Origin of the sequence: Peribacillus asahii, from assembly GCF_003570725.1 — a bacterium.
Taxonomy (GTDB): domain Bacteria; phylum Bacillota; class Bacilli; order Bacillales; family DSM-1321; genus Peribacillus; species Peribacillus asahii.
This window is the reverse complement of the sequence record NZ_QWVS01000002.1, coordinates 345614-403284: the sequence shown is the minus strand read 5'-3', so window position 1 is coordinate 403284 and position 57671 is coordinate 345614. Positions and strand designations below refer to the sequence as shown.

56 protein-coding genes (2 of these 56 running past the window's edge) are annotated in these 57671 nt (G+C 38.0%); 54 read left to right on the top strand and 2 right to left on the bottom strand.

What is annotated here, in order from left to right:
- From essC to D1953_RS02060, 16 genes are all read left to right on the top strand, one after another.
- Positions 1–2722, top strand: the 3' portion of a protein-coding gene (gene essC / locus D1953_RS02140; protein ID WP_119115494.1) for a type VII secretion protein EssC. Its footprint begins 1754 nt before the window's first position; only the last 2722 of its 4476 coding nucleotides appear in the window; the start codon falls outside the window, past its left edge; its stop codon occupies positions 2720–2722.
- Positions 2719–5478, top strand: coding sequence for a type VII secretion protein EsaA (esaA, locus tag D1953_RS02135; RefSeq protein WP_119115493.1), 2760 nt, complete (start codon positions 2719–2721; stop codon positions 5476–5478). Before essC ends, esaA begins: the two co-directional genes overlap by 4 nt.
- Positions 5468–5956 carry a type VII secretion protein EssA gene (gene essA / locus D1953_RS02130; protein ID WP_119115492.1) on the top strand — a complete coding sequence of 163 codons (489 nt, stop codon included), beginning with the start codon at positions 5468–5470 and terminating at the stop codon, positions 5954–5956. The genes esaA and essA overlap by 11 nt, the downstream gene beginning before the upstream one ends.
- A gap of 103 nt (positions 5957–6059) precedes the next feature.
- Complete coding sequence (locus D1953_RS02125; RefSeq protein WP_119115491.1) at positions 6060–6488, top strand: YwqH-like family protein; 429 nt, start codon at positions 6060–6062, stop codon at positions 6486–6488.
- Positions 6488–6751 (top strand): YwqI/YxiC family protein, encoded by a 264-nt coding sequence (locus D1953_RS02120; protein ID WP_119115490.1) that lies wholly within the window; start codon positions 6488–6490, stop codon positions 6749–6751. Before D1953_RS02125 ends, D1953_RS02120 begins: the two co-directional genes overlap by 1 nt.
- A gap of 21 nt (positions 6752–6772) precedes the next feature.
- Entirely contained in the window at positions 6773–8797 is a 2025-nt protein-coding gene (locus D1953_RS02115; protein ID WP_119115489.1) for a deaminase domain-containing protein, read from the top strand.
- Between the two features lie 28 nt (positions 8798–8825).
- Positions 8826–9182 carry an Imm3 family immunity protein gene (locus D1953_RS02110; RefSeq protein WP_119115488.1) on the top strand — a complete coding sequence of 119 codons (357 nt, stop codon included), beginning with the start codon at positions 8826–8828 and terminating at the stop codon, positions 9180–9182.
- A 417-nt stretch (positions 9183–9599) separates the two neighbouring features.
- Positions 9600–9770: an immunity protein YezG family protein gene (locus tag D1953_RS02105; protein ID WP_119115487.1), complete on the top strand. Its 171-nt coding sequence runs from the start codon at positions 9600–9602 to the stop codon at positions 9768–9770.
- Positions 9751–10116 carry an Imm3 family immunity protein gene (locus D1953_RS02100; RefSeq protein WP_119115486.1) on the top strand — a complete coding sequence of 122 codons (366 nt, stop codon included), beginning with the start codon at positions 9751–9753 and terminating at the stop codon, positions 10114–10116. The genes D1953_RS02105 and D1953_RS02100 overlap by 20 nt, the downstream gene beginning before the upstream one ends.
- Positions 10117–10488: 372 nt before the next feature.
- Positions 10489–10638, top strand: coding sequence for a DNA/RNA non-specific endonuclease (locus D1953_RS02095; protein WP_119115485.1), 150 nt, complete (start codon positions 10489–10491; stop codon positions 10636–10638).
- 21 nt (positions 10639–10659) lie between these two features.
- On the top strand, positions 10660–11115 hold the full coding sequence (locus D1953_RS02090; RefSeq protein WP_119115484.1) for an immunity protein YezG family protein: 456 nt from the start codon (positions 10660–10662) through the stop codon (positions 11113–11115).
- Positions 11116–11456: 341 nt separating this feature from the next.
- Positions 11457–11783, top strand: coding sequence for a hypothetical protein (locus D1953_RS02085; RefSeq protein WP_119115483.1), 327 nt, complete (start codon positions 11457–11459; stop codon positions 11781–11783).
- 23 nt (positions 11784–11806) lie between these two features.
- Complete coding sequence (locus tag D1953_RS02080; protein ID WP_119115482.1) at positions 11807–12283, top strand: immunity protein YezG family protein; 477 nt, start codon at positions 11807–11809, stop codon at positions 12281–12283.
- Between the two features lie 145 nt (positions 12284–12428).
- The gene (locus D1953_RS21620) at positions 12429–12635 is read left to right on the top strand and encodes a hypothetical protein (RefSeq protein ID WP_245979826.1); all 207 of its coding nucleotides are present in this window, start codon (positions 12429–12431) and stop codon (positions 12633–12635) included.
- Between the two features lie 582 nt (positions 12636–13217).
- Positions 13218–13640, top strand: a complete 423-nt coding sequence (locus D1953_RS02065) for a hypothetical protein (protein ID WP_119115481.1) — start codon at positions 13218–13220, stop codon at positions 13638–13640.
- Between the two features lie 245 nt (positions 13641–13885).
- Positions 13886–14311, top strand: a complete 426-nt coding sequence (locus D1953_RS02060) for a hypothetical protein (protein WP_245979825.1) — start codon at positions 13886–13888, stop codon at positions 14309–14311.
- 342 nt (positions 14312–14653) lie between these two features.
- Here D1953_RS02060 and iscB read toward each other — a convergent pair whose 3' ends face one another.
- Positions 14654–15994, bottom strand: coding sequence for an RNA-guided endonuclease IscB (gene iscB / locus D1953_RS02055; protein WP_119115479.1), 1341 nt, complete (start codon positions 15992–15994; stop codon positions 14654–14656).
- A 1002-nt stretch (positions 15995–16996) separates the two neighbouring features.
- On the opposite strand from iscB, the gene spoIIIAA reads away from it, so the two are divergent.
- The 24 genes from spoIIIAA (at position 16997) to D1953_RS01935 (ending at position 40471) form a co-directional block, all read left to right on the top strand.
- Positions 16997–17929: a stage III sporulation protein AA gene (gene spoIIIAA / locus D1953_RS02050; RefSeq protein WP_119115478.1), complete on the top strand. Its 933-nt coding sequence runs from the start codon at positions 16997–16999 to the stop codon at positions 17927–17929.
- Complete coding sequence (gene spoIIIAB, locus D1953_RS02045) at positions 17922–18437, top strand: stage III sporulation protein SpoIIIAB (protein WP_119115477.1); 516 nt, start codon at positions 17922–17924, stop codon at positions 18435–18437. Before spoIIIAA ends, spoIIIAB begins: the two co-directional genes overlap by 8 nt.
- A 21-nt stretch (positions 18438–18458) precedes the next feature.
- Positions 18459–18662 (top strand): stage III sporulation protein AC, encoded by a 204-nt coding sequence (gene spoIIIAC, locus D1953_RS02040; RefSeq protein WP_110927473.1) that lies wholly within the window; start codon positions 18459–18461, stop codon positions 18660–18662.
- Positions 18663–18677: 15 nt separating this feature from the next.
- Positions 18678–19067: a stage III sporulation protein AD gene (spoIIIAD, locus tag D1953_RS02035; protein WP_281271518.1), complete on the top strand. Its 390-nt coding sequence runs from the start codon at positions 18678–18680 to the stop codon at positions 19065–19067.
- Between the two features lie 33 nt (positions 19068–19100).
- The gene (spoIIIAE, locus tag D1953_RS02030; protein WP_119115475.1) at positions 19101–20300 is read left to right on the top strand and encodes a stage III sporulation protein AE; all 1200 of its coding nucleotides are present in this window, start codon (positions 19101–19103) and stop codon (positions 20298–20300) included.
- 15 nt (positions 20301–20315) lie between these two features.
- The gene (gene spoIIIAF / locus D1953_RS02025; RefSeq protein WP_119115474.1) at positions 20316–20921 is read left to right on the top strand and encodes a stage III sporulation protein AF; all 606 of its coding nucleotides are present in this window, start codon (positions 20316–20318) and stop codon (positions 20919–20921) included.
- 4 nt (positions 20922–20925) lie between these two features.
- Positions 20926–21582 (top strand): stage III sporulation protein AG, encoded by a 657-nt coding sequence (spoIIIAG, locus tag D1953_RS02020; protein WP_119115473.1) that lies wholly within the window; start codon positions 20926–20928, stop codon positions 21580–21582.
- A gap of 13 nt (positions 21583–21595) precedes the next feature.
- Positions 21596–22246, top strand: coding sequence for a SpoIIIAH-like family protein (locus tag D1953_RS02015; RefSeq protein WP_119115472.1), 651 nt, complete (start codon positions 21596–21598; stop codon positions 22244–22246).
- 721 nt (positions 22247–22967) lie between these two features.
- The gene (accB, locus tag D1953_RS02010) at positions 22968–23474 is read left to right on the top strand and encodes an acetyl-CoA carboxylase biotin carboxyl carrier protein (protein WP_119115471.1); all 507 of its coding nucleotides are present in this window, start codon (positions 22968–22970) and stop codon (positions 23472–23474) included.
- Positions 23475–23488: 14 nt separating this feature from the next.
- Positions 23489–24841, top strand: a complete 1353-nt coding sequence (gene accC, locus D1953_RS02005) for an acetyl-CoA carboxylase biotin carboxylase subunit (RefSeq protein ID WP_119115470.1) — start codon at positions 23489–23491, stop codon at positions 24839–24841.
- A 26-nt stretch (positions 24842–24867) separates the two neighbouring features.
- Positions 24868–25281: an Asp23/Gls24 family envelope stress response protein gene (locus tag D1953_RS02000; RefSeq protein WP_119115469.1), complete on the top strand. Its 414-nt coding sequence runs from the start codon at positions 24868–24870 to the stop codon at positions 25279–25281.
- Positions 25282–25654: 373 nt separating this feature from the next.
- Positions 25655–26047: a transcription antitermination factor NusB gene (nusB, locus tag D1953_RS01995; protein WP_119115468.1), complete on the top strand. Its 393-nt coding sequence runs from the start codon at positions 25655–25657 to the stop codon at positions 26045–26047.
- 67 nt (positions 26048–26114) lie between these two features.
- Positions 26115–26990, top strand: coding sequence for a bifunctional methylenetetrahydrofolate dehydrogenase/methenyltetrahydrofolate cyclohydrolase FolD (folD, locus tag D1953_RS01990; protein WP_119115467.1), 876 nt, complete (start codon positions 26115–26117; stop codon positions 26988–26990).
- 246 nt (positions 26991–27236) lie between these two features.
- Positions 27237–28589, top strand: coding sequence for an exodeoxyribonuclease VII large subunit (gene xseA, locus D1953_RS01985; protein ID WP_119115466.1), 1353 nt, complete (start codon positions 27237–27239; stop codon positions 28587–28589).
- Entirely contained in the window at positions 28586–28825 is a 240-nt protein-coding gene (locus D1953_RS01980; protein WP_119115465.1) for an exodeoxyribonuclease VII small subunit, read from the top strand. Before xseA ends, D1953_RS01980 begins: the two co-directional genes overlap by 4 nt.
- Positions 28825–29715: a polyprenyl synthetase family protein gene (locus D1953_RS01975; RefSeq protein ID WP_119115464.1), complete on the top strand. Its 891-nt coding sequence runs from the start codon at positions 28825–28827 to the stop codon at positions 29713–29715. Before D1953_RS01980 ends, D1953_RS01975 begins: the two co-directional genes overlap by 1 nt.
- Before the next feature lie 427 nt (positions 29716–30142).
- Positions 30143–32035, top strand: a complete 1893-nt coding sequence (dxs, locus tag D1953_RS01970) for a 1-deoxy-D-xylulose-5-phosphate synthase (protein ID WP_119115463.1) — start codon at positions 30143–30145, stop codon at positions 32033–32035.
- A gap of 4 nt (positions 32036–32039) precedes the next feature.
- On the top strand, positions 32040–32867 hold the full coding sequence (locus D1953_RS01965) for a TlyA family RNA methyltransferase (RefSeq protein ID WP_119115462.1): 828 nt from the start codon (positions 32040–32042) through the stop codon (positions 32865–32867).
- Positions 32868–33151: 284 nt separating this feature from the next.
- Entirely contained in the window at positions 33152–33601 is a 450-nt protein-coding gene (gene ahrC / locus D1953_RS01960) for a transcriptional regulator AhrC/ArgR (RefSeq protein ID WP_119115461.1), read from the top strand.
- A 20-nt stretch (positions 33602–33621) separates the two neighbouring features.
- Positions 33622–35337, top strand: a complete 1716-nt coding sequence (gene recN / locus D1953_RS01955) for a DNA repair protein RecN (RefSeq protein ID WP_119115460.1) — start codon at positions 33622–33624, stop codon at positions 35335–35337.
- Between the two features lie 130 nt (positions 35338–35467).
- Positions 35468–36763 (top strand): SpoIVB peptidase, encoded by a 1296-nt coding sequence (spoIVB, locus tag D1953_RS01950; protein WP_119115459.1) that lies wholly within the window; start codon positions 35468–35470, stop codon positions 36761–36763.
- A gap of 365 nt (positions 36764–37128) precedes the next feature.
- Positions 37129–37917, top strand: a complete 789-nt coding sequence (gene spo0A / locus D1953_RS01945) for a sporulation transcription factor Spo0A (RefSeq protein ID WP_119115458.1) — start codon at positions 37129–37131, stop codon at positions 37915–37917.
- 164 nt (positions 37918–38081) lie between these two features.
- Entirely contained in the window at positions 38082–39659 is a 1578-nt protein-coding gene (locus D1953_RS01940) for a flagellar assembly protein A (RefSeq protein ID WP_119115457.1), read from the top strand.
- A gap of 71 nt (positions 39660–39730) precedes the next feature.
- Positions 39731–40471 (top strand): glycerophosphodiester phosphodiesterase, encoded by a 741-nt coding sequence (locus tag D1953_RS01935; RefSeq protein ID WP_119115456.1) that lies wholly within the window; start codon positions 39731–39733, stop codon positions 40469–40471.
- A 36-nt stretch (positions 40472–40507) separates the two neighbouring features.
- On the opposite strand, the gene D1953_RS01930 is transcribed toward D1953_RS01935, so the two are convergent.
- Positions 40508–40753, bottom strand: a complete 246-nt coding sequence (locus tag D1953_RS01930; protein ID WP_119115455.1) for a DUF2627 domain-containing protein — start codon at positions 40751–40753, stop codon at positions 40508–40510.
- A gap of 132 nt (positions 40754–40885) precedes the next feature.
- Here D1953_RS01930 and D1953_RS01925 point away from each other — a divergent pair, with 132 nt between their 5' ends.
- The 14 genes from D1953_RS01925 to D1953_RS01860 form a co-directional block, all read left to right on the top strand.
- Positions 40886–42598, top strand: coding sequence for a sigma-54 interaction domain-containing protein (locus tag D1953_RS01925; protein WP_119115454.1), 1713 nt, complete (start codon positions 40886–40888; stop codon positions 42596–42598).
- Between the two features lie 277 nt (positions 42599–42875).
- Positions 42876–43973 carry a branched-chain amino acid dehydrogenase gene (bcd, locus tag D1953_RS01920; RefSeq protein WP_119115453.1) on the top strand — a complete coding sequence of 366 codons (1098 nt, stop codon included), beginning with the start codon at positions 42876–42878 and terminating at the stop codon, positions 43971–43973.
- A 34-nt stretch (positions 43974–44007) separates the two neighbouring features.
- Positions 44008–45429 carry a dihydrolipoyl dehydrogenase gene (gene lpdA / locus D1953_RS01915; RefSeq protein ID WP_119115452.1) on the top strand — a complete coding sequence of 474 codons (1422 nt, stop codon included), beginning with the start codon at positions 44008–44010 and terminating at the stop codon, positions 45427–45429.
- 22 nt (positions 45430–45451) lie between these two features.
- A complete protein-coding gene (locus D1953_RS01910; protein WP_119115451.1) occupies positions 45452–46456 on the top strand; it encodes a thiamine pyrophosphate-dependent dehydrogenase E1 component subunit alpha in 1005 nt (334 codons plus the stop codon).
- Positions 46457–46458: 2 nt separating this feature from the next.
- Positions 46459–47442 carry an alpha-ketoacid dehydrogenase subunit beta gene (locus D1953_RS01905; protein ID WP_119115450.1) on the top strand — a complete coding sequence of 328 codons (984 nt, stop codon included), beginning with the start codon at positions 46459–46461 and terminating at the stop codon, positions 47440–47442.
- 23 nt (positions 47443–47465) lie between these two features.
- Positions 47466–48719 carry a dihydrolipoamide acetyltransferase family protein gene (locus D1953_RS01900; protein WP_119115449.1) on the top strand — a complete coding sequence of 418 codons (1254 nt, stop codon included), beginning with the start codon at positions 47466–47468 and terminating at the stop codon, positions 48717–48719.
- Positions 48720–49089: 370 nt separating this feature from the next.
- Complete coding sequence (locus D1953_RS01895) at positions 49090–50952, top strand: methylmalonyl-CoA mutase family protein (RefSeq protein ID WP_119115448.1); 1863 nt, start codon at positions 49090–49092, stop codon at positions 50950–50952.
- Position 50953: 1 nt separating this feature from the next.
- Positions 50954–53146, top strand: a complete 2193-nt coding sequence (scpA, locus tag D1953_RS01890) for a methylmalonyl-CoA mutase (protein WP_119115447.1) — start codon at positions 50954–50956, stop codon at positions 53144–53146.
- A complete protein-coding gene (meaB, locus tag D1953_RS01885; protein ID WP_119115446.1) occupies positions 53146–54273 on the top strand; it encodes a methylmalonyl Co-A mutase-associated GTPase MeaB in 1128 nt (375 codons plus the stop codon). Before scpA ends, meaB begins: the two co-directional genes overlap by 1 nt.
- Before the next feature lie 199 nt (positions 54274–54472).
- Complete coding sequence (locus D1953_RS01880) at positions 54473–54910, top strand: BrxA/BrxB family bacilliredoxin (RefSeq protein ID WP_119115445.1); 438 nt, start codon at positions 54473–54475, stop codon at positions 54908–54910.
- 274 nt (positions 54911–55184) lie between these two features.
- The gene (locus D1953_RS01875; RefSeq protein ID WP_182480469.1) at positions 55185–55988 is read left to right on the top strand and encodes a transporter substrate-binding domain-containing protein; all 804 of its coding nucleotides are present in this window, start codon (positions 55185–55187) and stop codon (positions 55986–55988) included.
- A 102-nt stretch (positions 55989–56090) separates the two neighbouring features.
- Positions 56091–56759 (top strand): amino acid ABC transporter permease, encoded by a 669-nt coding sequence (locus D1953_RS01870; RefSeq protein ID WP_281271515.1) that lies wholly within the window; start codon positions 56091–56093, stop codon positions 56757–56759.
- On the top strand, positions 56752–57474 hold the full coding sequence (locus D1953_RS01865; RefSeq protein WP_119115443.1) for an amino acid ABC transporter ATP-binding protein: 723 nt from the start codon (positions 56752–56754) through the stop codon (positions 57472–57474). The genes D1953_RS01870 and D1953_RS01865 overlap by 8 nt, the downstream gene beginning before the upstream one ends.
- A gap of 174 nt (positions 57475–57648) precedes the next feature.
- Positions 57649–57671, top strand: the 5' end (the start) of a protein-coding gene (locus tag D1953_RS01860; protein ID WP_119115442.1) for an aromatic acid exporter family protein. The gene runs 949 nt beyond the window's last position; only the first 23 of its 972 coding nucleotides appear in the window; the start codon lies at positions 57649–57651; its stop codon lies beyond the right edge, outside the window.

Here is a 57671-nt window from a genome sequence, read left to right as displayed (position 1 = left end):
ATTTAGACTCGATGCTCATCAACAAAAAGGCAATGAAAAATTTGCTCGTCTACTTAAAACCTTGAATCATCAAGTAGGAGTGACCAATTCTATTCCTAACAGTGTTTCTTTTTTACAAATGATACACATGCAAGATGTAGATCAATTACCGATTAAGCAAAACTGGCTGACGAATGAATCAGCCAAGTCTCTAGCTGCTCCAATCGGTTTAAAGGGAAAAAAAGATGTTGTGGAATTGAACTTGCACGAAAAAGCACACGGGCCGCATGGACTTCTTGCTGGAACGACAGGGTCAGGGAAAAGTGAGTTTTTACAAACGTACATCTTGTCATTAGCTGTTCATTTTCATCCACATGAAGTTGCCTTTTTACTTATTGACTATAAAGGCGGAGGGATGGCGCAGCCTTTTAAAAACATGCCGCATCTACTTGGAACGATTACGAATATTGAAGGAAGTAAAAACTTCAGTGAACGAGCACTTGCTTCTATTAAAAGTGAGTTAAAGAAGAGACAACGTTTGTTTGATGAGTATCAGGTAAATCATATTGATGATTATACGGATTTGTATAAACAAGGTAGAGCGAAAGATCCATTACCACATTTATTTCTTATATCCGATGAATTTGCAGAGTTAAAGAGTGAAGAGCCTGACTTTATTAGGGAGCTTGTCAGCGCCGCTCGAATCGGGCGAAGTTTAGGCGTGCATTTAATTCTAGCTACACAAAAGCCTGGTGGAGTCATTGATGAACAAATTTGGAGTAACGCACGGTTTAAAGTGGCCTTGAAAGTGCAGGATGCAAATGACAGTAGAGAAATTCTTAAAAACGGTGATGCTGCAACGATTACTGAGACAGGAAGAGGCTATTTGCAAGTAGGTAATAATGAAGTGTATGAGCTATTCCAGTCAGCATGGAGCGGTTCACCGTATCTCGAAGATACTTCTCAATCGGAAGATGAGATTGCTCTCGTAACGGATCTTGGTTTAATTCCATTATCAAATGTTACAACCCATGATAGAAAGAAAGCAAACAAAAAAACCGAAATGGAAGCAATTGTAGAAAAAATAGAGGTCATACAGGCTGAAATGGGAATTGAGAAACTGCCCAGTCCATGGCTGCCGCCTCTTGCTCATTGGATATCTAGAAAACCTTATCGAGCATCTAATAGAAATGAAATTAGTTTCGCCTTAGTAGATGAACCCGAGAAGCAAAGTCAAACCGCTTTTCATTATGATGTGCTTGATGATGGAAATATAGGGATTTTTGGTTCTTCAGGATACGGGAAATCCTATACAGTCATCACGCTTCTACTTAGTATGGCGGAAAGATTCAGTCCTGAAGAAATGTATTATTACTTGTTTGATTTTGGAAATGGTACTCTTCTTCCATTAAAGCAGCTTCCACATACAGCTGACTTTTTCTTAATGGATGAGGGGCGAAAGATTGAGAAGTTTATGAATCTATTAAAAGGTGAAATCGCACAAAGAAAGCAACTGTTCCAACAGCAGGAAGTAAACAGTATTAAAATGTTTAATCAATTAAGTGATGAGAAATTGCCGCTTCTTTTTATTGCGATTGATAATTTTGATTTGATAAAAGAAGAAATGCAGGAACTTGAAGCACAAATTACACAATTTGCAAGGGATGGTCAGTCGTTAGGGATTTATATGATTTTTACGGCTACAAGGATTAATGCAGTTCGTCAACCTCTTATGAATAATTTGAAGACGAAAATTGTTCATTACTTAATGGACAGCGGTGAGGCTTACTCTATATTAGGGAGAATTCCTTTCACGCCTGAACCGATTCCAGGCAGAGCGATTATTAGGAAAGATGAGTCCTATTTTTCACAAGTATTTTTGCCAGCAGAAGGTAAGGATGATTATGAAATACTGGAATCAATCAAGCAAGATGTTCAGTTGTTGAAAGTAAAATATGAAGGCTTTAAGGGGCCTAAACCGGTTCCAATGCTTCCATCCGAATTAACGATGTTGAATTTCACATCATATATAGAGAAAGCTAAGACAATCGGCAAAATTCCTATTGGTCTTAACGAAGAGTCCGTTCAACCGGTTTATATTGATTTTGCGAAAAGTAAACATTGTATCGTTCTTGGCCCAGCACAAAAAGGGAAGACCAATGTTCTAAAAGTATTAGTAAATTCTTTAATTGACCAGGGAACAGAATCAGTAGGAATATTTGATTCATTTGATCGAGGATTATCGAGTTATTCATCGGAGCAAGCTGTCACGTATTTAGAAACGAAAGAGCAAATTACAGATTGGTTGATTCATATTGAACAGCTGTTAGCGGGAAGAGAACATGATTATCTCGCAAACATTCAACAAGGCCCTGTAAGAACGGAATATTCACCAATTGCACTCGTTATTGATGGGTATTCACGATTCTCTCAATCTATCGACAGTCTGTTGCAGGATCGAATTTCAAAGCTTATGAAAAATTACAGCCACCTTGGTTTCCACGTATTTGTTTCTGGAAGTAATAATGACTTAACAAAAGGGTATGATTCATTAACCGTTGAAATTAAGCAGATTCGTCAAGCTGTTGTATTAATGAAGAAATCAGAACAAACGTTATTTACCTTATCGTATGAGCGAAAAGAAGAGGAAATCTATCCGGGGTATGGCTACTATGTCATTAATGGCAAGGAGACGAAAATACAAATTCCATTATGCTCTACTGAAACGAGGGTTTATTTATGATAAGTAAAACAAGATATATGATAAAAATGATTTTAGTTATACTCCTTATTCTTGCCGCCCCGGCAGTCTTCTTTGGTTCTATTGGTGATCACCCCTTCCAGGTTAGGGAAAACGCAACGCGTACAATCGCCGTAGTAAATGAGGATATAAAGGCAGAAAAGGAAAATAAAGCGATAGACTTCGGGACGCAAATTATGACCATTCTTGAAGAGGATTCCAATTATCAATGGGTGGCAATGAGCCGAAGCGCTGCGGTCAATGGTCTTAAAAACACAAAGTACGATGCAGTTGTTTATATTCCTTCTGATTTTTCGAGCAATATTATGACGTACGAAGATAAACAACCAAATAAAGCCAAATTTGAGTATGATGTTCAAGAACAATTAAATGTCACGAACCGCGAGAAAGTTTTGCGTGAAATGGAGCGTGCGACTAACCGTGTCAATGGAAAAATATCTACGTTGTATTGGATGTACATTTCACAAGATTTAGAAGGTGTACGAGGTCATTTTGATGAGATTGTACAGAAAGAAATTGACTTCCAAAAGGCAATGTTAGCATTTTATAGTCCAAGTTCGAAAAGCCTGGCTGGTGAGATTAAGCAGCAAAAAAGTATGCTCGAAAGTATTCAAACAGCGACGAAGTCACTGGATAAAACTACTCCGGACAGAATCGATAATATTAATCAATTTGAACAGAGCTTAACAGGATTTGTTGAATTTGTAGAAAAATATAAAGAATATCAGGAAGCTCAGCAGCAAGTATTGCAGCAATTGCAAGAGGAAAGCCTTGGAACAATTAAGGCATTTTCCGCCAATCAGATCCCGACATTGACTGATTCTATCAATTCTTTTAATCAACAAGGCGGACAATTGTCTCTTGAACTAGAAGAAATGGGGAAACAGTTAGAAGAAAATAGTGAAAATGTTAATAACCTTTCCGCTATTCGATTAGATCAAATCGATCGTCAGAAGGAGGAGTTGATTGCTTACTTTAGAGAGAGGGAGACAAACTTTCTGAATAAGGTAGTGAACAAGCTTCAGACTTTAAAATCGGAATTAACGAATGGACCTCAACAACCAGATAATGAGGGAGCAGCGGATACTGCTCAAACCCCGACCGAACAATCATCGGCGGGAATGGTTAACACGGAAAAAGAACGAGAAGAATTACAGTCGATTGCTAAAGAGCTCAATGATATAAAGGCAAACTTAGAAGCTATTGCTGAACCGCAGCCAGAGCAGGTAACTGCTACGATTAACAGTATACCGCTGTTGGCGGAGCGAATGTCTCAAGTGGAACAACAGCTTGCTGCGATGGACGCTGAGGAAAATCCATTACAGCCAATTGTGGATGAACTAAATGCAAAGATTAAAGATTTATCAGATAATGCTAATTCCCAAGTTGACCAAACGGATGAATTGATTGAAGAGATTAAGAAGAAAGAACAAGCGATTCTTGCTTCTCCTGTTCTAACTGAGGAGACAAAGGGCCAGTTATCCTCCGTATTTTCTAAAAAGATTCAAGGTGGATTTTCAAATGCTATTTTGAATTATTATGCTGGACTTGTTCAATTAGAAACATTGTTACAAGATAGCTTGAATGCAAGTAATGAAAATCTTCAAGCTGTACAGGAAAGAATCAGTCCAATTCTTGGGATAAACGAGCAAGAACAAACTATGTGGAATGAACTTTCTGCAGATATGCCATCAGCAACAGGAAAAATAACAACTTTACAAGAACAATTGAATACGTTTTTAGCGGGATACAGTGAAGAAGTTGAAGAACAACATTCTGCTATTATGGAAGATTTATCTTCACTTGAAGACAGCTCCAAACAAGTAATGGATCATGTTCAATTCATTTCTGCTGATGTCCCGGCTTCAAGGAAAGTGGATGGACAGTCAGTTGTTACTCATCAGAAGGGGCTTGCGCAAGAAATGGCTATGATTCATGACTTAGTGAATTCTCTTGGAGACAGTCAAGATCAGATTGTTACGTATACAGATGACCTGCAATCAAAGGTTGAGAATGTACAACAAGATGCCAACACGCTTAATAATAAATGGGCAGCAAATGTGGATACAACAAAAATGTTCCGAGACGATATCTTTAATGTCTTAGGAAATGCGTATGTAGATGGCCAAAAGAATGGAACGGTTTATGATCATTTAGCTCAACCGCTTCAAATTAGCGGAGATAGCACATCGAAGAAGGAAGAAAAGAATATACCGCCTGTTATCATCCTGGTCATTGTGTTGATTGCTAGTTTATTAATTGGATATTTCAGTCATTATTTCAAAGGGGCACCTAAGCTTGTCCAAGTAGCTGTGTTTGCGCTGCTAAATTTAATTGTTGGTTTAATTATTAGCATATATGGCTTAAATATTTATCCATTAGAAGAAATGCGAGCGATTGAATGGACAATTATGACAGTTCTTCTGCTTACTGCTGCTTCTACGATTATTCTCGTTAGCTTTACTTGTGGAAACTTATTAGGATGGATTGTGAGTGTGGCATTAGTGATGTTCTTTGTTAGTCCATTACTTGCTTTAATAGCACCAAATATTAATTATGAAGATCCAATGTCAAAAGTATATATGTCGATTCAATATGAACCTGAATCTTTATTTATTCCAGCTGTTACTGTGTTAATGGGCATCATTGTTATTCTGGCCCTTATTCCGTTAGCTGTAAAAATCCGAAAGGATAAACGAACAAGAAGTATCGAAGAGGAAGAGTCATATGAAGCTTAATCGAAGGATAATGCTTGCTTTATTGTTTCCTATAAGTCTCTTCATAAATGTAAATGCGACCGAGGCAGCTGCACCTGATCTTGAAACGCTCACACCGAATGAGTATGAAAAAAAAGAGTTCAAGGAAAACACAGAGTATTTACATGAAAAGGCACTATATGAAAATAAGCAATCTATTCCAGAGCAGCAAAAGGAATTAACGTTTGAACTTCCAATGTCTGATTCTAACGAAGAAATATTAAATCAGTTATTCGTTGGAGAGATGAACGCCCAACAGACCATTGCTGAGAAAGCCGAACAAATGAATCTTTTTTCGGATAAGAGACCAGAGGATCTTCAGCTTAAAGACAAAAGTGACGATCCCCCAAATCGACAAATACAGTTAATGGTTATAATCGGCTTACTAGCCATTGGACTGATAGTGGTACTCGTTTTGCTTATTCCTAAAATGGCGCAAGGAAACCAGCAATTGAAGTGAGGGATAAGCGAGCTGAGGGAGGAATCAAGCCTTCTCTCAGCTCGTCTTATTTTTAAGAATGTTCCCCCATTGATGGAAGTTTCACTTTACAGGAGGTGTAAATATGAGTTTTTCAGATGCACTTAATCAGATTTACAATGAAATTTCAAGCCAATCAGCAGCTATAGATGAAAAAATTTCCCGGCTAGAGAAAGCGAAACAGAAAATAAAGGAAGAACAATATATCAGTTTGCAAGAAATCCGGAAAATTCTAGAACCTCAACTAGATGCTTTATGGACGGGGAGCCGCTCAAATTCTTTTGATAATTTTAGAGAGAAAACCCATACAGCGATGGCCACCATCATCAATGATGATTATGATGACTACGTGCAAAGTATTGAAAATAAAATCAATCTATTAAAGGTGGAACGCAGCATATTGGACTTTACAAGTGGATTGGCTAATGAAGCAAGTCAATTGATAGGGAAGGGAGAAGAGGTATTTGATGAGTTAGAAAGTAAAATCAGTGATTTAAAAGGGAGGCTGTTTTAATGCAAAAGATCAAACTGGATTATTCAGAAGTGATTCAACAATTAAATGATGTGAAAAAGCAGCTTAGTGAATTACATCTCCCAAGTCCTTCTGAAACAAAACTTGGACAGAATCAGCTTACATTTACAAAAGAATGGCTTCAAAGAGAAGAGAATCTACAAAAAATGGTTATACAGTATATGCAGGCCGTTCAAAAAAACGTGGAAGATACACATGCGAATGTAGACATTTTGAAAAAACAAGATGAAGCGATCGTCAAATAATGTAAAGGGGCTTTATGAACAATGGAAATGAAAATATATGAAGCCGACACGTTGGTTCATTCTGTTGAAGAACGTGCCAAGCAATATAAAGCATTAAAAGAGCAATTTCAGCAATTAAAAATAGAGTTTGCTAGAATTGTAGATAATGGGAATTTTCTCGGCAACGGAGCTGAAGCCATCAAAGGATTTTATAAAGCACAAATCGATGTAGTTGACGTATGGATCCAGCTTATTAATCAACAAGTGGCTTTTTTCGAAGGCGTTCAAGGAATGACAGAAGATGTTCAACTATCAGGAGACACCGTTGTAAAAGTACCTTTCCTAGAAGAAAATCTGTCTCAGTCGAATCAGTTAGCGAAAGAAATGGTCACCCAGCAGCAAGAAGATCTCCAGCAAATCTTTAACGATATTGAAGATTTAATCTCCCTCCAGGTGTTCTCCAAGGAAAAATTCGATGAAAACATCAACGAGGCCGAAAAAGAACGCAACGAAACGATTCAAAAAGTCAATAAGCTAGATGAAGAGTTAACGACGGAATATGCGCTATCTGAACAAACAGAAACGTATGTCTATGCTCTGTTCAATCAACTGATAGAGGCGACGAGAAAAGGAGAGAACATATCTCCTCTCAACTTTAATGCTAAAGCGTATAAGACGAGTGAAATCTATCAGCTGAAAGATGATGTAGCGAAGCAAACGAATCAATATTTAACATTTAAAAAGGAGCAGCATGAAGCAAGAGAGCTAGCCAAAGAAATCGAAGCTAAGGAAAACCGCCCCTGGTACGAAAAAGCGTGGGAGGCGACAAAAACCTTTACAGGTGAAATCACCGGCTATTATGATACTAAGAGAGCCGTAGAAGGTGTTGACCCTGTAACAGGCAGAAAACTATCCGAAGCCGAACGAATCACAGCCGGAGCCATGGCCGCAGCAGGCTTTATCCCCGTCGTCGGCTGGGCCGGAAGAGCATTCAAAGGCGGAAAAGCCATCTATTCAACAGCTAAAGGGATGAACGCCGCGAATCATGCTCTCGATGCCTACAAAACATCCAAGTCTCTATCTATTCTACAAAAAAGTGAGATGGGCATCTACGGCTTAGTCGCAGCTAACGGATTAAGCGAAGCGATGTTTGGTAAGGATATGTTTGGGAATGAGCTGACGGATGAGCAGCGCCAGAATAGTCTATTGACGGCACTTGGGATTGTTGGGGTTGCGGGGGCAGCGAAGCTTGTAGACAAAGCAGGAACGAACTTCCCATACAGCAAGGCATACATACAACAGCAAGTCCAACACGCTCAAACGACCCTTAAGGATAGGGGAAGAGCTGGCTATGACACGTTAAAAAATGTTGGAAAGTCAGGAGCTTCCACAGCCAAGGCAATCGGCAGAGAACTCGGAAAAGTAGAAGTCCCTACCCATATCAAGGCCGAGCAATTACTTGCTAGCAACGGAACGAGATTTGTTCATGTTGGGATGGATAAGACGCAGATTAAGGATATTGTTCAGCAGTTTGCGGTGAAGAAGAGTTCGGGGAATACGGTTGATAAGGGTACGGGTAAAGTTTATCCTACAAGGAAAATTGATACAGCAACTGAAGCTCATATAATTGATAGAGTGAAGGAGCTAAGGGGAAAATTAACAAGTAGGTATAAGAAATCTGGTAATTTTGCTGTTGCAGAAGTAGATGTCAGTGGGATAAGTAAATCTGAATTTTATGCTCAAAGTAGCATAAATGACTTCAAAGGAAATCTTGAGGATAAGGTGCCTGATATTTCTTTACAACCTGAAAATCCAATGTTTAAAGCTACAAAAGCAGTTGGTAAAGAGGGGGAGAGTTACTTAAGGAATACAGATACGGAGTATAAAATACTAAATGATATTGCTTCTAGGCTTGGAGAGAATATACAAGCTACTGGGAAAATTAAGTTATTCACAGAATTGGATACTTGTGACAGTTGCAGTAAAGTCATAGCAGAGTTTGCTACTAAATATAAAAATATTGAATTAGAAGTTATACACAACAATGGTAATAGAATTATTCCTTAAACTTAATTTTTATTGGAGGGGAAAATTAATGAAAGATTGGGAGTATAATGAATTATTTGATGCAATTCAGGAGACATATGAAGAGTTGTTAGATGAAGATAGGGGATATAGGTATGCTATAGCAAAACTAGCGGATGAATTTGACAACTTAGGCAAGATAGAAGATGTTATTGTTGATACTGCTATTGGAGAAATTGCAATCGGCCATGATCAAGTTTTTGTTGGGCGCATTGAAGGTATAACAAAGAGGTTAAGCATGTTTAACCCACAAGAAGCAGAAGATGAATTAACATTAGAAGAAATAAAAGACTTATCGAGACGAATAAATAAAGTAATAGAAGGACTAAAAAATGTAGCGGTTGATTATAATCCTTCAGCAGAATAGTAATCCTTATAAGAGATTGACTATATTGGAAGTATAAATGAAAAATTGATAGCTCATGATGATAGTATCATTACGGAGTATTATGACAATACGAAAATAAAAACGGTAAATTGGCGAAATGACATTTTAAACTAAAGAAGTATTGTTACAGGGAATAACCTATAAACTTACGAAATTAAACAAGCTCATTGGTTTAAGGCTAAGATTTGCTGTGAAGTACTTTATAAGTTCACCATAATGCACTTGATTGTTTTTTAGGCAACAAGTGCTTTTTATATTTTATTTACTAGAGACGGTCGTATAATACTTTCTATTCGTTTAAAATGTTACATAAATTTTGATTTTCATAACAGGAAGGTGAAAATTTATATATACGAGCCTCCACTAAAGTAAAAACGAGTACGGAGGTAAATAAAAATGGATGAATTGAAGTTGAATAGTCTTTATCAAAAAATTGCTCAAACGGTAAATGAAATGATTCTTGAAGAATGGTCAAAAGTCTTAGTATATGGCGAAATAAATAAGCACATAAGAACTTCATTTTTTTATTATTATGGGAGGTTTTTTGATGGAGCACTTTACTTATAATGAATTATTTGAAGTTATCCAGGAGGATTATCAAGAGTATTTAAATAAAAATAGAGGATGTAGATATGCTATTGCTAGGGCCTTTAACGAGAATCTTGATCTGGGTAATATAGAGGATTTTATTGGTTATACGGCTATTGGTGAAATATTGATTACGCATGATAAAGTATTTAACGGATATCTTGAAGCTATAACAAATAAACTAAATAGTTTCAACCCTAAAGAAGCGTCAGGAGAATTGACAGCTGTAGAGATAGAGGATTTATCTAAAAGAATTAAAGAAGTATTAGAGGGGATCAATCATGTTGAAGTAGATTATGAGCCTAATACAGACAATAGAGATTAAAAATGAAGAACCTTTGGGAATAGTGAATTTATTCTCGTAAGGTTATTCTTTATTATTCACAGGTTTCAAAATAGCACTAGATTAAAAAGACTATATTGATATCATGATGAGTCGTTTACAGTAACAGATGGGGTTGACCTAATTACTAGGAAAAATTATTTGAAGCGAAACGCGAAGGGTTTGAAAATGGTTTTGAGGTAGTGTCGAATGTATCCTGAGAAATAGCCAAAGTGGAGTATGGAAAGCACTACACAAGAGCATATCTGAAAAGAGAAGGAATTAAACCATAAAAATTAAATTTTTATAGGAGAAATTTCGATGGAAGTGACTGGGTTTATTTCGATTATCGGCTGAGCTAGAAGATTGAAGAAAATGGCTACAGTTTTGAAAGAAACAACACCTCCTAAACAAGTAACAGTTGATGTTGAAATAATTTATTCCGGAAATGATATGCGTCCAAAGAAGTTTATAGTTAATTATTCTATTGATGGTGAGCTGGGCTTTGAAGTTATTGAAAATTAATCTAAGGAGTGAGAAAGTAGTATGAAAGAATTTGAAGATAGATTTAGTGAATTGCAAGCGGATATGATTTCCATATGTATGGAATATGTCGAAGATAGAGCGGATAAAGTATACGTCTATGCTTCATGTGAAGAAGGTATGATATCGGGTAAGTTCTTTTATTTAATTAACAATCAATATGTAAAGTGCCATAAGGTGAATGATGCGTTGGAGAATGGAGAAGAAAGATATGATATGTCTCCAGAACGAATGTTTAAGGTATTACAAATTATAGGTGAAGATATCGAAGAAATTGAAATATTATGCAAAGAATACGAAAGAGACATGCCAACGGAGATGAAATTAATATACGATGCTAACAGTGGCAAGTTCCAAGCTGAATACAAGTATGATTTAGTACATACAAATGATGATATAAAAACGGCTGATGATTTTGCTGACGAATGGTTTGAGGAGATAAAAAATAATAATCTCTAAATTGTTCACAGTTAAAGGTATGCTAAGATTTGAATTCATAACTCATGAAGGTTGTGCCATCATCGAGTTATATAACCATGTTCTGCTAAGGAAATTAACATGTTCGTTGGTTTAAAGATAGGATTAGTAATGAATTAATTTATATAACTAGCTATAAAACACCTGATTGCTTTTTAGGGCATCAGGTGTTTTTTTGGGGAAATTTATACTTTGACCAAAATGAATAATGCGTACATTGAATTCATAACCCATGAAGGTAGTATCATCATGGTATAGTTAACAAACAAGAGAGACTGTACAAGCTCGTAGCGATAAACAATAGATAATTGTAAAAAGGTTCCTTGGCCAAAGGAATGAACGCGGCGAATCATGCTCTCGATGCCTACAAAACATCCAAGTCTCTATCTATTCTACAAAAAAGTGAGATGGGCATTTACGGTTTAGTCTCGGCTAACGGATTAAGTGCAGCGATGCTTGGTAAGAGTATGTTTGGGAATGAGCTGACTGATGAACAGCGCCAGCAAAGCTTGATAACGGCACTGGGAATTTCGGGAGCAGCGAAACTTGTAGACAAAGCAGGAGCGAACTTCTCATACAGCAAGGCATACATACACCAGCAAGTCCAACATACTCAAACGCTCCTTAAAGAAAGTACCAAACAATTTTAGAAAATGTGTATGGAGGTAAATAAATGAATACAGAAGGACTGGAACATTTATATCAAAAAATAGGAACGCAATTGAATGTAATTATTCCGGAGGCCTGGGATAAAGTTTTATTGTATTCGGAAGTAACAGAGTGGTCTAATACAACTTATTTTTATTATTATCCATTTCAAAAAGCAACACCTATTTACAGTTTAGATATTGAAGATATGGATAATGTGGACGAAGAAGTTGATAATCAATTATTTGAATTATACACATATTTAAGAGCATTATGGAGTGAGTTTAAAAAGAATAAACAGGAGCCTTGGACTAATCTAACACTTGAATTGACGTCGGATGGGAAGTTTAATATTGACTATGATTATAGAAATTTAGAAAATGAAGATATTTATGAACAACAAGTAATTTGGAAATATGAGAGATTAGGTATGCTTCCAGATGATGATAGAAAACGTGATGTCAAAATAATTGAAGAATATAAAAAGAATAAACAAAAATGAATGAAAAGCAAAGCATATGTGAAGTGTACAGAAAAAGAAATGGTCATTTTGAAGTCTTGACCTTATGATGGTTATGCCATCATAAGCTACCGTTTAGACCCCCATCTCTTGACACGATAAAATAAGATATACGAGCTTAGGCGAGATGACATTTCACTGTGTGACGAGTAAAACATATGGAATGGACATAAAATTAACGAACTTGTACAAACTCGTAAGTTTTAACGTAGTAGTTGTTGTAGATAATGGACAATATGCAGTTCTATATAGTGTAAAGAGTGAAAATGACGAAATTCTTTATTACGAAGGTTGTTTACCGAACGATTCAATTTATATTTCAGAAATGCAATAAGGTTGATCCAATGTTCCAGAGTCTATTAAGGAATTTTATGAAAAGTTACAAGATGAACCATTAGGAATTAATATTGCTACAACATATGTTTTTTTTGAAAATGGCATGGGAGGTTATGTTGCCATAGATCTAAATAACTGTATCGATGATGTAGCAACATTGTGGTTTACCAATGACCAACCTGATTATAATGTGAATTTTTGGGATATTGTAGATGAATGGATTGTAATAGGACTTCAAGATAATTAAAAAATGTAAGTAGAAACAATAATATTTTTTTCTGATCTACTATTCACATCAAGAGAGTGGTTTACCCATTCCTGTAAGACTAGTAGATATAGAAACACATAAAATGAGAAAGCAGTTAATGAAAGGATAACATAGAGAATTAAGAGATTGCATGATTATAAATTTTTGATAAATAGTATGTTTTATATTTATTGGGTAGCAACCAAAGATGAAATTAATGAGGCGAGAGAAATTGCTGATTTATCATTTCTCGACAGAAGACTCTCACCTCAGGGAATGGGAACATAGCTCAATGAGTAGTGGGGGGAGTTCAATAGAAATGGGGATTAGCTAATGAGTAATTTAAAAGAAGGAAAATTGATAGTAGAAGGTATTGAAGTTAGTAAAGATACCAAATTGACTGTTTTTGAAAAATTTCTAACCATAAATACTAGTCTTGAGGTAAGGAAAAGAAAAAATGGTAAAGCGACAGTGGGATCTTTAAAACCTATACAATTGGGGAATAAAAAGTTTGCTGTTAGAATTTCATTTGAAAATAATAATATACAAGGAATACGATTAAAGGTTAGTGATCTATCCATTAACGAATGGGACTACGAAGAAAAATTATCACAACATGGAGAATGGTTAACAGAGCAAATAGGCTATCCTGAGGGAATCTTATCGGAAAATATGTTTGAGTGGGGGAAAATCACACAGTGGTATGATCAAAGATCTAGTGATGCGGGAATTAGTATATTATATTTTCAAAGTTGAAATCTTTAGTAGGCCTTAACAGTTTGTTGTTAAGGTCTTTTTTTATACATAAATAGAGAAATGAAAGAAAAGGATGGGCTTTAGAATGGAGAAGTAAAACCTTTACAAGTGAAATCACCGACTATTATGATACGAAGAGAGCGGCGGAAGGTATTGATCCTGAAAACTATCCGAGGATGAACGAGTCATAGCCGGCACCATAGGCTGCAATTCGCGAAGTTGAAAGGGCCTGGAGGATTGAAATAATGAATTTAAAGCAAGGAATTGTAACTATTGATGGGTTTACGATTGATTCTAAAACTAAATACTCTGAGGTAGTAAATAATCTAAAAAATCGTATGAAAACTACAAAAATCGATGAAGTGTCAGATGCTATTAGATTTTTATCTCCAGTTCAATTAGGAAGTAAAAAGTTTTTTATTAATATTTTCTTTGCTAATGAGCTTATCCAGGCAATCGAATTATGTGTAGCTGACCCATCTATTAACGAATGGGATTATAAGGCTTTAATTGCACAGCATGGAGAATGGCTTACTGAGCAAATTGGTTATCCTGAAGGTGTTCTTGATGACAATGTATACGATTGGGGAAAAATCAATCAATGGGAAGATTTTAGATCTAGGGACGCAGGAATTAGTATACTATATTTTCAAAACAGAGAATGTATCTAAAAGAATTAAAGAAGTATTAGAGGGGCTCGATCATGTTGAAGTAGATTATGAGCCTAATACAGACAAAAGAGATTAAAAATGAAGGACCTTTGGGAATAGTGAATTTATTCTCATAAGGTTCTTTTTTATTATTCAGCAATCAATTAGATTATTTTTAATAACCGCAGAAGGTTCAGCCACTTGTTTACTTTGATGGGCACATGAGTAAATCTATCATCAATGATAATTGGATTATTCGGTATGTCTGTTATGTTTAATGTAGTTAGGAAAGAAGTCCCCTTCCTCAAGGAATGCGAAGGGCGTAGCCCAGTGAGTAGGGAGGGGGTGAATTTCCTTCCGTCGTTAGACGGACTCTTTTTGTATAAAATATTGCCAATTGTTATTGTGGCGAATGAGTCGTAAAGAACTTAAATTCACTTGTTTATAGGTTTTTCCTGGCACAGTTAGATACTCGTCGTGTATATCTTTCACATAAGCTGTGCTGCTACCTGAAAAACCAGTGATAAACCCGATTTGACCAAATACACAAACTTGATCGTTTAGATGAAATCCTTTCACCATTCTTGTGTTTTTCTCATTTCTTTTTTGTGTGCGATTTTTTTCTTTTCTTCCTTTTCTAGCGGTTGCCTCGTGCAAAGAACGTTTTTTCTTTCTAAATTGTTTCATTACGAAAATGACTTCGACATTTCGGTTGATAACGCTTGGATTTGCAATCGCAATTGCGTCATTATAATGGGTTTTTTCAAGTTCTAATTCTTTTCGTTTAGGTGTTGTGATAGAACCATAGGTAATATGAGCCTCTGGATATTTCACAAATACCTTTCGACGAAAGCTATTCATAAACGGACCTTCTTTATACGATTTGGTTTTCCTTTTTTCTTGCATCCATTTCCAAAGAATTTGTCCTTCTTTATGATTTTCGCTTGTATGACAATCTGTACATAAGGTGATCAAATTCGATGCTCGGTCTGTCCCTTCGTGACTGCGATACACAATATGATGAGTTTGTAAGATTTTGTTTTTCTTTTTGCATAATTGACACGTATAGCTGTCTCTAGCGAATACAAAATACCGAACATCGTGATAGCCAGCAGCTGGTCCTTCTTGATATTCTTTTCCTTGAATAGATGGATGAATCATTTTCGCTACATCAAATTTTCCTACTTCTATATGAATCTTACAATTTGGAATAAGCGAAGCAAACGTATCAATCCAAAAGAACGTATTATCGATTCGACTTCGAATGGATGGCGGAAGCCACCCTTCTGGTCTTGGTGAGATAAACGATTTCTTTTCTTTTATCCACTTTTTCTTTTTGATACTATAAATGCGTTTTGTTTTGTGTTCAAATTTGGATTTTCTATAACGTGTTTTTCGATTACGTCGGCTTCCGCGATACGTGCTGCGTGTTTCTAAATCGCCCTTGATCCCTTGACGTAATTCAATTTCTCCTTTTGCTAACACGTTTCCTTCGGAAACAACAGCCATTCCTAAATGTTTAGCTCCTAAATCTACACCTAATAGGGTAGATTGGGTTGTTTCACCGGTAGGAACCGTCATTTGTATCGTAAAAGGCTGGTAGATTATAATTTTAGCTTTCTTTTCTTTTAGTAATATTCTAGCTTTTCTTTGTTCGCAAGGAGAAAGAGCTTCTCCTCGCATATTTTTGACGAATACTCTCAAGTCTCGTCCCTCCTTTGAAAGAGTTCGTTTCCCTTCGCCAATGTTGGTTCGCTTCTTGCTTCAGGTTGACCGTTCCTTCCCAATCAGAACTATTACAGAGCCTGAACGACAAAGGTGCTAGGGAATCACACCAGGTCGTATTCACATCCATACAGAAATGTATGAACCCATCAAAAAGATGGTCCCAACGTAGTCCACTCGCCACAGCTAACTGTGTACCGGAAGACTTAGGCTAGACAACTAGGGTCAAGCCCCCACTTCAAAACACGTTAGTGTTTAAGTGGTGGGTAGTTGACTTTCTTGCTGATTAAACTGACTACACGCACTTTTGGATTGTAAATCCATATGCACAACAATATTAATATTCATTTCTTCATTAATATCTTCTATATATCATATCTGATTCCCTTGAACTACCCACCACTTAGCTAAAGCTTGAAGTGGGGGATTCCTGCGAACACCAGTGTATCCACTAGTTATTTAGCAGGCTAACCCTGTCGCACCGACAGTTAGCAGTACAGACGGCTTATTAGCCTCCTGCGCGGTGTTGCTATTTTGTACGTTGAACTCGCCACACGCCCTACTCTGCTTGGTTTTCGCTACTTCGGTGCGTGTGGAGGCGATTAGAACGTTGAAGATTTTACGCGACAGACGTTTTTCCTGTCACAACCTCCTATCTTCAGTTTTCAAAGAATAACTTACAGGAATATTATACCATACGAACAAGTGTTTTAGATACCGCCAACCGATATTCATCTCCCACCTACTCATTGGGCTATTGCCCTTCATATTCCTTGAGGATGGGAGTTTTCTGTCGGGAAAAGATAAAATCCCCTCTTAGTTTAAAAGATTTTCTCTATTCTTTACATTGCTGTTTAGATGTGCTGTCATTTCACGGTTTATTTTCCTCTCTTAGCCTAGCGTACTTTTCGAAAGCTTGTCATGAATGCTGGGCGATTTGCATACATATTAGGGAAATGGTGGATACAGGAGGAACGTTAGATGGAATCAGTACTTGCTCTTTTGCCAAAAAAAATTCAAGATCCGCTTCTTAGAGTACCACCGGATATTTTGTCGCGCAGTGAAGAGGTACGCATTCGTGTTGGAAAACCAATTGAAGTAACTGTGGCAGGACAGCCATACTTTATTCCTTATGAGGTAAGCGCACGGGATGCGGAACAATTATTAAGTCATTTGAGTCAGTTTTCGTTATATACATTAGAAGAGGAATTGAAGCGCGGCTATATAACCATTGCTGGCGGACATCGTGTTGGTCTTGCGGGCAAGGTTATTTTAGAAAACGGTACAGTAAAAGCAATCCGTGATATTTCTTCATTTAATATTCGTATTGCTCGGCAAAAGATTGGTGTCGCCGAATCGCTTATTCCTTCTATATATAACGATCAATGGCATCATACATTGATTATCGGTGCACCGCAAACTGGAAAAACGACCATTCTTCGTGATATTGCAAGAATTATGTCCACGGGACATGAGCCGCTCAATATCCCTGCTAAAAAGGTAGGAATTGTTGATGAGCGTTCTGAAATTGCCGGCTGCGTTCATGGTGTACCGCAGTTAGAGTTTGGGATTCGCGTCGATGTGTTAGATGGATGTCCGAAAGCAGAAGGAATGATGATGATGATTCGGTCGATGTCACCGGATATATTAGTTGTGGACGAGATTGGCAGACAGGAAGATGCGTTGGCTGTTTTAGATGCAGTAAATGCGGGAATTAAACTCATCATTACAACGCATGGTTATACATTTCAAGAAGTCCAAAAACGTCCCTTTATTGCCAATCTGTTAGCTCAAAATATTTTTGAACGCTTTATTGAAATTAGACGAGATGATAAAGGAAACCGGAGCTATCATATTTTGAACGAAAAAGGACAACAGGTGTACGTGAAGGCAGGTGCTGAACTTCATGTTTAAATTGTTAGGCGCAGCAATTATTATCATAGCTACTACTTGGGCTGGTTTTGAGGCTGCCCGAAAATTAAGTACAAGACCGCGGCAATTACGGCAACTAAAAGTCGCTTTGCAATCACTCGAAGCGGAAATTATGTACGGGCATACCCCGTTGAAAGAAGCAGCGCAAAAATTACAAAAACAGCTGCCGAAGCCGCTGAATCATTTATTTGCGGCATTTGCCACAAGGCTTGATCAAGGGGAAACAACGGTTAAAGAAGCATGGGAGGAAAGTTTAACAGAAGTGTGGAGCTCTCTTTCTTTAAAGCAAGGAGAGTATGAAATTCTTACGCAATTTGGAGAAATGTTAGGCAAAAGCGATAAGTACCACCAGCAAAAGCAAATTATGCTGACGATGGCTCATTTAGAACGTGAAGAGAGCGAAGCCGTCGACCTGCAAGGAAAGTATGAAAAAATGATGAAAAGTCTTGGTTTTTTATCAGGGTTATTATTAATCATTTTGCTGATGTAGCAGAAGTGGGAGGAATGGAAGATGGGCATTGAAGTAGACATCATTTTTAAAATCGCAGGAGTGGGCTTAGTTGTCGCCTTTTTGCATACGATTCTTGATCAAGTTGGAAAAAAAGAATATGCCCAGTGGGTTACTTTATTCGGCTTTATTTATATTTTGTTTATGGTTGCCTCGATTGTAGAAGATTTATTTCAAAAAATTAAATCGGTCTTTTTGTTTCAGTAAAGGAGGGGATGCGTCATTGAGATCATAAAGATTGTTGGGATTGCTCTCGTGGCTGCTTTTCTTGCTTTAATTATAAAAGAACAAAAGCCGAATTTCGCTTTCTTATTAGTTGTTTTTGTTGGCTGTTCTATTTTCTTGTTTTTGGCAGATAAAATTTATGAAATTATTATGATGCTTGAAAAGCTGGCCATTAATGCAAATGTAAATACGGTTTACCTAGAAACGATTCTTAAAATTATCGGCATTGCCTATATTGCTGAATTTGCTTCTCAGATTACAAAAGATGCCGGCCTTGGCTCATTGGCTTCTAAAATTGAGTTAAGTGGGAAAATTTTAATTTTAGCGATGGCCATTCCGATTTTAACGGTCATTATCGAAACCATCTTACAGATGCTCCCAAGTTAATGAACAATTTCTACTAGTCGATGAGGTGAAGTTATGAAGCAGCGGCATCTTTTTTTTATCGTTGTATACACGCTGTTCCTTTTTTTTCAAACGACCGTTGGACAGGCTGCTGAAGAAGATGAATTGAAACAAGAACCCATTATGCAGTCGGATTTAGTACAAGATCAACTTGAGAGAATTGACTTTGAAGAGTTAAAAACCTTTTGGGATAGCGTCATTACAGAGTATGGTGGTTTTTTGCCAGAAAGTCAAAAAGGCAGCTTTATGGATTTTGTAAGTGGAGAGAAGCAATTCTCCTTTAGCGAGTGGTTTAAAGGTATTGCAAAGTTTGTCTTTCATGAGCTGCTTGTGAATGGAAAGCTGCTTGGTTCGCTTCTTCTGCTAACAATCTTTAGTATGTTTTTGCAATCTTTACAAAATGCTTTTGAACAAAGCTCCATTAGTAAAGTCGCATATGCCATTGTGTACATGGTGCTCATTATATTAGCGTTAAATAGCTTTCATGTAGCAATGGAATATACGAAAGAGACCATTAACATGATGACTTCCTTCCTAATGGCGCTTATTCCATTGTTACTTGCGCTAATTGCTACTTCGGGAGGGCTCATTTCAGCCGCTTTTTTTCACCCGCTTTTGATGTTTTTGATGAATACAAGCGGCATTTTAGTTCAATATGTCGTGCTGCCGCTCTTATTCTTTTCGGCGATTTTAAGCATTGTCAGTACACTTACCGATCATTATAAAGCGACGCAGCTTGCCCAGTTATTGCGAAACTTTGCCATCGGTATTCTCGGTGCATTTATGACGGTTTTTCTTGGGGTCATTTCCGTACAAGGAACTTCTTCGGCTGTAGCTGATGGCGTGACGATTCGGACGGCTAAGTTTATAACAGGAAATTTTATTCCGGTGGTTGGCCGAATGTTCACTGATGCTACAGATACCGTCATTAATGCATCGGTTTTATTAAAAAATACAGTGGGAATGGCTGGAGTTGTTATTTTATTAGCGATTATCACATTTCCTGCCCTTAAAATTTTAGTGATTTCGTTTATCTATAAATTGGCAGCGAGTTTATTGCAGCCGCTCGGTGGAGGTCCGGTGATTGCTTGTCTCGGTATTATTAGCAAAAGTATCATCTTTATTTTTGCGGCGCTTGCGATTGTGTCACTTATGTTTTTTCTAAGTATCACCGTTATTATTGCTGCGGGGAATATTACGCTCATGGTTCGTTAGAGAGGAGGCGATATCGTGGATTTTTTAGCTAGTTGGATCTCAAATATTATTATATTTATTCTATTAGCGACCGTCATCGATATGCTGCTTCCAAACTCAGCTCTGCAAAAGTATTCAAAAATGGTGATTGGGCTGCTGCTTATAGCGGTTATTATTACACCGATTCTACGTTTACTTCATACAAATTTTGATGATGTTCTAGCCTCTGCGACGATTCAATTTGAGCAGGGAGAGGCTCAGTCACTTGGAAATTTAACAGAATCGAAGAAAAAAGAAATACAAGCTGCCCAAAGTGCATATATTTTAGAACAAATGGCTGTCCAATTACAGGCAGAGGCAGAAGAGGAGCTGATGGAGAAGTATCAAATGGAGATTCAGGATATTGAGGTAACTGTTAAGGATGAAGAGAAACCAGAACCAGAGAATTTACAACATATTACGGTTAGCCTATCAGAAGTAAAAGAGGATGAAACCATTGAAGCCATTGCGAAGGTAGAGATTGATACAAAGCGTGCTCTTGTGACAGATGATGCACGCTATGCAGATGTGAAACAATTCCTAGCAAATACTTGGTCCATTGATGAAGAAATGATTCAAATTGCCGGGGAAAGGAGGGACTAAACCATTGAAAAATGAAAAAGGTCCATTATCCTGGCTCACTCAATTTTTGAACAAACATAAAAATCAAAAGGATAAGAAGCCATCACTCTATGTATATGTCTTTATCATCGTTCTACTTGGAATGGGGATTATGATGGTCGGTAATTTATTTACGGCTAATCAACCGGAACAAAATGAGAAACTTCAATCCGTATTTAACAATAAGGAAGAACCAAAAGACGCCGAAGTATTTGGTCAGAAAAACGAATCAGAATTTAAAACAACACGAGAGTATGAAGTGTATTTACAAAATGAGATGAAAGAAGCACTGGAGATGATTGCGGGTGTCAGTGATGTGAAAGTTGTCATCTATGTGGATGCAACAGAGAAGAAAGAATTTGAAAGAAATAAAGTAACCCAAAAACAGGTGACAGAAGAAGCTGATCAAGAAGGTGGGAAGCGAACCGTAGAAGATACTTCGATTGATGAACAGCTCGTTATTATAAAAAATGGTGATAAAGAGGGTCCAATTGTTACACAAACGAAAAAGCCTAGTGTTAGCGGTGTATTAGTTGTTGCCAAAGGTGCTGAAAATATCCAAATAAAAAAATGGATTGTAGAGGCGGTAACTCGTGCTTTAGATGTACCAAGCCATCGCGTATCTGTAATGCCTAAAAAATAGGAGGGTGTATACTATGTTATTGAAAAAACAAACAGTATGGTTATTAACGATGTTAAGTCTTGTCGTCGTCTTATCTGTCTATTATTTAACATCTCCTGAAAATGTACAAAATGCAGCGACATCGGAACAGCAAAAGAATGAACAAAATGAAAATGCCATGGTTGGAGACGAAATGGAATCAGAATCAGAATCAGTAGCGAAGCCTGATGCAACTGACACAAAGAAAGAAGAAAAATCTGATACAAAGTCAGACACAAAATCAGATGAGGAAGCGAAAAAAGATTCTGAAGCATCCGTAGCGATTACTTCTGGAGACGATACATTTGACGCTTTACGTATGCAAATTGATGATGAACGATCTAAATTAAGCCAAGAATTAACAGAAAAAATGGGGAATACAGAGCTAAGTACGGAGGAAAGAAACGCTGCTTATGAAGCGGTCGAACAATTAAGTGAGATTAAAGTAAAGGAAAATATTCTAGAAGGAATGATTGTTTCGCTAGATTTTGATGCGGCTCTTGTACGTGTAGATGGGGACGATGTGAAGGTGACGGTAAAAGCTGAAGAGCAATCGGCAGCTGATGCAAATAAAATTATGCGCCTTGTTCGAGGAGAAATAGAAGATGCTAACGATATTTCTGTAGAATTCCAGGTAGAAAAATAAGGAAGGAAATAGGATGATCTGATACACAACAGTTTTATAGATTAAAAGAGTAAAATTTTAGTCCCTTTCTTTTATACGAAAGGGACTTTTTTTGAAATTTATTAGGAAATATAAGGGATAAAAGAGAGGGAAGATAAAAAGTTTTTTGAATTTTAATAAAAATGATGTAAGCGATTACTTTTTATTGGATTTTTAATTTGAATATTTTTACAAATGTTATATTAGAAGTGTTTTTTGGGTTTTGAATTCAATAATCTGTAAGTGTAGTTTGATTATTACATGGTTAATTTTAGGTTTTTTCTGCTAGTTTTTAAGTGGATTATGTATTTTTGATAAACTAATTATTGAATTTTCAGTAGATTGTATCGTATGATGTTAAGGGCTAGATAATAATTTTTTTTTACTGATTTGAAAATAATATTCCACAGTAATGAAATCTCTGTTATACTACAGGTAAGGTATTAATTCTTGTAATTTTAAAGAACTAATAGTAATCCGCTCTAGCTATTAAAATATGTGAATTCTTCAGAATTTTTTTGAAGTAAACGTCTACATTATTAGCGGACGTTTCATGAAGAAAGTTATTGAAGATAGCATGTAATTTGACAGAGTAAATTTCTTTTAAGGATGTTTTTTTCTCTTCGGTGCGGACAGACTGTAGTTGAGAGTTACTGAAAAGATGCCTCAACCAAAACATTAAAACAAGACAAGGAGTGCCAAGATGAAAGTACAAGAAATTCGTGAAATTATTAAATTAGTTGATCAATCAAACATTAGTGAATTTTCTTTTGAACAAGAGGGTTCAAAAATTAAATTAAAGAAAACAGAAGTAGGTACAGTTGTTTACCCAACAGCAGCTCCAGAAGTGAAAGCTGTAGAAGCTCCAAAAGCTGCTCCAGCACCAGCTGCTGCACCAGTAGAAGCTCCAAAAGCTGCTCCAGCACCAGCTGCTGCACCAGTAGCTGCTGTAGCTCAAGATACAGAAGGATTACATAAAATCACTTCTCCAATGGTTGGAACTTTCTATCAATCTCCATCACCAGACGCTGATCCATATGTAAAAGCTGGCGATAAAGTAACTGGCGATTCAATCGTATGTATCGTTGAAGCAATGAAACTTTTCAATGAAATCGAAGCAGAAGTAAACGGTGAAATCGTTGAAGTGTTAGTTAAAGACGGCGAGCTTGTAGAGTACGGTCAAGCATTATTCTTAGTAAAGCCTGAGTGAGGAGTTGTTCCAAAATGATTAAAAAGGTATTAATTGCAAACCGTGGGGAAATTGCAGTACGTATTATTCGTGCTTGTAAAGAACTAGGGATTGAATCAGTAGCAGTTTATTCTGAAGCTGATAAAGATGCCCTTCATGTTCAACTTGCTGACGAAGCATATTGTATTGGACCTAAACTATCAAAAGATAGCTATTTAAATACAACGAATATTCTTAGCGTAGCGAAGAAAACAGGGGCTGACGCTATTCACCCTGGTTATGGTTTCCTTGCTGAGAATGCTGACTTTGCTGAGCTTTGCCGTGACGTAAACATTACGTTTATCGGACCAAGCCCAGAAGCAATCAGCCAAATGGGTACAAAAGACGTAGCACGTCGTACGATGGAAGCTGCGAATGTTCCGATTGTACCTGGTACAAAAGGTGTTATCGCAAGCGTTGAAGAAGGTGTAGAGTTTGCTGGTAAAATTGGTTACCCAGTAATCATTAAAGCTACAGCCGGCGGTGGCGGTAAAGGGATCCGTGTTGCAAGAACAGAAGAGGACCTGATTAAAGGCATCAACATCACGCAACAAGAAGCGGCAACTGCTTTCGGTAACCCAGGTGTTTATATTGAGAAATTCATCGAGGATTTCCGCCATGTTGAAATCCAAGTTATGGCTGATAACCATGGCAATGCGATTCACCTTGGAGAGCGTGATTGTACAGTTCAACGTCGTCTGCAAAAACTTGTTGAAGAAACTCCATCACCAGCTCTTGACGGCGAACTACGTGAAGAAATGGGTCAAGCTGCTGTAAAAGCTGCACTTGCAGTTAACTACTCTGGTGCAGGTACAGTTGAATTTATCTTTGATTACAAAGCTCGTAAGTTCTACTTCATGGAAATGAACACTCGTATCCAAGTAGAACACCCAGTTACAGAAATGGTAACAGGTTTCGACTTAATTAAAGAACAAATCAGAGTGGCATCTGGTGAAAAGTTATCAATTTCACAAGAAGATGTAACATTCAATGGTTGGTCTATTGAGTGCCGTATCAACGCTGAAAACCCAGCGAAAAACTTCATGCCTTCAGCTGGAAAGATCCAAAACTATCTTGCTCCAGGCGGTTTCGGAGTGCGTGTTGATTCAGCGGCATACCCAGGCTACTCAATCCCACCATACTATGATTCAATGATTGCGAAATTGATTGTTCACGCTCCAACTCGTGAAGAGGCAATTGACAAAATGAAACGTGCTTTAAGTGAATTTGTCGTTGAAGGAGTTCATACAACAATTCCGTTCCACCTTAAATTACTTTCTCATGATCAGTTTGTTTCAGGAGAATTTAATACGAAATTCCTTGATATTTATGATGTAATGAACTCATAATGTAAGGAAGATAGGAGGTGCTTGGAATGAGTGAAGTAGAAAATCAATTGCTTGAAGTGACTGACTATAATAGTGGACTTGGCAAGGTTGAAATTGCTCCAGAAGTAATTGAAGTCATTGCGGGGATTGCTGCATCCGAAGTTGACGGGATTGCTCATATGCGCGGTAATTTTGCGACAGGTGTCGTAGAAAAGCTGGGCAAGAAAAATCACGGCAAAGGTGTTAAAGTCGATTTAACTGGAGAAGCAATTAAAGTGGATCTCTATTGTGTCATGAAGTTTGGAGTCTCTATTCCGAAAGTTGCGCAAGAAGTACAAGATAACATTCGTCAAGCTTTGTTAAACATGACCGCTATTGATGCTGGTGAAGTAAACGTACATGTTGTCGGAATACAATTCGAAAACGCAAAGCAGGAAGCAGATTACGAGCAAGATATTTAATCATTCTAAACGAATCCTCGAAAAACCCGGCTAATAGCCGGGTTTTTTGTCGTAAGGCTGTTTCGTTTTCCTTGAAACGCTTGCAAGATGTGTAAGTGCTTGAAGTTATCCTTTAATTCATGTTTATTTTCTGTTAGAGTAGATAAGATGGATGTAAGAAAGTTATGAAAAATGGGCACAGTAAGTTTGATAAAAAGGCTGTGTTACACAATGTTGCTAATTAAAGTATCGTAAGTAACAAAGCCGATGAAAAAGAACGATGGATATTATGGATAAAATAAAGAAAATCTTAATATTTTTGTTTTTTTATAAATTAATGTTCGTCTGTGCAAGCATTTTCAGATATAATAGTAGATGTTAAAGGAGTAATATGATGAAAAGAAGAACAGCACGTGAAAAAGCCCTTCAAGCATTGTATCAAATCGATATCGTTGGAGCAGAAGTACAAGATGCGATGGAAAGCGTATTGAATGGTGCAGAACCTGATCACTATTTAGAAGCAATAATCACAGGTGTTACAGGGAAACGTGAAGAATTGGATGAAATCATCCGTGGGAATTTAGAGAATTGGAAATTAGAAAGACTGGCGAATATTGACCGGAATTTACTTCGTATGGCTGTTTATGAAATGGCCTACAGTGAAGATGTTCCTGTTAGTGTTGCAATTAATGAAGCGATTGAGATTGCTAAGAAATTCGGTGACGATCAATCAAGCAGCTTTGTAAATGCCGTTTTATCAAAAGTGAAAGCTCATTTAGGCTTTTAAAAGCTTAGCTAATCGGATGCCACCGCAATTTCTTTTACAGCATAATTACTATTGGGAGGATACAATCATGACAGCTCAAATTATTAATGGGAAAGAAATTGCACAGGCAGTGAGACAAGAAATTCGTGAAGAGGTAGAACAATTAAAGCAAAAAGGTCTTGTGCCTGGTTTAGCTGTAATTTTAGTTGGAGATAATCAAGCTTCACAGACTTATGTGCGTAATAAAGAAAAGGCATGTGCTGATTTAGGTATGCATTCTGTGTTGATTAAAAAACCTGCTACACTTTCACAAGAAGAACTAATTGAAAACATTAATGAATTGAATCAAGATGACTCAATTCATGGGATTTTAGTTCAACTTCCATTACCATCTCATATTAATGAGGAAGCTATTATTGAAGCTATTTCACCGGAGAAAGATGTAGACGGCTTCCATCCAATTAATATTGGAAGAATGATGACAGGACAAAGAGCTTTTTTACCTTGTACCCCATATGGAGTTATGGTAATGCTCAAACATATTAATTATGATTTGGAAGGCAAGCATGTTGTAGTTGTTGGCCGAAGCAATATTGTTGGAAAACCGATGGGACAATTGCTATTAAATGCAAATGCGACGGTAACGTACTGTCATTCTAAAACAAAAGATTTGACTTATTTCACAAAACAGGCTGATGTCATTGTTGCAGCGGTTGGGAGAAGAAATACAATTACGAGCGAGCATATTAAAGAGGGTGCGGTCGTGATTGACGTAGGAATCAATCGTAATGAAGAAGGAAAACTATGCGGGGACGTTGACTATGAAGATGTGTTAAGCAAAGCTTCTTATGTAACACCAGTGCCAGGAGGCGTTGGACCAATGACGATTACAATGCTAATGCAAAACACTATAGAATCAGCTCAAAGAGCATATAATGTACGCCAATCTGCTTTAAAATGTTAAAAAGTCGTTAAAATATTTCGATGAAGCGGTTTCTTGTTTTATAATAACAAGAGACCGCTTTTTTAATAATGCAAGAAAGTATAAACTGTTTGACATGTTTTAATGTTTAGCTCTGGGCGCCATCGGCTTTATCGTTTAGATAATCGCTTCGGAAGGCAAAGAACGTCTTCCATCAGTGCTTATCTTATGCTTGTCGGCGATGACGGGCGCCTTGCGCTTTTCTTATAAGGAGACGGAATTTAAAATATGAGTGAACAACAATATTTGAGCGTTTCGGCACTAACTAAATATATTAAGCGAAAGTTCGATGTGGATCCGCATTTACAGCATGTTTATATAAGAGGGGAAATCTCGAATTTTAAACAGCATACAAGCGGACATATGTATTTTACGTTAAAAGACGAAAAATCACGTCTTTTAGCCGTCATGTTTTCGGCCCATACTAGAGGGATGAAGTTTGTTCCGGAAAATGGGATGAAGGTACTTGTACGCGGTGATGTAACGGTTTATGAAGCAAGTGGACAGTATCAAGTCTATGTAAAACATATGGCTCCTGATGGAATTGGTGATCTATATTTAGCTTATGAGCAATTGAAGAAAAAGCTTGAGGAAAAAGGAATGTTTAGCGAGCAGCATAAGAAGGCGATTCCTCCTTATCCTCATACTGTTGGGGTTATTACATCGCCTACAGGAGCTGCTTTAAGAGATATTCTAACAACGATTAAGCGTCGTTACCCGATTGCCAAAGTGATTATTTATCCTGCACTTGTACAAGGAGTAAATGCTGCAAAGTCTATTGCTTTAGCGATATCGAAGGCAAATGAGCGAAGAGAAGCGGATGTATTGGTTGTAGGTCGCGGTGGAGGGTCTATTGAAGAGCTTTGGGCTTTTAATGAAGAAATCGTAGCCGAATCTATTTATGATTCTGATCTGCCTATCATTTCAGCAGTCGGTCATGAAACAGACTTTACAATTGCTGATTTTGTCGCGGACTTGCGAGCGCCAACACCGACAGGAGCAGCTGAGATGGCTGTCCCTCATATGAATGAAGTGCTGGAGCGGCTAATGAACCGAAAAAATCGTCTAACACGCTCAATGCAGGAACGGATTCATTTCGAATCGAATCGTTTAGCCAGGTTAGAGAAATCGTATGCGTTTCGCTATCCACAAAAAATGTATGAACAAAAACTAGAGCAACTAGACCGGGCTACGGAGCGTTTACAGAAAAATAGTGAGCGCTATTTTATGAATAAGAAAGAAGCATTAGAGCAAATGGATGCCATCTTAAGACGTCAGCATCCTGCAGAAGCTCTTCAACGCTCAAAAGAATCATTAGAGCAGCGTCATAAAAATTTGAATCGCGCTATGATGGCTATTTTAAAACAAAAGACTCAATCATTTGTTCATATAACCTCGACTTTATCGGCCGTCAATCCTCTGCAAATTATGGAAAGAGGATACGGGCTAATCTTTGGGGAAGATGAGAAGCTCATTAAAAGCACGAAACAAGTGTCTAAAGGAGATAAGATTTCTGTCTCGATTAAGGATGGTACACTTACATGTAAAATTGAAGAAATTCAAGAGGGGGTAGAGTCGTGAAGGATCAACAAGAGCTTTCATTTGAAGAAGCAATGGAAAGTTTAGAACAAATCGTAGAAAAGTTAGAGGAGGGAGATGTCCCTTTAGAAGAAGCTATCTCGATTTATAAACAAGGAATGAACTTATCTCGTCTTTGTCATATGAAACTGAAATCGGTAGAAAATCAATTAACAGAAATCTTAAATGAAGATGGACAATTAGAGAGTTTTACAACTGTAGAGGAGGAAACACCGTGATGCTAGACTATGCTGCGTTTTCCAGAGAATATAAGGCGGTTATTGAGAAGGAAGTTGTTGAGTATGTGAGAAAGTTGCAGGCTCCTTCTATTGTGAAAGAAGCAATGATTTATTCATTAGAAGCAGGGGGAAAACGAATTCGTCCAATGCTTACTTTTGCTGTATTAGCTTCCTTTGGTCGAGATATAGAACGTGCTATTCCGGTCGCCGCTGCTATTGAGATGATTCATACTTATTCATTAATTCACGATGATTTACCTAGTATGGACGATGATGATCTTCGTCGTGGTAAACCAACGAATCATAAAGTTTTCGGTGAGGCCGTTGCTATACTTGCCGGTGATGCATTACTTACATATAGCTTTCAATTAATTGCGGAGATGACTCATTCTGAAGTAACTCCAGAGATGAAATTAGAATTAATTTCAGAAGTTAGTAAATCTGCAGGAGCTGAAGGAATGGTCGGTGGTCAAATTGCAGATATGGAAGGGGAAAATAAGCAATTGACCCTTGAACAGCTAGAATACATTCACGAGCATAAGACAGGTAAACTATTAGCAGCTAGTATTTTATCCGGTGCTATTTTAGCAGGAGCGAGCGCCGAGCAGCGTCAGCATTTACGGCAGTTTGCTTTTCATTTAGGACTAGCCTTTCAAATCCGCGATGATATTCTCGATATTGAGGGAACGGAAGAAGTACTTGGCAAACCGGTCGGCAGCGATATGACTAATCATAAAAGTACTTATCCAGCATTGCTTACGTTACAAGGTGCAAAGGAGAAGTTAGCGGAGCAGGTTCAATTAGCTCAAGACGCATTAGCAGAGACTAAGTTGCCTACAATGATTCTACTTAGTGAACTGACTGATTTAATCGCAAACCGTAACCATTAATTTATGTAACGAATTTGTGATGAATTAAGGTTTATGCTATAATTATAATGCTAAAATATGTGGAACTAATTAAATTTTTGATGATTGTACACAGTCGCCGAAATCATTTTGGATGCAGGCGGCTATTTTTACTATTGGCTGTGTTTCCTCATATTGTTAATCGACCGTATCGTATACTAAAGCCTCACTTAGAAACCGTATTCTCTCTATAGAACAGGCTTTGGTATAATAAAGATAGAACTCGATTTTGCCAGGCTGAAAAGTACGATAAATCGATAAAGGTTTGCTTATTCAAAAATACACATTATAATGACTTATAAATAAAAACAACTTAAAAAGATTTTTCGGACTAGCGTTATAAATGTTTATGTTATGCTTGCTTTGTAATAGCTGTTTGCCGAAAATGACAGAAAGTGAGTGGTCCTGTTTGGATCTTCTATCTATAAAAGACCCTTCATTTTTGAAGAGCTTGAGCAATGAGGAATTAGTTGAATTAAGTGCAGATATTCGTCGATTTCTCGTTGAAAAGACATCGGTAACAGGCGGTCATATCGGTCCTAATTTAGGTGTCGTCGAATTAACGATTGCTCTTCATAAGGAATTCGATAGTCCAAAAGATAAAATTATTTGGGATGTAGGGCACCAATCTTATGTTCATAAAATTTTAACTGGACGAGCTAAAGATTTTGATACATTAAAGAAATATAAGGGGCTTTGTGGGTTCCCGAAGATGGTTGAAAGTGAGCATGATGTTTGGGAAACCGGACATAGTTCTACTTCTCTTTCTGCTGCCATGGGAATGGCGGCTGCACGGGATATTAAACAAGAACAAAGCTATATTCTGCCTGTGATCGGAGATGGTGCCTTAACGGGTGGAATGGCACTCGAAGCACTTAATCATATTGGGGATGAAAAGAAGGATATGATTGTTATTTTGAATGATAACGAAATGTCCATTGCACCAAATGTTGGTGCACTTCATTCTGTGCTTGGTCGACTTCGTACAGATGGCAAATATAATCGTGCTAAAGACGAATTAGAGTGGTTGTTGAAAAAGATACCAGCAGTTGGCGGTAAATTGGCAGCAACAGCAGAGCGTCTAAAAGACAGCTTGAAATATGCACTCGTTTCAGGAATGTTTTTTGAAGAATTAGGATTTACGTATCTGGGGCCGGTTGATGGTCATAATTACGAAGATTTGTTTGAAAACTTCCGTTATGCGAAAAAAATAAAAGGTCCCGTTTTATTACATGTTATTACGAAAAAAGGAAAAGGATACACACCTGCTGAAACGGATACGACTGGAAATTGGCATGGAACGGGTCCTTATAAGATTGAAACGGGTGATTTTGTTAAGTCACATAGCAACGGTCCCGCATGGAGTTCGCTTGTAAGTGAGACTGTTCGTAGGTTAGCACGTCAGGATGAGCGAATTGTAGCCATTACACCAGCCATGCCTGTTGGTTCAAAGTTAGAGGGCTTTGCTAGTGAATTCCCTGAACGTTTCTATGATGTCGGCATTGCCGAACAGCATGCTGCAACGTTTGCGGCAGGGCTTGCTACGCAAAAAATGAAACCGTTTTTAGCCATTTATTCGACGTTTTTACAAAGAGCTTATGACCAAGTTGTGCATGATATTTGTCGTCAAAATTTAAATGTTTTTATCGGGATTGATCGAGCGGGGCTTGTTGGATCAGATGGGGAAACACATCAAGGGGTCTTTGATATTGCATTTCTTCGTCACGTGCCGAATATCGTTTTAATGATGCCAAAGGACGAAAACGAAGGCCAGCATATGGTGAATACAGCGATTCAATATGATGATGGGCCGATTGCGATGCGTTTCCCACGAGGAAATGGCTCCGGAGTACCAATGGACAAAGAGTTAAAGCAAATTCCAATTGGTAGTTGGGAAGTGCTTAAAGAAGGCTCGGATGCTGTTATTTTAACCTTTGGTACAACAATTCCGCTAGCGATGAAGGCAGCCACACAGCTGGAGAAGGAAGGCTATTCTGTTAAAGTTGTAAATGCTCGCTTTATTAAACCGATGGATGAGAATATGTTAAATGCATTACTAGGTAGTAAAGTTCCTATTTTAACGATTGAAGAAGCGGTTCTTCAAGGCGGGTTTGGTAGTGCGGTGATGGAGCACGCTCAAGAACAAGGATTTTACGGTGCAATTATTGACCGTATGGGAATTCCAGACTACTTTATCGAACATGGCAGTGTCGATGAACTGTTGGAAGAAATCCATTTAACAGCCGAAGCGGCAGTTAAGAAAATTAAACGAATGACACCGAAAAAACAAAAAAGGGCATGAAGCGATGAAAGTAATGAAAGAAAGGCTAGATGTTCTCCTTGTACAACAAGGACTAGCTGAAACACGTGAAAAAGCAAAACGAATGATTATGGCTGGACTTGTATACGCCAATGAAGAACGATATGAAAAGCCAGGTGAGAAGGTGCCTGTTGATTTAGAGTTTTCCATTAAAGGAAAAGTCATGCCTTATGTCTCAAGAGGTGGACTAAAGCTTGAAAAGGCGCTGAAGACCTTTGATGTAACTGTTGAGGGCAAAATTCTTTTAGATATCGGTTCTTCAACAGGTGGATTTACGGACTGTGCGTTGCAAAATGGAGCCGTGATGTCGTATGCGGTGGATGTTGGTTATAATCAATTAGCTTGGAAACTTCGTCAGGATGAGCGGGTAAAAGTGATGGAGAGGACTAATTTTCGTTATGTAACACCTGCTGATTTGGACGGAGAGATGCCAAGTTTTGCGAGCATTGATGTCTCATTTATTTCTCTTACATTAATTTTACCCGTTCTTAAAACGCTGCTTGTGGCTAACAGTGATGTGATTGCACTGGTCAAACCACAGTTTGAAGCAGGAAGAGACCAAGTCGGGAAAAAAGGAATTGTTCGCGACCCTAAAATTCACAAAGAAGTGTTGAATAAAATTATTATGTTTGCTGTCAAAGAAGGATACGATGTCCAAAATGCTTCGTTCTCTCCGATTACTGGAGGAGATGGCAATATTGAATTTTTATTACACCTTAGTTGGCAGGGCTCAAAACAAACGGGAGAGAACTTTCTTCGTCAGTCAGTTGATGAGATCGTGAATGAAGCTCATGCTCAGTTTAAGAAAGAATAATTTGTCGCTCCTTTAGATTTTGGCTAGAGGAGCTTTTTTTATCACGGTTATGTTATAGAACGCTGTTGATTTTGTCTTATTTCGTTTGAAATTGACATTTCATATGTATTTTATACAATTGTTGGATGTAAGAGGGCTGGCAGAGGAGCAGAAATACATGTACAATTGTATAAAAATACGCTACCATTAATAATATTGAAGGCTGTACAAACCCCTGTTTTAGAACAAAATTTGACTAATAATATGGAATATAGCCTGGAAAAATGAGAGGTGCTTTTACGTACATGAATAAAGGGCAAAGGCATATAAAAATTCGAGATATTATTACAAATAATGATATAGAGACGCAAGATGATTTAGTCGATCAGCTGAAAAGTGCGGGCTATAATATAACTCAAGCAACGGTTTCTCGAGATATTAAAGAGCTCCATCTTGTGAAAGTTCCTTTACCAGATGGACGTTATAAATATAGTTTACCTGCGGATCAGCGTTTTAATCCTCAGCAAAAACTTAAGCGAATGTTAGTAGATGCTTTTGTTAAAATCGATGCAGCGAATAACTTGCTTGTTATGAAGATGCTTCCGGGAAATGCTCAGGCGATATGTGCACTCATTGATAATTTAAATTGGGAAGAGATTCTTGGAACAATCGGTGGCGATGATACATGCTTAATTATTTGTCGCTCGGATAAAGAAGCAGAAATGGTTGCTCAAAAATTTTTAGATATGCTCTAGACGGTTTGGGGTGAGGAATTTTGTTATCAGAATTATCGATTAAAAATTTTGCCATTATAGATAGTTTAGCGATTTCTTTAGAAAAAGGCTTAACGGTGCTAACTGGAGAAACAGGAGCAGGAAAGTCCATTATTATTGATGCTATTCACTTATTAGTAGGGGGACGCGGGTCAGCGGAGTTTATTCGACATGGGGAAACGAAGGCTGAAATCGAAGGGTTATTTCAAATCGATGAGCCGCAGCACCCTGTTTTTGTTAAAGCATCGGAATTTGGGATTGATATAAGTGATGGCATGGTTGTTATAAGACGAGAAATGTCTACGAGTGGCAAAAGCGTATGTCGAGTAAATGGAAAGCTTGTGACCATCGCTACGTTACGTGAAATTGGTCGAACGCTTATCGATATTCATGGACAGCACGAACATCAAGAGCTGATGGATGAACGTCTTCATTTACCTTTACTTGATCAATTTGGCGGGGAAGAGATTATGCTAGCGCTTTCGGAATATGAAAAGCTATATAAGCGCTATAACACTGCTCAGAAGCAGTTAAAAAGTCTCAGCCAGGACGAGCAGCAAATGGTGCATCGACTCGATTTAATTCAGTTTCAATTTGATGAAATTCAAAAGGCTGAGTTGAAGCTGTACGAAGATGAGCAGCTTCTTGAGGAACGAAAAAAAATTAATAACTATGAAAAAATTCATGAAGCTTTGCAAACGAGCTACAATGCTTTGAATGGTGAACAGCATGCGTTAGATTGGCTATCGATTGCGATGCATCATTTAGAAGAAGCAGCTAACCTCGATGAATCTTTAAAGAATAGTTCAGACATTGTTTCAAATAGTTACTTTTTATTAGAAGACGCCATTTCAACGATTCGTGATCAACTGGATTCTCTTGATTTTGATACGGAACGGATTGATTTTATTGAAGGGCGCCTAAATGAAATTAACCAATTGAAACGTAAATACGGACGTACGATTGAGGAAATTGTCGAATACGGAGCAAAGATTGAAGAAGAAATTGAAACGTTGCTTAATCGTGAAACGCATATTGCTAAGCTGGAAAAGGAGTTAAACTCGATTAAAGCAGATTTACTCGTTGAGGCCAAACATTTATCGAGTCTTCGTCAAACCTATGCAGAGCAATTAACGAAAAAAATTAAGCAAGAACTGAAAGAATTATATATGGAAAAAACCGTTTTCGAAGCTCATTTTCATCAAACGGCTCATACATTTGATGAAACAATCGACAGAGAAATTAATCGAACAGGACTTGATGTCATGGAGTTTTATATTTCAACGAATCCTGGTGAACCGCTAAAACCGTTATCGAAAATTGCCTCTGGCGGTGAAATGTCCCGTATTATGTTGGCCTTAAAAAGTATTTTTTCGCAGCATCAAGGGATTACATCGATTATTTTTGATGAAGTTGATACAGGAGTAAGCGGGCGAGTGGCTCAATCGATTGGAGAAAAAATTTACAAAGTAGCTACAGGTTCTCAAGTACTTTGTATTTCTCATTTACCTCAAGTTGCTGCAATGGCTGATACGCATTTGTTTATTGCTAAAAAAGTGACAGAAGGAAGAACACATACATCTGTTACACCGTTAGCTGAGGAAGAAAAAATAAAAGAAATCGGCCGGATGATAGCTGGTGTTGAAATTACTGATTTAACGAAGCAACATGCTAATGAATTAATTCAACAAGCTCATAAAATTAAAGTCACATCTTAAAAAAACTATGTCTTGAAAAGCTATCCATATTCGGATAGCTTTTATTTCGTTGTGAGGTTATAAATGCTTGTAAGGAAGGCTAAATTAAAGATGTAGCCATAAGCGTGTAAATAGCGAGGAGAGTGTATAAATGAAGTTTGCAATGTTAAACAAAATCATCGGTGGAATTCTCCTGATTTCGCTATTAACATTAGGGTTATACCAGCCATTGCGTGAAGTATTCTTAATTCCCAATCACCTTGTGTTATTTGAGGGAAGTCACTATAATATTTCTACATCCTTACCCGTTTCAGCTAAACATGTAAACGCAAGTACAGCTAGTGTTACGATTCATAAAGATGATTCGGCTATCATGTTAGATGCTGATAAGCCAGGTACAAACGAACTTCTTCTTGATGTGGCCGGCTTGCCGGTTAAGAAAGTGGATGTTCAGGTTTTAGAAGATTTTAAAGTAGTCCCAGGGGGCCAATCTATTGGTGTGAAATTAAATACACTAGGTGTACTCGTTGTTGGTCATCATCTAGTTGCTACGTCAGAAGGAAAAAAATCACCGGGAGAAATGGCTAAAATTCAAGTTGGCGACATTATCACAAAAATTAATGGCCAAACGATAAAAAAAATGGGTGATGTTACTCCTTTTGTTCAAGAAGCAGGAAAAAAAGGTGAGCCATTGAAGCTTGATATTCAACGAAATCAAGAAAAACTAAAAGCGTCCTTACTTCCTTTAAAAGATAAGAACGAGGGGACGTATAAACTAGGTCTATACATCCGTGACTCCGCAGCAGGAATTGGAACGATGACCTTTTATCATCCAACTTCTAAAAAATATGGAGCACTTGGACATGTTATTTCGGATATGGATACGAAAATGCCGATTGTTGTCAAAGATGGACAAGTTGTTCAATCGACTGTTACATCTATTGAAAAAGGGAGCAACGGTGATCCTGGAGAAAAACTTGCTCGTTTTTCATCGAATCGAGAAGTGATAGGAAATATCAATCGTAATAGTCCATTTGGTATTTTTGGAAAATTAAATCAACAAATTGATAATGGGATTATGGATAAGGAGATGCCTATTACCCTTTCTCATGAAGTAAAGGAAGGTCCAGCGAAAATTTTAACGGTTGTCGAGGGATCAGAAGTAGAGGAATTTGATGTAGAAATAGTTAGTTCCATTCCACAAAAATTCCCGGCTATTAAGGGAATGGTATTAAAGGTAACTGACAAGGAGCTTTTAAAGAAAACAGGTGGGATTGTTCAAGGCATGAGTGGAAGTCCAATTATTCAAAATGGGAAATTAGTTGGAGCAGTAACCCATGTATTCGTTAATGATCCTACAAGCGGATACGGTGTTCATATCGAATGGATGTTAAATGAAGCAGGCATTAATATTTATGAAAAACCAGTCGTTAATAAGGCGAGTTAAAGGGGGCGAATGTTCGCCTTCTTTTATTTTTGTATGCTTAATTAATGTCGTTACAGAACGCATGCTGATGAATTTTTTCTCCTGGACAAAAAATTACAGACTTTTTGCCTTTGTAGATTGCTTGTTTTTAGGGTAGGCTGTTAAGTAGGAAGAAAAGGTTTAGTAAATAGACAAGATTTTATGATAGAATATATCGAAGAAAAGTTTTTTTGACAATTTTCAAATGTGTTTGCTAAGAAAAGTTAAAATATAGTAGAAATATGGAAAAATATTATTTGCATTATTTTCCTAAAAATAAAAGGTATTTTGTTTCTATTGTCGAAAAGAAAAACAAGACCAATTTATAGTAGAGGGGGAAATCAAGCGTGAAAAAAATTAAAGTGTGCGTTGTGGACGATAATAGAGAGCTTGTGGCTTTATTAGAAGAATATATATCAGCTCAAGACGATATGGAAGTCATGGCTGTTGCACATAATGGGCAGGAATGTCTAAATATGCTAGAAAACGTTCATCCTGATATTTTGATTCTCGATATTATTATGCCTCATTTAGATGGGTTAGGTGTGCTTGAAAAATTGCGCGAACAAAGGGGAACGATGCCCCATGTCATCATGCTGACTGCATTTGGTCAAGAAGATGTTACAAAAAAAGCAGTCGATTTAGGAGCGGCTTATTTTATATTAAAACCGTTCGATCTAGAGAGTTTAGTAAACCATATTCGTCAGGTGAGCGGAAAAGGGCAAGTGGTTATGAAGAATACCGCACAAACAGCCTATCGTACACAACCGGAAGCAAAACCGAAAAATCTCGATGCGAGTATTACAAGCATTATCCATGAGATTGGTGTACCTGCCCATATTAAAGGATATTTGTATTTAAGAGAAGCTATTGCAATGGTTTACAATGATATTGAATTATTGGGCTCGATTACAAAAGTATTATATCCTGATATTGCTAAGAAATATAATACAACAGCAAGCCGAGTAGAGCGAGCTATTCGACATGCGATTGAGGTTGCTTGGAGCCGAGGAAATATTGAGTCGATTTCATCCTTGTTTGGCTATACCGTCAGTATGACAAAAGCTAAACCGACGAATTCTGAATTTATTGCAATGGTAGCAGACAAGCTTCGCTTAGAACATAAAGCTTCATGAGAGAGTTAGGAATCCCCGATACTTATAGTTATTGGGGATTATTTTTTTGATAACGCTTACTTATGGGTTGGTACAAATTATTCATAATTTAGTCAAAATTTCTGAAACGATTGTTATATAATAATATGTAAATAGTCCAAAAGTTGGTTAACGGAGGTACTCCTATGATTATCGAAAAAAATGATGAAATGTTATTAGAGGAAGAAGATGGGCTCATTTATTTAACCGTCTATCAAAAAGGTTGCTCGTTTTTGCAGATTCATTCGATTATGGTTCAAAATCCACAATTAGATTTAGATTTGAAGAGCATTAATGATGTAATTACAGCTGCAAGTGGTAGTAAAGTTCGTGTGGGCAGAAAAAAACCAATTATTGAATGGGGAATTACTTCAGACAAAATGTCTGCTTCTATAAAACTGAATTGTACAAATCAATACCTTCAACAGCATTACTCCGAAATCGTCTCCGATATATTCAACCATCTTAATCAAGAGAAAATTACGGAAGGGATTCTAATACATGTAATTCAAAATGAGCTAGTTGTGAATGAAAGTATTATGATTGCTAAAGGGCAAGAACCTGTGCCCGGAAGTGATGCAGTAATTACATATTATAAACGTTCAGAACGAAAGCCTGCCATTCGTGATAATGGGAAAGCTGACTATTATGATATGAACTTCTTGGATCAAGTGGAAAAAGGGGATTGGCTTGGAGAGAAAATTCCTCCAACCAGTTCGATTCCTGGAAGAACCATTACAGGGGAATATGTCATTATTCCAAATGGTAAAAATAAAAAGCTTCTCTATGATCCAAAAACAGTGGGTGCTTTTAAAGAGGATGGAAAGATTGTTCTTCGCGCTTTAATCAATGGTGTAGTCGAATTTCATTCAGGAAAAGTCACTGTCGGAAATCACTCTATCATTGAGGGGGATGTTGGTGTAGAAACAGGAAATATTAATTTTGATGGAAATGTGACAATTAAAGGAACAGTATTGGACGGTTTTTCAGTCATTGCAACGAAAGACATTTCGATTTTAGGTGAGCTTGGTGTGGGCAATGTTGAAATGATTGAATCAAAGCTAGGAGATGTCTTTATTAAGGGTGGTATTTTTGGAAAAGGTAAATCCAAAATTGCTGCAGGGAGAAATATTTACGTTAAGCATGCAAATGAATGTTGTTTAGAGGCTGGGGGAAATATTCATATCGGTTATTATTCACTGGGCAGTACCTTAAAGGGGCAAAATATTATAACAGACGAACGGTACGGTAAATTAATTGGAGGCGTGATTGAAGCGCGCGGGAAAGTAAGAGCAGGGATTATCGGAAATCAAATGGAACGTAAAACGTTTATTCATGTAGAAGGCTTCAATCGTAATCAGCTGAAAGAAGAGTTAAATGAAATATTGATTCATTATAAAACAAAAATTCAAGAACTTGAGAATATTAAAGAACGGTTAAATGTGTACGATACCTTTATGGATGAACTGAATGCTGTTCAAAATAAACAATATGAGCAAACCACATTAGAATTTGAAAAAATTACCGAAGATATTTTTAAGTTTGACCAAAAGCGTAAGATATTAATGGGAATCCTCGAATCAAAGGGTGACGGAGAAATTACGATTGGACAAGTTGCTTATCCAGATACAAATTTACAAATTAAAAGTATGAGGAAGAAGCTAGTAGAATCAACGAAAGGAACGTTTTTTGTACAAGACAACAATATGTACTTTGAAAAATAACCACTATTAAATGTTTATCCCTCTTCATAAAAATGAAAAGATAGTAAATTTTATGAAGGGGGTAAGTGTTTATGATGCATATTATTGCCCATCGAGGAGCAGCAAGCACACACCCGGAAAATACAATGGGTGCATTTATAGAAGCACAGCGAGTGGGTGCGAATGGAATAGAAGTAGATGTGCAATTATCCGCGGATGGAGAAGTTGTCATTATTCATGATGAGAAATTGAATAGAACGACTGGAGTAAAAGGTTATGTAAAGGATTGGAAGTTAAGTGAGTTAAAAAAATTAAATGCTAGTTTTGGTCATAAAGGGAAATCAGTGTCTGAAAAAATCCCCACATTAGCGGAGTTATTTGATTGGCTTCAAACTAATCAATTAAGCTGTATTATTGAATTGAAAAACACGGTCTTTGAGTATCATGGATTAGAGGAAAAAGTGATTCAATTAATTCGAAGGTATGGGTTTGAAAATAGAGTTATATTAGCTTCTTTTAATCATTACAGCCTTGTCTATTGTTACCGCTTAGCTCCTGATATAGAAACAGCTCTTAATTATCGAGAAGGAATATTTATGCCATGGATTTATGCGAAGTCAATTGCTGCCAAAGGAATTCATCCTCAATTTCGAGCTGCTCATGATGTGATCGTTAAAGAGTCATTGAATGCAGGGGTAGCTATTCGGCCTTATACGATTAATACAGAAGCGCAAATGAAGCATTTTTTTAAGAAAGGCTGTAGCGGCATTATTACAGATGATCCCAAACTTGCTAAACAAGTAAGGGATTGGCTGATTTCTATGACGAATTAAAAACCGAGCATCAGAGAGCTCGGTTTTTTTTATGATTTAAGGCAGTTTCATTTTATCAAATCGGCTTTGAACTTTATGACGTTTACGATCACGGTGAAGAATAAATCCAGCTATAAAGGCAATCCCGCCGATTGTAAATAGAAGACCAGCTATAGATTGTACCCAAAGCGCAGGATAAGGCGGTTGTTGAATGGCGAATAACATATCTCTCATAAGCTTAATACCGTAAGCGGCCAATGCTCCGGGGATAAATAGGATTGTAAAAGCGATTAAACGTTTCATTTGGTTCAAATCCCTTCCAATAATTTCCCTTATAATAAAAATGATAAAGAATATGTATTATTTGTCAAGTTTCCAATATAAGGATTAAAATAGAGGTGGACTATTTTTTTTGCAGGGAGAGGAGTGACCTAGATGCAGAACGTCATGATTGTCGGCGCGGGTCAAGGAGGTACAACCCTTTTAAATATTCTTTTAGAAAGTGATGCTTTTTCGGTTCTCTGTATGGTAGATATTAATCGAGAAGCACCCGGGATGCAGTTAGCGAAGGGTTTCCATATTCCTACAGCATTATCATGGAAAAATGAATATACAAATAAGGCAGACATTATTATCGATACATCGGGAAATGAGTCTGTTTTTCAAGAGATAAGAAGGGAGAAAGGTCATGAAGCATTGCTGATTCCTGGTAGTGTAGCGCAGATTATCGCTAAATTGTCGAAAGAGAAACAACAGCTTATACATAAATTAAAGACAGAGTCGAATACGATGCTTGAGGCGATTATCCAATCGAGTGATGAAGCTATTTCCGTAGTAGATGAACAAGGACGAGGGTTGCTAATAAACCCAGCTTATACGAGGATTACTGGATTGACGAAGGAACAGGTAATCGGTAAACCTGCGACAACGGATATTTATGAAGGCGACAGCATGCATATGCAAGTACTAGAAACGAGAAAGCCTGTTCGTGGTGTCAATATGTGTGTTGGTCCAAGACGAAAAGAGGTTATTGTTAATGTAGCCCCTATTATTGTAGATGGAGAATTGAAAGGAAGTGTTGGGGTTATACATGATGTATCTGAAATTCAAAAATTAACGACTGAATTAAAGCATGCTCAGCGACTTATCCGAACATTACAAGCGAAATATTCCTTTGAGGATATTATTGGACAGTCTGATGATATGGTACTGGCGATTGAACAAGCTAAGCTTTCTGCGAAAACGCCAGCAACGGTGCTGCTGCGCGGTGAATCAGGAACAGGAAAAGAACTATTTGCTCATGCGATTCATAATGAAAGCGACCGGAAATTTAATAAATTTATACGTGTTAATTGTGCGGCTGTTTCCGAATCTTTGTTGGAAAGCGAGCTGTTTGGCTATGAGGATGGGGCATTTACAGGTGCAAAACGCGGCGGGAAAATTGGCTTTTTTGAGGAAGCAAATCACGGCAGTTTATTTTTAGATGAAATTGGCGAGTTAACTCCGAAAATTCAAGCAAAGCTGCTTCGTGTACTGCAAGAGCGCGAAATTATGAGAGTTGGCGGAACAAAACCAATTCCAATTAATGTACGTGTCATTGCTGCAACGAATATTGATTTAGAACAATCTATTAAAAATGGGAGTTTTCGAGAAGATCTTTATTTTCGGTTGAATCGTATGCCTATTTTTATTGCTCCTTTAAGAAAAAGAAAAGGGGAAATGAAGGAGTTAGCAGAGCATTTAATTCATAAGATTAATCAAGAATATGGGCGAGGTATTGAAGGAATCTCAGAAGATGCGATTGAGAAATTAAGGCAGTATGATTGGCCAGGCAATGTTCGGGAGTTAGAGAATATTTTAGGGCGAGCGATTATTTTAATGAAGCTCAATGAACAAGTGATTGAGGCCAAGCATATTCCAAATTTAGTAGGTACAAGTGCCGAGCATTCAAAGGAATCCGCGGTATTGTTTACACCTTCTTTTAAAAGCGGTGAGTCATTAAATGAGATGGTCGGAGCTTATGAAGCGAAAGTGATTCAACAAGCGTTACAAACCTTTAAAGGTAATAAAACATTGGCCGCTAAAGCATTAGGGATTTCGGTAAGAAGCTTATATTATAAAATGGAAAAAACTAATTTGTGCAAATGATTGCATGCAATATTTTGCTTAACTATGCAAAAAATAGTGCATTTTACAAACGAGAGTGTGCAGAAAGATGCTGTGAACCTATTTCAGCATCTTCTTTTTTTCCTTATGAATACAAGGGGAGAGGCTTCTTTTGTTTAATTTATACATAGATTATACAAAATGGCATCAAACTTGCATGTTATATAAGTGAGAAGGTTATTTCAGGTTAACCATGTGAATGAACTGTTCATATTTTAATCAATACAAAATGAAAATACATCTTCCGGGGGATTTTACTATGGAAATGTTTCAATATCTTGAGAAATATGATTATGAACAAGTTGTTTTTTGTCAGGATAAACAATCGGGATTAAAGGCTATTATTGCGATTCATGATACAACATTAGGCCCTGCCCTTGGTGGTACCCGAATGTGGATGTATCCATCTGAAGAGGATGCAATTGAAGATGCGCTTAGATTAGCACGAGGGATGACATATAAAAATGCGGCAGCTGGTTTGAATCTAGGCGGGGGAAAAGCCGTAATTATTGGAAATCCACATACCGATAAAAACGAAGCTATGTTTCGTGCATTTGGACGTTATATCCAAAGTTTAAATGGCCGCTATATTACGGCGGAAGATGTAGGGACGACTGTAGAGGATATGGATCTTATTCATGAAGAGACGGATTATGTAACAGGAATATCACCTGCCTTTGGTTCTTCGGGGAATCCATCTCCGGTGACTGCTTATGGTGTATATCGAGGGATGAAGGCTGCAGCAAAGGAAGCATTCGGTACCGATTCTTTAGCAGGAAAAACAGTCGCCGTCCAAGGCGTGGGGAATGTTGCCTATCATTTATGCCGTCATCTTCATGAAGAAGGAGTGCGGTTGATTGTAACAGATATTCAGCAAGCCGCTGTTCAGCGAGCCGTGAATGAATTTGGAGCAAAAGCGGTTAAACCAGCAGAGATTTATAGCGTAGACTGTGATATTTATGCCCCTTGTGCTCTGGGTGCTGTTCTGAATGATGAAACGATTCCAACCATAAAAGCAAAAGTCATTGCCGGGTCAGCGAATAACCAATTAAAGAACTCACTGCATGGCGAACAGCTTCATGAAAAAGGGATTATTTATGCTCCAGATTATGTCATTAATGCTGGCGGAGTAATCAACGTAGCGGATGAGCTAATAGGATATAATCGTGATCGGGCTTTAAAGAAGGTTGAGAGCGTATATGACAATATTGCTAAAGTAATTGAAATCGCCAAGCGTGATAATATACCAACCTATAAGGCGGCTAATCGTATGGCAGAAGAGCGGATTGCTAGAATGAGGTATTCACGCAGTCAATTTGTGCAAAATGAAAAACATATTTTAAATCGTCGTAAATAAGTCAAGGATAGGTACAAGAGGAAGGAGGAGTAATATGGCAGAGGAGTATGATGTTGTTATTCTAGGTGGGGGGACGGGAGGCTATGTTGCCGCTATCCGGGCCAGTCAGCTCGGTTTGAAAACAGCTGTTGTTGAAAAGCGAAAATTAGGAGGAACGTGTCTTCATAGCGGCTGTATCCCTTCAAAGGCTCTTTTACGAAGTGCGGAAGTATACAGGACTGTAAAGAAGAGTGAAGAATATGGCATTTTAAAGGACCATGTTGGAATAGATTTCGCTAGAGTACAGCAGCGAAAAGAGGGAATTGTGAACAAACTCTACAGCGGTGTACAACATTTATTAAAGCAAGGGAAAATTTCTGTGTATGAAGGGGTAGGCAGAATATTGGGCCCTTCTATTTTTTCCCCCATGCCAGGGACTATTTCTGTAGAGATGAATGATGGTAGTGATAATGCCATTTTGTTGCCGCAGCATGTCATTATTGCGACGGGCTCTCGGCCAAAAACATTACCTGGTTTATCAATTGACGGTGAGTATGTCCTTTCATCGGAGGAGGCTCTTCAATTAGAAACATTGCCGCAGTCAATCATTATAATCGGTGGAGGAGTCATTGGGGTAGAGTGGGCTTCGCTGTTGCACGATTTTGGGGTGCAAGTAACGGTCCTTGAGTATGCTCCGCATATTCTTCCCCAAGAAGATGAAGAAGTGGCGAAAGAAATGATGCGTATTCTTCGGAAAAAAGGGGTTCGTATTGTGACGGAAGCAAAAGTATTGCCTGAAACCTTGAAAACAGGAGAAGTTGTCTCAATTAAGGCAGAGGTGAATGGTGAATTTCAAGAATATATGGGAGACAAAATTCTTGTTTCTGTCGGACGAGACGCTAATGTAACGGATATTGGTTTAGAAAATACTGAGATTGCTCTTGAACAAGGTTACATTTCAACGAACAGCATGTACCAAACGAAGGAATCTCATATTTATGCAATAGGAGATTGTATTGGAGGATTACAGCTTGCACATGTCGCTGCACGCGAAGGTATTATTGCTGTTGAGCATTTAGCAAGACAGCAGCCTACACCTTTAGATCCTTCATGGATTACAAGATGTATTTATGCCAGTCCAGAAATAGCAAGTGTAGGCTATACAGAGCAAGAGGCACTGAAAAGAGGATGGACAATAAAAGTAGGAAAGTTTCCATTTAAAGCAATTGGTAAGGCACTTGTATATGGTGAAACAGAGGGCTTCGTTAAAATTATTGCGGATGAACAGACGAATGATGTGTTAGGTGTGCATATGATTGGGCCGCATGTGACGGATATGATCTCTGAAGCGAGTCTTGCAAAAGTATTGGATGCAACTCCGTGGGAAATAGCTTCAGCGGTTCATCCTCATCCAAGTTTATCGGAAGCTATCGGTGAAGCGGCTCTTGCAGTTGATGGCTTAGCATTACATTTTTAATAGACTGTAGGGAGGGGTTTAAATGGTTGAAAAAGTTGAAAAACGACACCATGAACTCGGTTTAAGTGATGAAATGGTTTTGGATATGTTTCGAACAATGCTTCTTGCTCGTCGGGTTGATGAACGGATGTGGTTGTTAAATCGTTCAGGGAAAATACCATTTGTAATTTCTTGTCAAGGTCAAGAGGCCGCTCAAGTAGGAGCTGCATTTGCTCTTGATCGAAAGCTTGATTATGTGCTTCCTTATTATCGGGATGTTGGTGTTGTATTGGCATTTGGGATGACGGCTCGTGATTTAATGTTATCAGGATTTGCCAAACTTGAAGATCCAAATTCAGGAGGTAGACAAATGCCTGGTCATTTTGGGCAAAAGCGCAATCGAATTGTCACAGGGTCCTCTCCTGTAACAACACAAGTGCCTCATGCAGTTGGTATTGCGCTGGCAGGTAAAATGAATCGGGAAAAATTAGTGACCTTTGTGACGTTTGGAGAAGGGTCTTCGAATCAAGGGGATTTTCATGAAGGAATCAATTTTGCTAGTGTTCATAAATTGCCGGTTATTTTTATGTGTGAGAACAATAAGTATGCTATTTCCGTACCAATTTCTAAACAATTAGCGTGTGAAAATGTATCCGACCGTGCTATCGGTTATGGAATACCAGGTGTAACAGTTGATGGGAATGATCCGTTGGCCGTGTATCAAGCCGTTAAAGAAGCAGCAGATCGTGCGCGGGCAGGTCATGGTCCGACGTTGATTGAAACGGTTTCTTACCGACTCACGCCTCATTCAAGCGATGATGATGATCAAGTATATCGGACACAAGAGGAAGTAGCGGAAGCGAAAATAAAGGATGCTTTGTTTACCTTTAGTCAATATTTGAAAGACGTTGGTGTAATGGATGAAGAGCGTGAAAAACAATTGAATGAAGAAGTGATGCAAATCGTTAATGAAGCAACAGATTATGCTGAACAGGCGCCATATGCGAGTCCAGAATATGCGATGAAACATGTATATGGGGAGGAATAAAGATGGGAGTCATTTCTTATATTGAGGCCGTTACACACGCTATTCGTGAGGAAATGGAAAGAGATGAACGCGTGTTTGTACTGGGTGAGGATGTCGGTAAAAAAGGCGGCGTATTTAAAGCGACACAAGGCCTATTTGATCAATTTGGTGAAGAGAGGGTAATCGATACGCCATTAGCAGAGTCAGCTATTGCTGGTGTTGGAATTGGTGCTGCTATGTATGGGATGCGGCCAATTGCAGAGATGCAGTTTGCGGATTTTATTATGCCTGCTGTCAATCAAATTATTTCGGAAGCGGCACGTATCCGTTACCGGTCGAACAATGATTGGAATTGTCCAATTGTTATTCGCGCTCCATATGGCGGCGGTGTTCACGGTGCTCTTTATCATTCGCAATCAGTAGAAGCGGTCTTTGCTAATCAACCAGGCTTGAAAATTGTTATGCCATCGACACCGTATGATGTAAAGGGCTTATTGAAAGCGGCGATTCGCGATGAGGATCCTGTTCTGTTTTTTGAGCATAAACGAGCGTATCGTCTGATTAAAGGAGAAGTGCCTTCGGATGATTATGTATTGCCAATTGGAAAGGCAGATGTGAAACGAAGCGGGGAAGATATTACCGTTATCACATACGGGCTTTGTGTCCATTTTGCGCTCCAAGCAGCTGAAAAGCTTGCTAGTGATGGGATTTCCGTTCATCTTTTAGATTTACGTACAGTTTATCCGCTTGATAAAGAAAGTATTATCGAAGCGGCTGTCAAGACAGGGAAAGTTCTGCTTATTACAGAAGATAACAAGGAAGGGAGTATCATAAGCGAAGTGGCTGCCATTATTGCAGAATATTGCTTATTTGATTTAGACGCTCCTATTATGAGATTAGCAGGCCCGGATATTCCGGCAATGCCCTATGCACCAACAATGGAGAAATACTTTATGGTAAACCCAGAAAAAGTAGAAAAAGCGATGCGTGAGCTAGCTGAGTATTAAATCTGCGCAGAAGGAGGAGTAGTATGGCGATTGAACAAATGAAAATGCCGCAGCTGGGCGAAAGTGTAACAGAAGGAACGATTAGTAAATGGCTCGTTACACCAGGTGACTTCGTACAAAAATACAGTCCAATTGCCGAAGTGATGACGGATAAAGTAAGTGCTGAAATCCCATCTTCATTTACAGGTGTCATTAAAGAGCTAGTCGCTAAAGAAGAGGAAACATTAGCCGTAAATGAAATCATTTGTTTAATTGAAGTAGAAGAATCGAGCTCAACACAGACAATAGCTAGCTCTAGTACGAAATCACTTCCTGCAAATCAAGATACCCTCTTGGAAAAGTATTCAATGAAGATGCGTTACTCACCAGCTGTATTAAAACTTTCACAAGAGCATGGAATCGACTTATCGCAAGTGGAGGGTTCTGGAAAAGAAGGGCGGATTACGAGAAAAGATGTGCTAGCCCTTATAGAAGCAAATAATGTACCCCAAGAGAAGGAAAAAGCGGTTGCTCCTTCTGTTACGACAACAGAAGTTCGAAAACAATCTAGTCAAACTCTTTCTTTACCAACGGCAACTGGCGATCGGGAGATTCCTGTTACAGGAGTTCGTAAAGCAATTGCAGCCAATATGCAAAAAAGTAAGCAGGAAGCACCTCATGCTTGGATGATGGTTGAAGTTGATGCTACAAATCTTGTGATGTTACGAAATTCATTAAAAGATGATTTTTTACAAAAAGAAGGTTACCCTCTTACGTATTTTGCTTTTTTCGTCAAAGCAATCGCTCAAGCGCTAACCGAGTTTCCTGAAATGAATTCGATGTGGGCCGGTGATAAGATTATTCAAAAAAAGGATATTCATCTTTCCATTGCTGTAGCGACGGATGATGCACTTTTTGTACCTGTTATTAAACACGCAGATGAAAAATCCATTAAAGGGATTGCCCGTGAAATTCATGAATTAGCTGAAAAAGTACGTACAGGTAAGCTTACACAGGAAGAAAGTCAAGGCGGCACTTTTACGGTGAACAATACGGGTTCATTTGGTTCTGTTCAATCGATGGGGATTATTAATCATCCCCAGGCAGCTATTGTCCAAATTGAAACAATTGTAAAACGTCCGGTAATTATAGATGATATGATTGCTGTTCGACATATGGTGAATTTGTGTTTGTCGTTGGATCATCGTGTATTAGATGGTTTAATTTGTGGTCGTTTTTTAGCAAGAGTGAAGAAAATTGTCGAAGGGTTTTCGAAAGAAAATACATCCATTTTTTGATTAAAAAACCAGTTTTTACTGGTTTTTTCCTATGATATCAACTTTTTTTATAAAAAATAAAGGAAATTTCAAAAGATTAATCGACAAATTTTCAGTTTTTTCGTATTATTTTAGAAGAGTTGTTCTACTACATGTAAATTTATTAAGGGTGTAATTTATAACAGGTATGAAATAAATCTTATTTTCGAATGATGTTATTCCTGTAGATTCATACTTATTGTATAACAAGCTCATTTGTATTCTTTTATTCTTTTACACCTATGTTAGAATGTGTTTGGTATTCAAAAATTGAAGGGAGGGCAGTTTTCTTATGGATACGGCTTGAGCATTTGCTCTGAACTGTAGTATAAGCATAAGAAAGCGATTACAGATGGAATTGAAAGATGTAAAAAATATATCCTTTCCGAAACCTTCGTTTGAAGAGTGGAAGGTTGCCGTTGAAACGAGTTTAAAAGGTAAAACAGTTGATAAATTACAAACGAATACATATGAAGGGGTGACACTGAAGCCCCTTTATATACAACAATCTACTGGCGAAGGTCAAGTTGAGCTCCCAGGGTCATTTCCTTATACACGAGGAATTTCGGCAACAGGTTATCATACGCAACCGTGGCTTGCTTGTCAGCCAGTGAGCGGTGCGACAGCAGAGGAAGCAAATGAAAACTTGAAAGCTGTTCTAAATCGTGGACAAAATGCGATTACGTACCCGGTAGAGCTATTAGCAAACGGTGCGAGATTACCAAGATTATTAAAAGATTTACCACTAGAATCTTTACCTTTCTTCATTGATTTAAAAGGAAAGCAAAAAGATTTATTACCTGAATTCCAAGCAGTAGAAGGAAAAGTGAGCGGCGTTCTTGCTGAAGATGCGATTGCTGAATGGGTATTGACTGGACAAATTCCGGAAGATACAGATAGCTATTTTGCAGAGTGGGCAAAAACGATTCAAGGATATGAAGCAGTTTCTGCAGACTTAAAAACAATTTTGATTAAAACATCTGTCTTCCATAACGGTGGAGCTAATGCGGTTCAAGAACTTGCATATGGACTAGCTGTAGCTGTGCAATATTTGATTGAAGGACAAAAGCAAGGTTTATCTGTAGAAAGTATTGCAGATAAAATGGTATTCTCATTCGCTGTTGATTCAAATTATTTCATGAATATTGCTAAATTACGTGCTGCTCGTCGACTTTGGGCTGGACTTTCAGCTGCATTTGAAGCAGATTCTGAATATTTCAAAATGAATATTCATGCGCTTACTTCAGAAGTGACAGAAACATTATACGATCAACATGTAAATATCTTACGTACAGCCAACCAAGCTTTTGCAGCTGCAATCGGTGGTATTCAATATTTACAAATCAATCCTTTTGACCATGTATTTGGTGAAACAACTGATTTCTCAGAAAGAATTGCTCGTAATACGCACTTAATTTTGAAAGAAGAAACACATATTACACAAGTAGTAGACCCAGCAGGCGGTTCATTCTATGTGGAGCAATTAACAGATGAGATTGCAAATCAAGCGTGGGCGAAGTTTTTAGAAGTGGATGCAGCGGGCGGCATTCTTGAAGCACTTAAAAAAAATATCGTTCAAGCAGAAATCGCTGAAGTATTCAATAAAAAAGCACAAAATGCAGCATTAAGAAAAGAAAGCATCATTGGCACAAACGTATATCCTAACCCTGCTGATGAAGTGAAAGCACCGAAAGCAGCAGAAGTGGAATCTTATGTTGTTGTAAATAATCCAACTTCGATTACACCAATTAAGCTAAAACGTATTGCTGAACAATTTGAGCAACTACGTTTACGTAGTGCAGCCTTTAAAGAAAGCAATGGCCAAGCTCCGAAAGTAGGCTTAATTACGTTACAAGAATTGAAATCGTATAAACCTCGTGTAGACTTCGTAAAAGGATTAGTTGCTGCAGGCGGGATTGAAACAGTGGCAAGCGAAGGCTGTCATACAAGTGAAGAAGCAGTTGCTTATGTGAAAGAAACACAACTTCCAATCTATTGCGTATGCGGTAGTGATGAAGCTTATGGTGAACTAGCGGAGCAAGTTGTTGCTGATGTGAAAGCGGCTTTCCCTGAAACAACGATTTATGTAGCAGGTAAACAAGCAGAAGAATTAGAAAAAGCATTGCAAGCTGCTGGTGTGAAAGAGTTTGTCCATGTAAAAACAAATGCAGCTGACATGTTAACAGAATTATTACAAGCGCTGGGGGTGAACTAAAATGACAAAACCTAATTTTTCAAAAATCAATCCAGCAAAAGCTACTGCACAAGGTTCAGTAGAAACTTGGAAAAAACAAGCGGAAGCAGCAGTTGGTCAAAATATCGATAACCTTTTATTTGAAACAAATGAACAAATTAAGGTGAAATCACTTTACGTTCAAGAGGATAATCAAAACTTAGAGCATATGGATAGCGTACCTGGAATCGCTCCATTTACACGTGGACCATATCCTTCGATGTATGTAAATCGTCCTTGGACAGTTCGTCAATATGCTGGATTCTCAACAGCTGAAGAGTCTAATGCGTTTTATCGTCGTAACTTAGCAATGGGACAAAAAGGTCTTTCTGTTGCGTTCGACTTAGCAACGCACCGCGGTTATGACTCAGATCATCCACGAGTAGTCGGTGACGTTGGGAAAGCTGGCGTAGCGATTGACTCGATTCTTGATATGAAAATCTTATTTGATGGTATTCCACTCGATAAAATGTCTGTATCGATGACAATGAATGGTGCCGTGTTGCCGATTCTTGCTTTCTACATTGTAACAGCCGAAGAACAAGGCGTTACACAAGATAAACTGTCTGGTACGATTCAAAATGATATTTTAAAAGAATATATGGTACGTAATACGTATATTTATCCACCAGAAATGTCTATGAAGATCATTGCAGATATCTTTGAATATACATCAAAATATATGCCTAAATTCAACAGTATCTCTATCTCAGGTTACCACTTGCAAGAAGCAGGAGCACCAGCTGATATCGAGCTTGCCTACACGTTAGCAGACGGTCTTGAATATGCGCGTACAGGTATGAAAGCGGGCATTGATATTGATAAATTTGCTCCACGTCTTTCTTTCTTCTGGGCAATCGGTATGAACTACTACATGGAAGTAGCGAAAATGAGAGCAGGTCGTTTCATTTGGGCTAAATTAATGAAACAGTTCGATCCAAAGAACGAGAAAGCGTTAGCGTTAAGAACTCACTCACAAACATCTGGATGGAGCTTAACAGAGCAAGATCCGTTTAACAACGTTGTTCGTACATTAATCGAGGCGCATGCTTCAGCGCTTGGTCATACACAATCCTTGCATACAAATGCATTGGATGAAGCAATCGCTCTACCGACAGACTTCTCGGCTCGTATTGCACGTAATACGCAGCTTTACCTACAAGAAGAAACAAACATTACAAAGGTTATTGATCCTTGGGCTGGTTCTTACTATGTAGAAGCATTAACAAACGAGCTAATTGATAGAGCCTGGGCTTTAATTGAAGAAATTGAAGATTTAGGCGGAATGGCTAAAGCAATTGAAACAGGCATTCCAAAAATGAGAATTGAAGAAGCTGCTGCAAAACGCCAAGCGAAAATCGATTCTCAAGAAGAAACAATTGTTGGTGTGAATAAATATCGCTTGAAAAAAGAAGATCCAATTGAAATTTTGGATATTGATAATACAGCGGTTCGTGAAAGCCAAATCAACCGTTTAGCTGAATTGCGTGCAAACCGTGATCAAGCACAAGTAGATGCAGCATTGAGAGCTTTAACAGAAGCAGCTAAAACAGGTGAAGGAAACTTACTTGAGCTTGCTGTTCAAGCAGCTCGCGTTCGTGCTTCTCTTGGTGAAATTTCAGATGCGATTGAAGAAGTTGCAGGCCGTCACAAAGCAACAATTCGTTCTATCAGCGGTGTATACAGCGAAGCATATTCTAAAGAAGATGAAATTCAAGAAGTTATTCAAATGACGGAAGAGTTCCTTGAGCAAGAAGGTCGTCGTCCTCGTCTATTAATGGCGAAAATGGGACAAGATGGTCATGATCGTGGAGCGAAAGTAGTCAGCACCGGCTTTGCCGATTTAGGATATGACGTTGATATCGGACCTCTATTCCAAACACCGGAAGAAACAGCGCTTCAAGCGGTGGAAAATGACGTTCACGTTGTCGGTATGAGTTCACTTGCTGCTGGCCACAAAACGTTATTGCCACAGCTTGCAGCTGAATTGAAAAAATTAGGCCGTGAAGATATCGTTATTATCGTTGGTGGTGTTATCCCGGCTCAAGACTATGATTACTTATTAGCGAATGGAGCTTCTGCCATTTTTGGACCAGGTACGGTTATTCCGCAAGCAGCTAAAAAAGTACTCCAAGAAGTATATAAACGTCTAGGCTATGAGGAAGTAGTAAACTAATGAGTGAAGATAAAAAACCGGAATGGGTTGACCCAAATAATCCCGAAGGTTTTAATTCTTCAATCATGAAAGGGGTCGAGTTAGCTGCCGACCACAATCAAGCGTCTAAAAACCGTTTTGTTAAAAAACAAAGGGAATCCATTTCGATACCGGATATTAAAGCAGGTATTCTTAAAGGAGAACGTGCGAAACTTGCAAAAGGAATTACTCTAATTGAAAGTAATGCAGCGCATCATTTTGAGCTAGCTCAAGAGCTATTGCAATCTATCTTGCCGCACACGGGGAAATCTTTACGAATTGGGATTTCCGGTGTGCCTGGAGCAGGGAAGAGTACGTTTATTGAAGCTTTTGGAACCTATTTATGCAGCTTAGGTCATAAAGTAGCTGTACTTGCTGTCGATCCAAGCTCATCTGTGAATGGCGGCAGTATTTTAGGAGATAAAACAAGAATGGAAGAGCTAGCGAGAAATCCTCGCGCTTTCATTCGCCCTTCTCCATCTGAAGGAACTTTAGGTGGGGTTCATCGGAAAACGCGTGAAACAATGCTTCTTTGTGAAGCAGCTGGTTTCGATGTTATCCTAATCGAAACAGTTGGGGTTGGGCAAAGTGAAGCGATTGTTCGTGGGATGGTTGACTTTTTCATGATGCTTGCACTAACTGGAGCAGGTGATGAGCTGCAAGGGATGAAAAAGGGAATTATGGAATTGGTTGATGGCATCGTTGTCAACAAAGCAGATGGAGATAATCTTCCACGTGCTATCAAAACGCGATCGGAGTACAGCCGAATTCTTCATTTCTTACAGCCTGTAACAAAAGGCTGGATGTCTAAAGCTCTGACATGCTCTGCCGTTACAGGTAAAGGCATTGATGATGTTTGGGATATGTTGCAGGAGTTTTCTGAAACAACGAAGCAATCAGGAGTATTTGAAGATCGAAGAAGAAGGCAATCGAGAGAGTGGTTCCATTCCTTAATTAATAGTCAACTTCATCAACTGTTTTATAAAAATAGCACGATTAAGCAATTGTTGCCTGTCCTTGAAAATCAAATCATGGCAGGGGATCAAACAATTACAAAAGCCGTTCAAGAAGTATTTCAAACGTTTTTAGACACTTTTGAAAAGAAATAAGGGAAAGGGACTCTACAGATGATGGGGAGTCCCTTTTTCTTTGCCAAATCAGAAAGTATTTTAATATATTGTAGTGAATTAACTGCCAGCATGTGCATGGGGTAACTAAGGTGCTTTCGCTTTTCTTAGGTAAATTAATTGAATCGGTGAAACTCAATTGTTATGATAGAGAAGAAACGAATATGGAAGGGGTATGGAGATGGGAATGGATTTTAATTTTTTAATGAATGATGTGGTAAAAACAGCGCGTGATGAGATTACGAAAGCTGGATATACAGAATTAAAAACAGCAGAAGAAGTAAACGAGGCGTTAGCACAAAAGGGAACGACACTTGTTATGGTAAACTCCGTGTGTGGTTGTGCAGGCGGAATTGCTCGTCCTGCTGCGGCATATGCGATGCACCATGATAAACGCCCTGATCAATTTGTCACTGTCTTTGCTGGTCAAGATAAAGAGGCTACGGCACGTGCTCGTGAATATTTTGAAGGATATCCGCCATCATCGCCATCATTTGCCTTACTGAAAGACGGGAAAATTTTAAAGATGGTAGAACGTCATGAAATTGAAGGACATCATCCAATGTCTGTTGTTGAAAAGCTTCAATCGTATTTTGATGAATATTGCGAGGAAGTATAAGATCCGTTTTTACGGATCTTTTTTGTTTTGTATAGTTTTCTTTAAAATGAAGGACACTATATCTACATTATCAGCTCTTTCAATATTGTCCTATAGCAATTAACTGAAAATTTTTAACAGTAAATTAATTTTCCATTATATTGCATCATCATCAAAGTGTGTTAAAATACATGGGAGTGTATGAATATTAACAGAATGATTATTTGAACAGCGTACAATTACACTTTGACACATACTAACATAACAAGAAGAAAGTTATAGGAGGAAAATAACTATGCAATGGAAAAAGCATTTTATGTTACTAGTTACTTCTATCTTATTAGTCGGCATTTTAGCAGCATGTGGAACTGCGGATAATAAGGATGAAGCTAAAAACGGTGATGGTGAAGCGAAAAAAGTGTTAAAGCTAGGAACATCAGCGGATTATGCACCATTTGAATTTGTGGATACAGCTAAAAGTGATGAAATCATTGGGATGGATATGGATATTGTCAAGGCCATTGGTGATAAGCTTGGCTATGAAATTCAAGTTCAAGATATCGATTTCAACAGTTTGCCTACAGCACTTGAGAATGGGACAGTGGACCTTGTCGCGTCTGCGATGACTCCTACGGACGAACGTAAGAAAACAATAGACTTCAGCGAGCTTTATTATTCGGCTGCTAATATGATTATGACGACAAAAGATAGTGGCATTGAAACAGTAGAAGATTTAAAAGGTAAAAAAGTGGGAGTTCAGCTAGCTTCTGTTCAAGAAGAATTAGCGAATAAATTAAATAAAGAAGGCACTAGCATGACGCTAGAAAAACGCAACCGTATTCCAGAAATTGTTCAAGAGTTAATGGCTGGCCGTGTTGATGCAGCGATTGTTGAAGAAGAAGTAGCCAAAGGCTATTTAGCTGATAATAAAACATTAACAGTTCATAAAATTGAAACAGATGAAGAAGAAGGGTATGCAATTGCTTTTCCAAAAGACAGCGACCTAACAGAAAAGTTTAATGCAGAATTGCAAAAAATGAAAGATAGCGGTGAACTTGAAGAAATCATTGCTAAATGGATGAAGAGCGAAACAAAATAATACACAGAGAGAAAAACGTTCAGAAGAGATAATGCCTTCTGAACGTTTTTCCACGCCTTGTGATGAATAAATCAAAAGGTCTATATATGTTTTTGGGAGAGGATGAATAGGTTGAATCTGGATTTTGAAAGGATTATCCCGTCAATCCCTTACATTTTGGAAGGGATTCCGACGACATTACAAGTTGTAGTAGTAGCAGCTATTATTGGTTTTGTATTGGGGATTGTATTGTCAATTTTAAAAATTAGTAAAATTAAACCGTTGAATTGGTTAGCTGATTTTTATACATCGATTTTTCGAGGAACACCACTTGTTTTACAATTGATGTTAATCTATTTTGGATCACCGCAAATGCTAGGTATCCAAATCGAAGCCTATGAGGCCGCTTTTTTAGCATTTGGTTTAAACTCTGCAGCTTACATCTCTGAAATTATTCGTGGAGGTATATTGGCTGTTGATAAAGGGCAAAGAGAAGCAGCACTTGCGCTTGGTGTTTCAGAATCTAGTATGATGCTAAACATCATTTTACCTCAAGCGATTAAAAATATTTTACCAGCACTTATGAATGAATTGATTTCATTAACAAAAGAATCTGCTGTTGTGACGATTATCGGTCTTGCGGATATTATGCGTCGCGCGTATATTGTCGGTGGACAAACGTTTAAATTTTTCGAGCCCATTCTTGTTGCTGGATTGATTTATTATGTAATGATCATGATTTTGACGTTGTTTGGTAAGTTGCTTGAAAGGAGAATGAGACGCAGTGATTAAGATTGAAGATTTGCATAAAAGTTACGGCAAGCTTGAAGTGTTAAAAGGGATTAGTACAGAAGTGAAGCAAGGTGAGGTCGTAGCCATTATCGGTCCGTCTGGATCAGGGAAATCGACTTTCTTACGCTGCATCAATATGCTTGAAAAGCCTACAGGCGGACATATTTGGTTTAAAGATCAAGACATTACAGATAAAAAGACGAATATTATGAAAGTCCGTGAAAACGTTGGAATGGTGTTTCAACATTTTTATCTTTTTCCTCATAAGACGGTGCTGCAAAATTTAACGTATGCTCCGATGAAGGTGAAGAAAATGTCAAAAGAAGCAGCGGAGAAGCAGGGGCGTGAGCTGTTACAAAAGGTTGGTTTAGGTGATAAGGAAGCAGTTTATCCAAATCGACTTTCTGGTGGACAAAAACAACGTGTCGCAATTGCACGGGCGTTAGCTATGAACCCGGAAGTGATTTTATTTGATGAACCGACATCAGCATTAGATCCTGAAATGGTCAAAGAAGTACTGGCTGTTATGAAGTCGCTTGCTGACTCTGGAATGACAATGTTGATTGTGACACATGAGATGGGCTTTGCCCGTGAAGTAGCAGATCGTGTTCTCTTTTTAGATGGAGGATTGCTAGTTGAAGATTCAGCACCAGCTGAGTTTTTCTCCCAGCCAAAAAGCAAACGTGCGCAAGAATTTCTGGAAAAAGTTCTATAGTTTTGCAAAAAAAGGTGATAAATGTATCGCCTTTTTTTATTTTTGTAAAAAAAAGGAGAAATGTGTTGTAAATTAATAAAAAATTTAGTATTTTCCTAAATAAAGGACTATAAAATTGTCGAATTTGCTGATAGTATTATAATAGAAGTAAAGAAATCCAGGTGATACATAACAATGTTTAAAATCGGTTATCGAAC

Excerpts from the sequence above, each read along its gene's own strand:
- scpA (WP_119115447.1), top strand. The coding sequence starts at position 50,954 with ATGACAAAACCTAATTTTTCAAAAATCAATCCAGCAAAAGCTACTGCA.
- spoIVB (WP_119115459.1), top strand. The coding sequence starts at position 35,468 with ATGAAGTTTGCAATGTTAAACAAAATCATCGGTGGAATTCTCCTGATT.
- accB (WP_119115471.1), top strand. The coding sequence starts at position 22,968 with ATGAAAGTACAAGAAATTCGTGAAATTATTAAATTAGTTGATCAATCA.
- D1953_RS01965 (WP_119115462.1), top strand. The coding sequence starts at position 32,040 with ATGAAAGTAATGAAAGAAAGGCTAGATGTTCTCCTTGTACAACAAGGA.
- D1953_RS02000 (WP_119115469.1), top strand. The coding sequence starts at position 24,868 with ATGAGTGAAGTAGAAAATCAATTGCTTGAAGTGACTGACTATAATAGT.
- D1953_RS01880 (WP_119115445.1), top strand. The coding sequence starts at position 54,473 with ATGGGAATGGATTTTAATTTTTTAATGAATGATGTGGTAAAAACAGCG.
- D1953_RS01895 (WP_119115448.1), top strand. The coding sequence starts at position 49,090 with ATGGAATTGAAAGATGTAAAAAATATATCCTTTCCGAAACCTTCGTTT.
- D1953_RS01975 (WP_119115464.1), top strand. The coding sequence starts at position 28,825 with ATGCTAGACTATGCTGCGTTTTCCAGAGAATATAAGGCGGTTATTGAG.
- D1953_RS02060 (WP_245979825.1), top strand. The coding sequence starts at position 13,886 with ATGAATTTAAAGCAAGGAATTGTAACTATTGATGGGTTTACGATTGAT.
- bcd (WP_119115453.1), top strand. The coding sequence starts at position 42,876 with ATGGAAATGTTTCAATATCTTGAGAAATATGATTATGAACAAGTTGTT.
- D1953_RS01935 (WP_119115456.1), top strand. The coding sequence starts at position 39,731 with ATGATGCATATTATTGCCCATCGAGGAGCAGCAAGCACACACCCGGAA.
- spoIIIAA (WP_119115478.1), top strand. The coding sequence starts at position 16,997 with ATGGAATCAGTACTTGCTCTTTTGCCAAAAAAAATTCAAGATCCGCTT.
- D1953_RS02120 (WP_119115490.1), top strand. The coding sequence starts at position 6,488 with ATGCAAAAGATCAAACTGGATTATTCAGAAGTGATTCAACAATTAAAT.
- nusB (WP_119115468.1), top strand. The coding sequence starts at position 25,655 with ATGAAAAGAAGAACAGCACGTGAAAAAGCCCTTCAAGCATTGTATCAA.
- D1953_RS01930 (WP_119115455.1), bottom strand. The coding sequence starts at position 40,753 with ATGAAACGTTTAATCGCTTTTACAATCCTATTTATCCCCGGAGCATTG.
- D1953_RS01900 (WP_119115449.1), top strand. The coding sequence starts at position 47,466 with ATGGCGATTGAACAAATGAAAATGCCGCAGCTGGGCGAAAGTGTAACA.
- D1953_RS21620 (WP_245979826.1), top strand. The coding sequence starts at position 12,429 with ATGACATTTCACTGTGTGACGAGTAAAACATATGGAATGGACATAAAA.
- essA (WP_119115492.1), top strand. The coding sequence starts at position 5,468 with ATGAAGCTTAATCGAAGGATAATGCTTGCTTTATTGTTTCCTATAAGT.
- esaA (WP_119115493.1), top strand. The coding sequence starts at position 2,719 with ATGATAAGTAAAACAAGATATATGATAAAAATGATTTTAGTTATACTC.
- D1953_RS01905 (WP_119115450.1), top strand. The coding sequence starts at position 46,459 with ATGGGAGTCATTTCTTATATTGAGGCCGTTACACACGCTATTCGTGAG.
- spoIIIAC (WP_110927473.1), top strand. The coding sequence starts at position 18,459 with ATGGGCATTGAAGTAGACATCATTTTTAAAATCGCAGGAGTGGGCTTA.
- D1953_RS02115 (WP_119115489.1), top strand. The coding sequence starts at position 6,773 with ATGGAAATGAAAATATATGAAGCCGACACGTTGGTTCATTCTGTTGAA.
- spoIIIAB (WP_119115477.1), top strand. The coding sequence starts at position 17,922 with ATGTTTAAATTGTTAGGCGCAGCAATTATTATCATAGCTACTACTTGG.
- D1953_RS02080 (WP_119115482.1), top strand. The coding sequence starts at position 11,807 with ATGAATACAGAAGGACTGGAACATTTATATCAAAAAATAGGAACGCAA.
- accC (WP_119115470.1), top strand. The coding sequence starts at position 23,489 with ATGATTAAAAAGGTATTAATTGCAAACCGTGGGGAAATTGCAGTACGT.
- D1953_RS02090 (WP_119115484.1), top strand. The coding sequence starts at position 10,660 with ATGAAAGAATTTGAAGATAGATTTAGTGAATTGCAAGCGGATATGATT.
- D1953_RS01870 (WP_281271515.1), top strand. The coding sequence starts at position 56,091 with ATGAATAGGTTGAATCTGGATTTTGAAAGGATTATCCCGTCAATCCCT.
- ahrC (WP_119115461.1), top strand. The coding sequence starts at position 33,152 with ATGAATAAAGGGCAAAGGCATATAAAAATTCGAGATATTATTACAAAT.
- D1953_RS01925 (WP_119115454.1), top strand. The coding sequence starts at position 40,886 with ATGCAGAACGTCATGATTGTCGGCGCGGGTCAAGGAGGTACAACCCTT.
- D1953_RS01910 (WP_119115451.1), top strand. The coding sequence starts at position 45,452 with ATGGTTGAAAAAGTTGAAAAACGACACCATGAACTCGGTTTAAGTGAT.
- xseA (WP_119115466.1), top strand. The coding sequence starts at position 27,237 with ATGAGTGAACAACAATATTTGAGCGTTTCGGCACTAACTAAATATATT.
- D1953_RS01940 (WP_119115457.1), top strand. The coding sequence starts at position 38,082 with ATGATTATCGAAAAAAATGATGAAATGTTATTAGAGGAAGAAGATGGG.
- D1953_RS02065 (WP_119115481.1), top strand. The coding sequence starts at position 13,218 with ATGAGTAATTTAAAAGAAGGAAAATTGATAGTAGAAGGTATTGAAGTT.
- D1953_RS02125 (WP_119115491.1), top strand. The coding sequence starts at position 6,060 with ATGAGTTTTTCAGATGCACTTAATCAGATTTACAATGAAATTTCAAGC.
- D1953_RS02100 (WP_119115486.1), top strand. The coding sequence starts at position 9,751 with ATGGAGCACTTTACTTATAATGAATTATTTGAAGTTATCCAGGAGGAT.
- D1953_RS02095 (WP_119115485.1), top strand. The coding sequence starts at position 10,489 with ATGGCTACAGTTTTGAAAGAAACAACACCTCCTAAACAAGTAACAGTT.
- D1953_RS01875 (WP_182480469.1), top strand. The coding sequence starts at position 55,185 with ATGCAATGGAAAAAGCATTTTATGTTACTAGTTACTTCTATCTTATTA.
- spoIIIAE (WP_119115475.1), top strand. The coding sequence starts at position 19,101 with ATGAAGCAGCGGCATCTTTTTTTTATCGTTGTATACACGCTGTTCCTT.
- D1953_RS02105 (WP_119115487.1), top strand. The coding sequence starts at position 9,600 with ATGGATGAATTGAAGTTGAATAGTCTTTATCAAAAAATTGCTCAAACG.
- D1953_RS02015 (WP_119115472.1), top strand. The coding sequence starts at position 21,596 with ATGTTATTGAAAAAACAAACAGTATGGTTATTAACGATGTTAAGTCTT.
- D1953_RS02110 (WP_119115488.1), top strand. The coding sequence starts at position 8,826 with ATGAAAGATTGGGAGTATAATGAATTATTTGATGCAATTCAGGAGACA.
- folD (WP_119115467.1), top strand. The coding sequence starts at position 26,115 with ATGACAGCTCAAATTATTAATGGGAAAGAAATTGCACAGGCAGTGAGA.
- lpdA (WP_119115452.1), top strand. The coding sequence starts at position 44,008 with ATGGCAGAGGAGTATGATGTTGTTATTCTAGGTGGGGGGACGGGAGGC.
- meaB (WP_119115446.1), top strand. The coding sequence starts at position 53,146 with ATGAGTGAAGATAAAAAACCGGAATGGGTTGACCCAAATAATCCCGAA.